This window comes from Pseudaestuariivita atlantica (assembly GCF_001205715.1).
In the GTDB taxonomy this organism is placed as follows: Bacteria; Pseudomonadota; Alphaproteobacteria; order Rhodobacterales; family Rhodobacteraceae; genus Pseudaestuariivita; species Pseudaestuariivita atlantica.
This window is the reverse complement of record NZ_AQQZ01000004.1, coordinates 1-56,984: the sequence shown is the minus strand read 5'-3', so window position 1 is coordinate 56,984 and position 56,984 is coordinate 1. Positions and strand designations below refer to the sequence as shown.

At 65.7% G+C, this 56,984-nt stretch carries 52 protein-coding genes and 1 tRNA gene (1 of these 53 running past the window's edge); 37 read left to right on the top strand and 16 right to left on the bottom strand.

All coding sequences use genetic code 11. From position 1 onward, the window contains the following. Window positions 1-130, bottom strand: partial view of an FAD-dependent monooxygenase gene (locus ATO11_RS09715; RefSeq protein ID WP_050530678.1) — the beginning only. 1,073 nt of this gene lie to the left of the window's left edge; 130 of the gene's 1,203 nt are visible here — the first part of the coding sequence; it begins with the start codon at window positions 128-130; the stop codon falls past the left edge of the window. A gap of 83 nt (window positions 131-213) precedes the next feature. Between ATO11_RS09715 and ATO11_RS09710 the strand changes: the two genes are divergently transcribed. The 4 genes from ATO11_RS09710 to ATO11_RS09695 all read left to right on the top strand — a co-directional run bounded on the left by ATO11_RS09710 (window position 214) and on the right by ATO11_RS09695 (window position 6,650). Further along, window positions 214-1,536 (top strand): amidase, encoded by a 1,323-nt coding sequence (locus tag ATO11_RS09710; RefSeq protein ID WP_050530677.1) that lies wholly within the window; start codon window positions 214-216, stop codon window positions 1,534-1,536. Between the two features lie 327 nt (window positions 1,537-1,863). Then, window positions 1,864-3,042: an aminotransferase class I/II-fold pyridoxal phosphate-dependent enzyme gene (locus ATO11_RS09705; protein ID WP_050530676.1), complete on the top strand. Its 1,179-nt coding sequence runs from the start codon at window positions 1,864-1,866 to the stop codon at window positions 3,040-3,042. A gap of 16 nt (window positions 3,043-3,058) precedes the next feature. Continuing rightward, entirely contained in the window at window positions 3,059-5,968 is a 2,910-nt protein-coding gene (locus tag ATO11_RS09700; protein ID WP_050530675.1) for a DNA translocase FtsK, read from the top strand. A gap of 97 nt (window positions 5,969-6,065) precedes the next feature. Then, window positions 6,066-6,650, top strand: coding sequence for a LolA family protein (locus ATO11_RS09695; RefSeq protein WP_050531086.1), 585 nt, complete (start codon window positions 6,066-6,068; stop codon window positions 6,648-6,650). A gap of 6 nt (window positions 6,651-6,656) precedes the next feature. On the opposite strand, the gene ATO11_RS09690 is transcribed toward ATO11_RS09695, so the two are convergent. Next, entirely contained in the window at window positions 6,657-7,247 is a 591-nt protein-coding gene (locus ATO11_RS09690) for a transglycosylase SLT domain-containing protein (protein ID WP_050531085.1), read from the bottom strand. Window positions 7,248-7,328: 81 nt separating this feature from the next. Continuing rightward, a complete protein-coding gene (locus ATO11_RS09685; RefSeq protein ID WP_050530674.1) occupies window positions 7,329-8,210 on the bottom strand; it encodes an AEC family transporter in 882 nt (293 codons plus the stop codon). 80 nt (window positions 8,211-8,290) lie between these two features. On the opposite strand from ATO11_RS09685, the gene hspQ reads away from it, so the two are divergent. After that, window positions 8,291-8,617 (top strand): heat shock protein HspQ, encoded by a 327-nt coding sequence (hspQ, locus tag ATO11_RS09680; RefSeq protein ID WP_050530673.1) that lies wholly within the window; start codon window positions 8,291-8,293, stop codon window positions 8,615-8,617. A 42-nt stretch (window positions 8,618-8,659) separates the two neighbouring features. Here the strand turns inward: hspQ and ATO11_RS09675 are convergent, their stop codons facing one another. The 3 genes from ATO11_RS09675 to ATO11_RS09665 form a co-directional block, all read right to left on the bottom strand. After that, the gene (locus ATO11_RS09675) at window positions 8,660-10,234 is read right to left on the bottom strand and encodes a gamma-glutamyltransferase family protein (protein ID WP_050530672.1); all 1,575 of its coding nucleotides are present in this window, start codon (window positions 10,232-10,234) and stop codon (window positions 8,660-8,662) included. Between the two features lie 318 nt (window positions 10,235-10,552). Beyond that, the gene (locus ATO11_RS09670; protein ID WP_050530671.1) at window positions 10,553-10,993 is read right to left on the bottom strand and encodes an ATP-binding protein; all 441 of its coding nucleotides are present in this window, start codon (window positions 10,991-10,993) and stop codon (window positions 10,553-10,555) included. Window positions 10,994-11,000: 7 nt separating this feature from the next. Continuing rightward, window positions 11,001-11,336 (bottom strand): STAS domain-containing protein, encoded by a 336-nt coding sequence (locus ATO11_RS09665; RefSeq protein WP_050531084.1) that lies wholly within the window; start codon window positions 11,334-11,336, stop codon window positions 11,001-11,003. Between the two features lie 78 nt (window positions 11,337-11,414). Here ATO11_RS09665 and ATO11_RS09660 point away from each other — a divergent pair, with 78 nt between their 5' ends. The 12 genes from ATO11_RS09660 to ATO11_RS09605 all read left to right on the top strand — a co-directional run bounded on the left by ATO11_RS09660 (window position 11,415) and on the right by ATO11_RS09605 (window position 24,950). After that, a complete protein-coding gene (locus ATO11_RS09660) occupies window positions 11,415-12,566 on the top strand; it encodes a thiolase family protein (RefSeq protein WP_050530670.1) in 1,152 nt (383 codons plus the stop codon). Further along, a complete protein-coding gene (locus ATO11_RS09655; RefSeq protein WP_050530669.1) occupies window positions 12,563-13,018 on the top strand; it encodes a GAF domain-containing protein in 456 nt (151 codons plus the stop codon). The genes ATO11_RS09660 and ATO11_RS09655 overlap by 4 nt, the downstream gene beginning before the upstream one ends. A gap of 212 nt (window positions 13,019-13,230) precedes the next feature. Continuing rightward, window positions 13,231-13,803, top strand: coding sequence for a helix-turn-helix domain-containing protein (locus ATO11_RS09650; RefSeq protein ID WP_050530668.1), 573 nt, complete (start codon window positions 13,231-13,233; stop codon window positions 13,801-13,803). A gap of 9 nt (window positions 13,804-13,812) precedes the next feature. After that, window positions 13,813-14,439 (top strand): LysE family translocator, encoded by a 627-nt coding sequence (locus tag ATO11_RS09645; protein ID WP_082176242.1) that lies wholly within the window; start codon window positions 13,813-13,815, stop codon window positions 14,437-14,439. A gap of 157 nt (window positions 14,440-14,596) precedes the next feature. Then, window positions 14,597-17,047 (top strand): GcvT family protein, encoded by a 2,451-nt coding sequence (locus ATO11_RS09640; RefSeq protein ID WP_050530667.1) that lies wholly within the window; start codon window positions 14,597-14,599, stop codon window positions 17,045-17,047. A gap of 85 nt (window positions 17,048-17,132) precedes the next feature. Beyond that, window positions 17,133-18,023, top strand: coding sequence for a homocysteine S-methyltransferase family protein (locus tag ATO11_RS09635; protein WP_050530666.1), 891 nt, complete (start codon window positions 17,133-17,135; stop codon window positions 18,021-18,023). Then, window positions 18,013-18,636 (top strand): LysE family translocator, encoded by a 624-nt coding sequence (locus ATO11_RS09630; RefSeq protein WP_050530665.1) that lies wholly within the window; start codon window positions 18,013-18,015, stop codon window positions 18,634-18,636. Before ATO11_RS09635 ends, ATO11_RS09630 begins: the two co-directional genes overlap by 11 nt. A 3-nt stretch (window positions 18,637-18,639) precedes the next feature. Further along, entirely contained in the window at window positions 18,640-21,078 is a 2,439-nt protein-coding gene (locus tag ATO11_RS09625) for a GcvT family protein (RefSeq protein ID WP_050530664.1), read from the top strand. 289 nt (window positions 21,079-21,367) lie between these two features. After that, the gene (locus tag ATO11_RS09620) at window positions 21,368-23,434 is read left to right on the top strand and encodes a peroxidase family protein (protein WP_082176273.1); all 2,067 of its coding nucleotides are present in this window, start codon (window positions 21,368-21,370) and stop codon (window positions 23,432-23,434) included. Between the two features lie 66 nt (window positions 23,435-23,500). Then, a complete protein-coding gene (locus tag ATO11_RS09615) occupies window positions 23,501-24,145 on the top strand; it encodes a pseudouridine synthase (protein WP_050530662.1) in 645 nt (214 codons plus the stop codon). A gap of 36 nt (window positions 24,146-24,181) precedes the next feature. Continuing rightward, complete coding sequence (locus ATO11_RS09610) at window positions 24,182-24,490, top strand: ArsR/SmtB family transcription factor (protein WP_050530661.1); 309 nt, start codon at window positions 24,182-24,184, stop codon at window positions 24,488-24,490. Beyond that, the gene (locus ATO11_RS09605; RefSeq protein WP_050530660.1) at window positions 24,483-24,950 is read left to right on the top strand and encodes an SRPBCC domain-containing protein; all 468 of its coding nucleotides are present in this window, start codon (window positions 24,483-24,485) and stop codon (window positions 24,948-24,950) included. The genes ATO11_RS09610 and ATO11_RS09605 overlap by 8 nt, the downstream gene beginning before the upstream one ends. On the opposite strand, the gene ATO11_RS09600 is transcribed toward ATO11_RS09605, so the two are convergent. After that, window positions 24,951-26,789: a polysaccharide biosynthesis protein gene (locus ATO11_RS09600; protein WP_050530659.1), complete on the bottom strand. Its 1,839-nt coding sequence runs from the start codon at window positions 26,787-26,789 to the stop codon at window positions 24,951-24,953. A gap of 345 nt (window positions 26,790-27,134) precedes the next feature. Between ATO11_RS09600 and ATO11_RS09595 the strand changes: the two genes are divergently transcribed. The 4 genes from ATO11_RS09595 to kdsA all read left to right on the top strand — a co-directional run bounded on the left by ATO11_RS09595 (window position 27,135) and on the right by kdsA (window position 31,221). After that, entirely contained in the window at window positions 27,135-28,577 is a 1,443-nt protein-coding gene (locus ATO11_RS09595) for a mannose-1-phosphate guanylyltransferase/mannose-6-phosphate isomerase (RefSeq protein WP_050530658.1), read from the top strand. Window positions 28,578-28,673: 96 nt separating this feature from the next. After that, window positions 28,674-29,624 (top strand): KpsF/GutQ family sugar-phosphate isomerase, encoded by a 951-nt coding sequence (locus ATO11_RS09590; RefSeq protein ID WP_050530657.1) that lies wholly within the window; start codon window positions 28,674-28,676, stop codon window positions 29,622-29,624. Then, window positions 29,621-30,397 (top strand): 3-deoxy-manno-octulosonate cytidylyltransferase, encoded by a 777-nt coding sequence (locus ATO11_RS09585; RefSeq protein WP_050530656.1) that lies wholly within the window; start codon window positions 29,621-29,623, stop codon window positions 30,395-30,397. Before ATO11_RS09590 ends, ATO11_RS09585 begins: the two co-directional genes overlap by 4 nt. Continuing rightward, window positions 30,394-31,221, top strand: a complete 828-nt coding sequence (gene kdsA / locus ATO11_RS09580) for a 3-deoxy-8-phosphooctulonate synthase (RefSeq protein WP_050530655.1) — start codon at window positions 30,394-30,396, stop codon at window positions 31,219-31,221. The genes ATO11_RS09585 and kdsA overlap by 4 nt, the downstream gene beginning before the upstream one ends. A gap of 236 nt (window positions 31,222-31,457) precedes the next feature. Here kdsA and ATO11_RS09575 read toward each other — a convergent pair whose 3' ends face one another. After that, window positions 31,458-31,679: a DUF1127 domain-containing protein gene (locus tag ATO11_RS09575; protein ID WP_050530654.1), complete on the bottom strand. Its 222-nt coding sequence runs from the start codon at window positions 31,677-31,679 to the stop codon at window positions 31,458-31,460. A gap of 235 nt (window positions 31,680-31,914) precedes the next feature. Here ATO11_RS09575 and ATO11_RS09570 point away from each other — a divergent pair, with 235 nt between their 5' ends. From ATO11_RS09570 to ATO11_RS22305, 3 genes are all read left to right on the top strand, one after another. Further along, window positions 31,915-33,231: an NAD(P)-dependent oxidoreductase gene (locus ATO11_RS09570; RefSeq protein WP_050530653.1), complete on the top strand. Its 1,317-nt coding sequence runs from the start codon at window positions 31,915-31,917 to the stop codon at window positions 33,229-33,231. 50 nt (window positions 33,232-33,281) lie between these two features. Continuing rightward, the gene (gene preA, locus ATO11_RS09565; protein ID WP_050530652.1) at window positions 33,282-34,583 is read left to right on the top strand and encodes an NAD-dependent dihydropyrimidine dehydrogenase subunit PreA; all 1,302 of its coding nucleotides are present in this window, start codon (window positions 33,282-33,284) and stop codon (window positions 34,581-34,583) included. Between the two features lie 88 nt (window positions 34,584-34,671). Further along, a complete protein-coding gene (locus tag ATO11_RS22305) occupies window positions 34,672-34,911 on the top strand; it encodes a hypothetical protein (RefSeq protein ID WP_207382957.1) in 240 nt (79 codons plus the stop codon). An 8-nt stretch (window positions 34,912-34,919) separates the two neighbouring features. Here ATO11_RS22305 and ATO11_RS09555 read toward each other — a convergent pair whose 3' ends face one another. Beyond that, on the bottom strand, window positions 34,920-35,531 hold the full coding sequence (locus tag ATO11_RS09555; RefSeq protein WP_050530650.1) for a TetR family transcriptional regulator C-terminal domain-containing protein: 612 nt from the start codon (window positions 35,529-35,531) through the stop codon (window positions 34,920-34,922). 134 nt (window positions 35,532-35,665) lie between these two features. On the opposite strand from ATO11_RS09555, the gene ATO11_RS09550 reads away from it, so the two are divergent. From ATO11_RS09550 to ATO11_RS09520, 7 genes are all read left to right on the top strand, one after another. Next, window positions 35,666-36,916 carry a Zn-dependent hydrolase gene (locus ATO11_RS09550; protein ID WP_050530649.1) on the top strand — a complete coding sequence of 417 codons (1,251 nt, stop codon included), beginning with the start codon at window positions 35,666-35,668 and terminating at the stop codon, window positions 36,914-36,916. A gap of 87 nt (window positions 36,917-37,003) precedes the next feature. Next, entirely contained in the window at window positions 37,004-38,458 is a 1,455-nt protein-coding gene (gene hydA, locus ATO11_RS09545; RefSeq protein WP_050530648.1) for a dihydropyrimidinase, read from the top strand. Between the two features lie 271 nt (window positions 38,459-38,729). After that, complete coding sequence (locus tag ATO11_RS09540; RefSeq protein ID WP_050530647.1) at window positions 38,730-39,506, top strand: ABC transporter ATP-binding protein; 777 nt, start codon at window positions 38,730-38,732, stop codon at window positions 39,504-39,506. Next, window positions 39,499-39,924 (top strand): GNAT family N-acetyltransferase, encoded by a 426-nt coding sequence (locus ATO11_RS09535; protein ID WP_050530646.1) that lies wholly within the window; start codon window positions 39,499-39,501, stop codon window positions 39,922-39,924. The genes ATO11_RS09540 and ATO11_RS09535 overlap by 8 nt, the downstream gene beginning before the upstream one ends. Window positions 39,925-40,015: 91 nt before the next feature. After that, a complete protein-coding gene (locus ATO11_RS09530; RefSeq protein ID WP_050531082.1) occupies window positions 40,016-40,882 on the top strand; it encodes an ABC transporter permease in 867 nt (288 codons plus the stop codon). Further along, on the top strand, window positions 40,879-41,706 hold the full coding sequence (locus ATO11_RS09525; RefSeq protein WP_050530645.1) for an ABC transporter permease: 828 nt from the start codon (window positions 40,879-40,881) through the stop codon (window positions 41,704-41,706). The genes ATO11_RS09530 and ATO11_RS09525 overlap by 4 nt, the downstream gene beginning before the upstream one ends. Window positions 41,707-41,736: 30 nt before the next feature. Further along, on the top strand, window positions 41,737-42,717 hold the full coding sequence (locus tag ATO11_RS09520; protein ID WP_050530644.1) for an ABC transporter substrate-binding protein: 981 nt from the start codon (window positions 41,737-41,739) through the stop codon (window positions 42,715-42,717). Window positions 42,718-42,778: 61 nt separating this feature from the next. On the opposite strand, the gene ATO11_RS09515 is transcribed toward ATO11_RS09520, so the two are convergent. Together ATO11_RS09515 and ATO11_RS09510 are read right to left on the bottom strand one after the other, a co-directional pair. After that, complete coding sequence (locus ATO11_RS09515; RefSeq protein ID WP_050531081.1) at window positions 42,779-44,137, bottom strand: MATE family efflux transporter; 1,359 nt, start codon at window positions 44,135-44,137, stop codon at window positions 42,779-42,781. Between the two features lie 74 nt (window positions 44,138-44,211). Continuing rightward, complete coding sequence (locus tag ATO11_RS09510) at window positions 44,212-44,586, bottom strand: SpoIIAA family protein (protein ID WP_050530643.1); 375 nt, start codon at window positions 44,584-44,586, stop codon at window positions 44,212-44,214. A gap of 158 nt (window positions 44,587-44,744) precedes the next feature. Between ATO11_RS09510 and ATO11_RS09505 the strand changes: the two genes are divergently transcribed. Both ATO11_RS09505 and ATO11_RS09500 read left to right on the top strand, forming a co-directional pair. Beyond that, window positions 44,745-47,666 carry an error-prone DNA polymerase gene (locus ATO11_RS09505; RefSeq protein WP_050530642.1) on the top strand — a complete coding sequence of 974 codons (2,922 nt, stop codon included), beginning with the start codon at window positions 44,745-44,747 and terminating at the stop codon, window positions 47,664-47,666. Window positions 47,667-48,354: 688 nt separating this feature from the next. Beyond that, on the top strand, window positions 48,355-49,008 hold the full coding sequence (locus ATO11_RS09500) for a Hint domain-containing protein (RefSeq protein WP_050530641.1): 654 nt from the start codon (window positions 48,355-48,357) through the stop codon (window positions 49,006-49,008). A gap of 177 nt (window positions 49,009-49,185) precedes the next feature. Here the strand turns inward: ATO11_RS09500 and ATO11_RS09495 are convergent, their stop codons facing one another. Together ATO11_RS09495 and ATO11_RS09490 are read right to left on the bottom strand one after the other, a co-directional pair. After that, a complete protein-coding gene (locus ATO11_RS09495; protein ID WP_050530640.1) occupies window positions 49,186-50,535 on the bottom strand; it encodes an aminotransferase class III-fold pyridoxal phosphate-dependent enzyme in 1,350 nt (449 codons plus the stop codon). A gap of 62 nt (window positions 50,536-50,597) precedes the next feature. Beyond that, window positions 50,598-51,581: a helix-turn-helix domain-containing protein gene (locus ATO11_RS09490; RefSeq protein ID WP_050530639.1), complete on the bottom strand. Its 984-nt coding sequence runs from the start codon at window positions 51,579-51,581 to the stop codon at window positions 50,598-50,600. Window positions 51,582-51,713: 132 nt separating this feature from the next. Between ATO11_RS09490 and ATO11_RS09485 the strand changes: the two genes are divergently transcribed. Continuing rightward, window positions 51,714-52,718: an alpha/beta hydrolase family protein gene (locus tag ATO11_RS09485; protein ID WP_110553631.1), complete on the top strand. Its 1,005-nt coding sequence runs from the start codon at window positions 51,714-51,716 to the stop codon at window positions 52,716-52,718. Here the strand turns inward: ATO11_RS09485 and ATO11_RS09480 are convergent. Genes ATO11_RS09480 through ATO11_RS09470 form a run of 3 tightly spaced genes read right to left on the bottom strand, consistent with a single transcriptional unit; the run spans window position 52,715 to window position 55,635 of the window. Beyond that, window positions 52,715-53,398, bottom strand: a complete 684-nt coding sequence (locus tag ATO11_RS09480) for a DUF1045 domain-containing protein (RefSeq protein ID WP_050530637.1) — start codon at window positions 53,396-53,398, stop codon at window positions 52,715-52,717. The genes ATO11_RS09485 and ATO11_RS09480 overlap by 4 nt on opposite strands. A gap of 9 nt (window positions 53,399-53,407) precedes the next feature. Beyond that, window positions 53,408-54,613 (bottom strand): winged helix-turn-helix domain-containing protein, encoded by a 1,206-nt coding sequence (locus ATO11_RS09475; protein ID WP_050531080.1) that lies wholly within the window; start codon window positions 54,611-54,613, stop codon window positions 53,408-53,410. Beyond that, on the bottom strand, window positions 54,610-55,635 hold the full coding sequence (locus ATO11_RS09470; protein ID WP_050530636.1) for a LacI family DNA-binding transcriptional regulator: 1,026 nt from the start codon (window positions 55,633-55,635) through the stop codon (window positions 54,610-54,612). The genes ATO11_RS09475 and ATO11_RS09470 overlap by 4 nt, the downstream gene beginning before the upstream one ends. A 107-nt stretch (window positions 55,636-55,742) precedes the next feature. Here ATO11_RS09470 and ATO11_RS09465 point away from each other — a divergent pair. The 3 genes from ATO11_RS09465 to ATO11_RS22125 form a co-directional block, all read left to right on the top strand. Beyond that, a tRNA-Arg gene (locus tag ATO11_RS09465) sits at window positions 55,743-55,819 on the top strand. 155 nt (window positions 55,820-55,974) lie between these two features. Beyond that, complete coding sequence (locus ATO11_RS09460; protein ID WP_242601396.1) at window positions 55,975-56,421, top strand: hypothetical protein; 447 nt, start codon at window positions 55,975-55,977, stop codon at window positions 56,419-56,421. A gap of 107 nt (window positions 56,422-56,528) precedes the next feature. After that, window positions 56,529-56,984: hypothetical protein (locus tag ATO11_RS22125; RefSeq protein ID WP_165586949.1), on the top strand; the 456-nt coding region annotated here is incomplete at its 3' end.

Here is a 56,984-nt window from a genome sequence, read left to right as displayed (position 1 = left end):
CGAACACGTCGCCGACCGGGCGGGGCGGGGCGGCATCGACGATCATCGGCGTCAGACCCGCCGCATGCGCGGCCAGCGCCATGGTCAGGCCGTTCAGCCCGCCGCCCACGATGATCAGATCCGCGTCCATGCGCCAGACATACGCCGTGGCGCGGGATTGTCCATGCGCCGCTTGGCCGCTACCGTCGCGCGACCAGACAGGGAGCGTGCTGCATGGACCTTTCACGGACCGCATCGGATTTGGGCCGCGACATCGCGGCGGGGCGCCTCGACCCGGTTGACCTGACCGAAGCCTACCTTGCCGCGATAGACGGCCATGCCGATGCCGGGCGCATCTATGCCCGCGTGACCGCCGACCGTGCGCGGGCCGAGGCGTCCGCCGCCCGCGACCGGGCGAAGGCGGGCCTGCGGCGCGGGCTGCTGGACGGTCTCCCGGTCAGCTGGAAGGACCTGGTGGACAGCGCCGGTGTCGCGACCGAGGCGGGGAGCGCCTTGCTGAAGGGGCGGGTGCCCGCCGTCGATGGAGAGGCTCTGCGCAACGCGTCGATGCAGGGGTTGGTCTGCCTGGGCAAGACGCACCTGTCGGAACTCGCCTTTTCGGGCCTCGGTTACAATCCGATCACTGCCACACCGCCGAACGTGAACGACCCAGAGGCGGTGCCGGGTGGATCATCCTCGGGTGCGGCGGCGTCGGTGGCGTTCGGGCTGGCGGCGTCCTCGGTGGGGTCCGACACGGGCGGATCGGTGCGCATCCCGTCGGCTTGGAACGACCTGGTGGGGCTGAAGACGACGGCGGGGCGGGTGTCCTGCGTGGGCACGGTTGCCCTTGCGGCGCGGTTCGACACGCTGGGACCGCTGGCGCGCAGCGTCGAGGATGCCGCGCAGATGCTCGCCGCGATGGAAGCGGGCCGGGTGGCGGACCTTGCCGGTGCCACGTTGAGCGGTGTCCGGTTCGCGGTACTGGAGACGGCGGCGTTCGACGATATCCGCGACGCGCCTGCTGCCGCTTTTGACGATGCGGTTGCGCGACTGGGCGCGGTGGGCGCCAAGATCACGCGCATCACCGTGCCCGAAGTGGCCGAGGCGCTGGCCCTGAGCGGCACGCTGTTCCCGGCCGAGGCCTATGGCACGTGGAAAGACGTGATCGAGGCCGCGCCCGAGAAGATGTACCCCGAGATCCTCGCGCGGTTCCGCGGTGGGGCGGACGTAAAGGCGGCCGATTACGTCGCGGCGTGGCAGGTGCTGGACCGGTGCCGCGCGGCCTATGCCGATGCGACGGCGGCGTTTGACGCGGTGCTGGTGCCGACCTCGCCTATCCTGCCGCCCAAGCTGGAGCGTTTGACGACCGATCACGCCTATTACGTGACGGAGAACCTGCTGGCGTTGCGCAACACGCGGATCGGCAATCTGATGGGGCTGGCGGTGCTGACGCTGCCGACGGGCACCCCGTCCTGCGGGATCAGCCTGATGGGCGCGCCGATGGGCGAGGAAAAGCTGTTGCGGCTGGGCGTGGCGGCAGAGCGGGCGCTGGGGTGATACCGGCATGAGCCGTGGATCGTCGGGCCGCGGTGCGGCGATCCGCAGGTCCGCGACGCGCTTTATCCCGGACAAAACCGGAAAACCGGGCCGCGTGGCACCAAGCCCGGCCAAATCGCCGTGCCGGGGGGCGGCCCGGCGATGCGCGGCGGCCTACGGCCTTGATTCCGCGCTGGAATGCTGCGGCTGACCGCATGCAAAAGTCGCTTGGCCGAAAGGACACACACCGCCAGTTTGCCGCGCTTGCGCTGGACACGACGTCCACCGCTTGGCTATTCTTGGAGCCGAATGGGGCGAAATGACCCCAGCACCTTGAGGCAGTTGCAGATGTTCCCCGAGCGGTTTTCGAACCTACCGGCCTATGCGTTCCCGCGCCTGCGCGTCCTGTTGGACGGGCTGGAGCCGGGTGGCCCCGTGGTGCAGATGACGATCGGTGACCCCGAACACCCGTTCCCGGCTTGGGTGACCGAGGAAATCGTCAAACATTCCAGTGGCTTCAACAGCTATCCGCCGAACGAGGGCACGCCCGAGTTGCGCGCGGCCTATGCCGGCTGGCTGCAGCGCCGGTTCGGCGTCACCTTCGATCCCGACACGCAGGTCATGCCGGTGAACGGCACGCGCGAGGGGCTTTACAACGCCTGCATGGCCTTCGTGCCCGAGGAAAAGGGCGGGGCCGCGCCTTACGTGCTGTCGCCCAACCCGTTCTACCAGGTCTACATGGTGGCGACCCTGTCGGTTGCGGCGATCCCGCGTTTCGTGAACGCCACGGCAGAAACCGGGCATCTGCCAGATTTCATGGGCCTTGCGCCCGACGTGCTGAACCGCACCGCGGCTGTCTACATCTGTTCGCCCGCCAACCCGCAGGGCGCGGTGGCCGATGCGGGGTACTGGGGTGACCTGCTGGACCTGGCCGAGCGGTACGATTTCAAGATTTTCGCCGACGAGTGCTATTCCGAGATCTATCGCGGAGAGGCACCAACGGGCATCCTGACCGTCGCGGCAGAGGCCGGGGCCGACCCGGACCGGGTGGTTGCATTCCACTCGTTGTCGAAGCGGTCGAACCTGCCGGGCCTGCGGTCGGGGTTTGTCGCATCAGGCGCGAAGACCATCACGCGGGCGCGGCAATTGCGCAGTTATGCCGGGGCGCCCCTGCCTTTGCCGCTGCAGCGGGCGGCGGAAAAGGTCTGGGCCGACGAGGCGCACGTGGAAGAAAACCGCGCGCTGTACCTGAAGAAATACGAACTGGCCGACGCGATCTTCGGCAACGTGCCGGGCTACCTGCGCCCGCAGGCGGGCTTCTTCCTGTGGCTGCCGGTCGAGGACGGCGAGGCGGCCACCGTCAAGCTGTGGACGGAATACGGCGTCAAGGTTCTGCCGGGGGCGTACCTTGCGCAGGACGCGGACGGCGTGAACCCCGGCAAACACTACATTCGCGCGGCCATGGTCGCGCCTTTTGACCAAACCGAGGCCGGGCTGCGGGCTATCCGCGCGGGCCTGTACGACTGACGACGAGGTGTAAGTGATGGCATACCAGGCACGAGGACGCGACCCGCTCTTTGACAGCACCACACAGGCCTCGATCGAGAAGCGTGGGAAGGAGCTGATCGGGATCGCGCTGTTCATCCTTGGCCTGATGGCGGCGGCGATGATCGCGTCCTACACGCCGGACGATCCCAGCTGGCTGTCGGCCACCGATGCGCCGGTCCAGAACTGGATGGGCCGCACGGGGGCCTCGCTGGCCGCGCCGTTCTTCATGATCGTCGGCTGGGGAAGCTGGGCCGCGGCGTTCATCCTGTGCGCGTGGGGCCTGCGGTTCGCCCTGCATGTCGGGGCCGAGCGCGCCTTGTGGCGGCTGGTTTTCGCGCCCATCGCCATCGCGCTTGCGGCGATCTATGCCGCGACGCTGGTGCCGGGGCCGTCGTGGACGCACAATTTCGGGCTGGGTGGCCTCTTCGGCGATACCGTTCTGGGCACGCTTCTGGTGATGCTGCCCTTCGGCGCGGCGACGGGCCTGAAACTCCTGTCGCTGGCGCTGGGCGTGATGACCGTGATCGCGCTGGCCTTTGTCGCGGGCACCACCTTTGCCGAGTTGCGCCGCGCCGCGCGGTTCCTGCTGGTCGGGCTGATCGTGACCTATGCCGCGATCCTCGCCGTTCTGGGTCGGGGCGCGTCGGAAACGGTGCGCGCGGCACAGGGCTTGCAGGCCCGGCAGGCCGAACGCGCCGCCGAACGCCGCGCGCAGGCCGAGGCGATGGCCGCCGAGGCGGCCGAGATCGCAGCCGCCGAAGCCGCCATTCCCGCCGCCCCCCGCGTGCACCGCGTGGAAGAGCCGTCGCTGGTCGATGAACCGATGATCGAACCGGTCGAAGAGGCCGCGCCCGCCGAGGAACAGAAAGCCGGGTTCCTGTCGCGCGTGCCGCTGATCGGACGCCGGGCGGAACCGCCCCTGACCGCCGCGCCTGTCGCCGAGCCGCAGGAAGAAGACCGCGTGAAGGCGCGCATCACCGATGCGATCAAGTCCCGTGCGCGCGCCAACCCCGCCGTGCAGTTCGAAAGCGCCGCACCCCTGACCAAGGGGCGGGGCCGGGGGCCCGATCCGCTGTTGCTCGATACGTCCCACCCCGTCGAATTGCCGCCCGAGCCGCCCTTGACTGCCGTTCAGGCACCGTCGATCCCGGCCGAGGTCGAAGCACCCGCCGCCGCACCCGTGGCGATCAACCTGCCGCCCCTGCCGGAAAGCGAACTGGTCGAAGACATGCCGCCCGCAGCACCGGTGTTCCGCCCGGCGGCCCGTGTCGCCGAAGCGCAGCCCGAGGCGCGCAAGGTGGTCCAGCAGGCCCGTAAATCGGTGCCGCAATCGAAACGCGCCCGCGCCGAGGCGCAGCCGCAGCTTGCCTTCGAAGACCGCGCGGCGGCCTACGAACTGCCGCCCCTGTCGCTGTTGTCGAGCCCGGACCTCGTGAAGCGTCATCAGCTGTCGGACGAGGCGCTGGAAGCCAATGCGCGGATGCTGGAATCGGTGCTGGACGATTACGGCGTGAAGGGCGAGATCGTGAGCGTCCGCCCCGGCCCCGTCGTCACCATGTACGAGCTTGAACCCGCGCCGGGCCTCAAGGCCTCGCGCGTGATCGGGCTGGCCGACGACATCGCGCGGTCGATGTCGGCCCTGTCGGCACGGGTCAGCACGGTGCCGGGCCGGTCGGTCATCGGGATCGAATTGCCCAACGAACAGCGCGAGATGGTGAATTTCCGCGAAATCCTGTCTGGCCGCGATTACGGCGACGGCGCGCACAAGCTGCCGCTGGTGCTGGGCAAGGATATCGGCGGCGACCACGTCGTGTCGAACCTTGCCAAGATGCCCCACCTCCTGATCGCGGGGACGACCGGGTCGGGCAAGTCGGTGGCGATCAACACGATGATCATGTCGCTCCTGTATAAGCTGACGCCGGATGATTGCCGGCTCATCATGATCGACCCCAAGATGCTGGAACTGAGCGTCTATGACGGCATCCCGCACCTTCTGTCGCCCGTCGTGACCGATCCCAAGAAGGCCGTGGTGGCCCTGAAATGGGTCGTGGGCGAGATGGAGGAACGCTATCGCAAGATGTCCAAGATGGGCGTGCGCAACATCGACGGCTACAACAGCCGCGTGGCGGATGCGCTGTCAAAGGGGGAGACGTTCTCCCGCACGGTGCAGACGGGGTTCGACGACGAGACGGGTGAACCCGTGTTCGAGACCGAAGAAATCATGCCCGAAAAGATGCCCTTCATCGTCGTTATCGTCGACGAGATGGCCGACCTGATGATGGTTGCGGGCAAGGAGATCGAGGCCTGCATCCAGCGTCTGGCACAGATGGCGCGGGCGTCGGGCATCCACCTGATCATGGCGACGCAGCGCCCGTCCGTGGACGTGATCACCGGCACGATCAAGGCGAACTTCCCCACCCGGATCTCGTTCCAGGTGACCTCCAAGATCGACAGCCGCACCATCCTTGGCGAAATGGGGGCCGAACAGCTTCTGGGCATGGGCGACATGCTTTACATGGCTGGTGGCGGCAAGATCACGCGCTGCCACGCGCCCTTCGTCAGCGACGAAGAGGTTGAAGAGATCGTCAACCACCTCAAGGCGTTCGGGCCGCCCGATTACGTGTCGGGCGTGGTCAGCGGGCCAGAGGACGACAAGGCCGACAACATCGATGCGGTGCTGGGCCTGAACACGGGCGGCAACACGAATGGCGAGGATGCGCTGTACGACCAGGCGGTGCAGATCGTCATCACCGACCGCAAGTGTTCGACCAGCTATATCCAGCGCAAGCTGGGCATCGGCTACAACAAGGCCGCCCGGCTGGTGGAGCAGATGGAGGACGAGGGACTGGTGTCGTCGGCCAACCACGTGGGCAAGCGCGAGATTCTTGTGCCGGAACAGGCGTGACCCGTGGGAATGGGCAGAAGATTGCGCACCGCCTTTTCACAAATGCGTGGCAGGGGTGAAACGTCGCGCCGCACAGGTTAGTTATCTGGCCATGAAGATGAGATTTCTATTGGTTCCCGTCACATGGCTCGCGCTGGCCCTGCCCGCCGCGGCCGAGAAACTGTCGCTTGCGGCCGTGTCTAAGTACCTCAACGACCTGCAGCGCGCGAAGGGTGTGATCACGCAGATCAACTCGGACGGGTCCATCTCGACCGGGACGCTAATGATCCGCCGTCCGGGGCGGATGCGGTTCGAATACGACCCGCCCGAACAGACGCTGGTTGTCGTGGGCGGCGGCGAGGTGGCGATCTTCGACAAGAAGTCGAATATCGGGCCGGACCGGTACCCGCTGAAGCGCACGCCCCTGTCGATCATCCTTGCCCGCAACGTCGACCTGACGCGCGCGCGGATGGTGACCGGGCACAGCTATGACGGGACGGCCACGATCATCACGGCGCAGGACCCCGACAACCCCGATTACGGCAACATCCAGCTGAAGTTCACTGACAACCCGATCGAGTTGCGGCAATGGGTCGTCAACAGCGATGACGGGTCCAGCACCACGGTGATCCTTGGTGAGATGGACCGTTCCGCCTCGCTCCCGAACGGCCTGTTCAACATCCAGGCGCTGCTGAACCAGTAAGGCGTTCTACCGCCGCGCCGCCCGGCACGACGCCAGTTGCACGTCATAGGTCGTGGCGCGCGCGCCGACCTCGTCCGCGATGCGCACCAGCCACGGCTTGCCGTTGTAAGTGCCGCGCGAGAACCCGGTATGGCCCTCGTGATAGGCGAGGTACTGGTTGCGGGCATCCGACAGGCGCACGCCGTTGCGGTTGCGCGTCTTGTTCATGTACCAGCCCATGAAATCGGTCGCGTCGCGGATGTCGTCACGCTTGGCCGAGCGGTTGTTGGTTTCGCGCTGGTATTCCTTCCACGTCGCGTCCAGCGCCTGCGCGTATCCGAAGGCCGAGCTTTGCCGCCCCATGGGGATGACGCCGAGCGTGTAGCGCAGCGGTGTGCGCGCATCGCCGATGAACTTGCTCTCCTGGTAGATCGTGGCCATCTGCACGGCGACGGGCACGCCCCAGCGGCGTTCGGTCGCGCGGAACGCCTTGATGTAGTGCGGACGCTGCTTGAGAATGCTGCACGCGTTGTCGAGGTTGCGCGGCGCGGAATACTTCGCCCCGCCACAGGACGCGGTCAGTAAAACAAGCACCATCGCGCGGAAAACTCTGCGCATCTGCCTCACCATTCGTTTCTTATCGTTGAGGCCGAGTATACCCGATCCGGCGCGGTGGCGAAATCACAATCGGTGGTGCGGTCAGACGAGAAACGCCAGAAGCAGCGGGAGCGTGCCGACCGACATCACGGTCGACACGACGACAAGCCCCGCCACCGCGTCCGATTGCGCGCCGTATTTTTCCGCCAGCAGGTACGAGGTGACCGCCACGGGCGTCGACATCTGCATGATGAGGACCGCCGCCGCCACGGGCCCCAGCCCGAACAGGACGGCCGTGCCCCACGCGACCGAGGCGCAGACCACGAATTTCAGCACCGTGAGCAGCACCGCCCGGCCGACCCGGCCCGGCGACAGGCGCGCAACCGCGACACCCAGCGTGATGAGCATCAAGGGGATCGCCATCTGCCCGATCAGGTCGATTGCGTTGGTCAGGAAACGCGGCGTCTGCCAGCCCTGCCACAGGAAGATCGCGCCCAGCACCGTCGCCGCCACCAGCGGCTCCTGCACGACCCGGCGCAGCGACCCGCCGCCCGATACGAGCCACAGGCCGAAGGTGAAACTGAGGAAGCTGGTGACCGCGAAGACGATCACGGCATAGGACAGCCCCTCGGCCCCGAAGGCGAACAGCGCCAGCGGCAGGCCAAGGTTGCCGGTATTGCCGAAGATCAGCGGCGCAAGATATGTCCGCAGCTCAAGCCGCATCACCCGCACGATCACGAAACTGGCCACCGTCACGCCGCCATGGGCCGCCAGCGCCGCCAGCGCGGCCCCCGAAACGGCCCCGGCGGGCAGCGTCGTTTCCATCAGCGCGACGAAGACAAGGCACGGCACCGCCAGCGTCATTCCCAGCCGCGTGACGAACTCCACCCGGTATTCGAACCCCAGCCGCACCCATGCGAAACCTAGTCCGGCAAGAATGAAAACCGGGGCGACGATCTCGAGAACTGTCGTAACAAGGTTCACAGACTGTTTCTTTCCATCCGGGTCGCGAACGTGGACAAACGTGGGTTGAACGCGCTAAACCCTTTGGGTAGGGCCAAGATATGCACCACACTCGCGCGAAATATCACCTTGGACAGGTTGTCCGCCACAAGAAGCATCCGTTTCGCGGTGTGATCTTTGACGTCGATCCCGAGTTCAACAACACCGAGGAATGGTACGAAGCCATCCCCGAGGATTCGCGCCCGGCGAAGGAGCAGCCGTTCTACCACCTGCTGGCCGAGAACGATCAGAGCTTTTACGTGGCCTACGTGTCCGAGCAGAACCTTGTCGCCGACTATTCCGGCCAGCCGGTTGACCATCCCGACATTCCCGACCTGTTCGGACCGTTCCAGGATGGCTCCTATCCCCTTCATTTCCAGATGAATTGAGCCCATTGCGGGACGGGTGACGCCACCCATCCCGTCCGCGGTTCAGTAGCCAAGCGCGATGCCGTCCTTGCGCGGATCCGATCCGCCTTCAAGCACGCCATCGGCGCGGATGCGGATCGCCTGCGCGCCCCCGATGGGCACGGCGGGGGTGTCGATCTTGTGGCCAAGGGCGGTCAGCCCGGCGCGCACGTCCTCGCCATAGCCGCGTTCGAGCATCAGCGCCTCGGGGTCGGCAAAGCTGCGCGGCGCGTCGATGGCGGCCTGCAGGTCCATCCCGTGGTCGACGAGGTTGCTGACCAGCCGCGCGTGGCCTGCGGGCTGGTACTGCCCGCCCATCACGCCAAACGGCATGGTGACTTGTCCGTTAACGCGCAACATGCCTGGGATGATCGTGTGCATCGGCCGTTTCCCGCCGGCCATCTCGTTCGGGTGGCCTTCGGCCAGGGTGAAGCCCGCGCCGCGGTTCTGGAACAGGATGCCGAACTTGTCCGACGCGATGCCGGACCCGAAGCCGTGGAAGATCGAGTAGATCATCGCCACCGACATGCGGTCGCGGTCCACGACGCTGAGCGTGATCGTGTCCTTGTGCACGGCCTCGGCCACGGCGGCGGGCCGGTCGATCACCTTGTCGGGAGAGATCAGCGCCACCAGACGCGCCGCGAAATCCGGGGACAGCATGTCCTGCAGGCGGGTGGTGTGGTCGGCATCGGCGAGGATGCGGTTGCGGGCGTCGTAGGCGAGCTTGGAAATCTCGGCCTCCAGATGCACCCGTTCGGCGCCGAACGGGTCGAGCGAGGCAAGGTCCATCTGCGCCATCATGTTCAGCATCAGGATCGCCGTGGCGCCTTGGCCGTTGGGCGGATGTTCCAGCAGTTCCACGCCCTTGTACATGCCGCTGACGGGGTCCGTCGGGGTGGGGGCGTTGGCGGAGAAATCCTCTGCCGTGTGCACGCCGCCCAGCCGTTTGAGCGTGCTGACCATGTCGTCGGCGACTTCGCCGGTATAAAACGCGTCGCGCCCGTCGCGGGCAACGCGGCGCAGGACCTCGGCCTGGCCCGGCAGGCGGAACCTTTCACCGAGGGTGTAGAGGACGCCGGCGTTGAGGTGCGATTGTCCGTGCTTGGTGAGTTTCGGCCCGTCCTGTGCAAAGTCGAACGCGACGCGGGGCGCGACCGGTACGCCGTGTTCGGCGTAGTGGATGGCGGGGGCGAGGATCGCGTCGAGGCCCAGCTTGCCCTCGGTTTCGGCAAGGTGGCAGAAGGCGTCGATCGCGCCGGGGATGGTGACGGCGGCGGGATCTTCCAGCGGGACGGTGGCGTGTCCGGCCTCGCGCAGGGCCGCGGCGGAGGCGGCGGCGGGCGCGCGGCCCGATCCGTTCAGCGCCCTGACCTCGCCCGATCCGGCGGGCGACCACAGCGCGAAGCAGTCGCCGCCGATCCCGGTCATCGCCGGTTCGCAATAGCCAAGGACAAGCGCGCCCGCGATCGCCGCGTCCATGGCGTTGCCGCCGCGTTTCAGGATGTCGATGGCGACGGAGGCCGCGAGTGGATGCGAGGCCGCGCACATGCCGTTATCGGCATATACGGTCGAACGGCCGGGCAGGTGAAAGTCGCGCATTGGGTTCCCTCTTCTCAGTCCGCGTGACCCTAGGTCGCGCCGCGCCGATTGCCAATGGAAGGGGGGGTTAGAACCTCGACGCCGCACACTGGGTGGGGGCTGTTAACGCACGGCGCCGAGGGAAGCCATATGCAGCTACCCGATCAGGTATGACGAGTCTTTGGGACGGCACTTGGGAGCAAATCGGACCATTTTGCGGCAACCCGATTTCGCGGGGCGCGTGGCGGGCCGTGTGGCGCATGGCGCAACGGAAAAGGACGCGGCTTGCGGGCCACGTCCTTCGGTGCCGGGATCGGCACTCTTCGGCTGGAGAACCGACTATATGACGGCGAGTGTCAGGCTCAGATGGTTGCGGCCGTTCGAGCGCAGATAGGTCAGGTCCTCGGTCATCTGGCGGATCAGGAACCAGCCGAACCCGCCTTCGGGCATGTCGCCAAGCGGCACGTCGAGGTTCGCGGCGCATCCTTCGGGGGCATCCCCCATCGGCATGGGTGCGCCTTCGTCCACGATGTCGAATTGCAGCTGGCCCGGCATCACGTGGCCGTTGATTTCGATCAGGCCGTCGCCGCGCATGGCATAGGCATGTTCGGCCACGTTGTTGAGCGCTTCGGCCAGCACGATTTCCACCGATCCGAGCGCGTCCGGGTCGACCCGGCGCGCCTTGAGCGCGGCGATGACTTCACCAAGGGCGCTGCGGATGCTGAGGTTGTCGCTGGTCAGGCGGACGTTCAGGTCCGCCGGTGGGCTTGGTCCGTCCATGGTGCCGTCACACCTGCTTGCCCAAGGCATCCTCGACCGTGGGGTGAATGGCAAAGATCGTGTCCATGCGGGTAAGCCGGAACACCTTCTGCACCGTTTCGGTCAGGCCCGCGAGCTCCATCCGGCGCTGGCCCGAGATCTGCTTCATGGCGGCGACGATTGCGCCTAACCCGCTGGAATCGATGAATTCCACGCGGCTGAGGTCAAGGATGACCCGGCCCTCGCCCTGTTCGGTTTCCGCCTTCATCCGGTCCTTGAACTGGATCGCGACCGCCGCGTCGATCCGTGGTTCCTGCGCGACGATGATCTGGGCGTCACCCTGCATTGTGCTGGAAAGTTTCATGGTGTCCTCTTGCAGGCCTGTCATTCCTGTGCAGGCATAGCGGCCATTCGTTACCAAGAAGTTCACCGGAGAAGTGTGATGACAGACGTGGCAATCCTCGGTGCGGCGCGCACCGCGATGGGTGGCTTTCAGGGCGTGTTCGACGGCGTGCCTGCCGCCGAACTGGGCGGTACCGCGATCAGGGGCGCGATGGCGCATGCGGGTGTCCGGACGGTGGACGAGGTGGTGATGGGGTGCGTGCTGCCCGCAGGGCAAGGGCAGGCGCCGGCGCGGCAGGCGGGGTTTGCCGCCGGGCTGGGCGAAGAGGTGCCCGCCACGACGCTCAACAAGATGTGCGGATCGGGGATGCAGGCGGTGATGTCAGCGTGTGACCAGTTGCGGCTGGGCCGGGCCGGAACCGTCGTCGCGGGCGGGATGGAGAGCATGTCCAACGCCCCGTATTTGCTGCCGAAAATGCGTGGAGGGGCACGGATCGGGCACACGCAGGTGATCGACCACATGTTCCTCGACGGGCTGGAAGACGCCTATGACAAGGGCCGCCTGATGGGCACCTTTGCCGAGGATTGCGCCGAGAAGTTCCAGTACACCCGCGAGGCGCAGGACGAGTATGCGCTGACCTCTTTGTCCAACGCCCTGAAGGCGCAGGAAGACGGGGCGTTCGACGGAGAAATCGTTGATTTCACGGTGAAAACCCGCAAGGGGGAAGTCGTGGTGTCGGCCGATGAACAGCCCGCCAGCGCACGGCCTGACAAGATCCCGCAACTGAAACCCGCCTTTCGCAAGGACGGGACGGTGACGGCGGCGAATGCCTCGTCGATCTCGGACGGGGCGGCGGCGCTGGTGCTGGGCACGGACGGGCCGGTGCGTGCGTGGATCCGGGGCTATGCCAGCCACGCGCAAGCGCCGGGATGGTTCACGACAGCCCCGGTGCCAGCGGCGAAAAAGCTATTGGATACGGTGGGTTGGAGCGTCGGCGACGTGGACCTTTGGGAGGTGAACGAAGCCTTTGCCGTGGTGCCCATGGCCTTCATGCACGAGCTGGGCCTGTCGCGGGACAGGGTGAACGTGAATGGCGGGGCCTGCGCCTTGGGCCACCCGATTGGCGCCAGCGGTGCGCGGATCATCGTTACCCTTTTGAATGCCATGGAAAAACGCGGCCTGAAGCGAGGCGTGGCGGCGATCTGCATCGGCGGGGGCGAGGGCACGGCCATCGCCATCGAACGCCCGTGAGCCGCGTCGATTACGGCGACCTCGCCAAGCAGATCGCGGCGCTGACAGAGGGTGAAACGGACGAGGTCGCACTGATGGCGACGCTGGCCTGCGAGATCCACCACAGCGACCAACGCTTTGACTGGACAGGGTTTTATCGCGTCACAGAGCCGGAATTGATGAAGATCGGGCCGTACCAGGGCGGGCATGGCTGCCTTGTGATCCCCTTCAGCCGGGGTGTGTGCGGCGCCGCCGCGCGGACGGGTGAAGTGCAGTTGGTGGACGACGTGGATGCCTTTCCGGGGCATATCGCCTGCGCCTCGTCGACCCGGTCGGAAATCGTGCTTCCGGTGCGCAACAAGGGCGGCGATCTGATCGCGGTTCTGGACATCGACAGCGATCAACCGGCCGCGTTTGACGCCGAAGATGCCGAGGGGCTGGCGGCCATCCTCGACGCGACGTTTGCGCGGTGATTCTGCTCAATTTGCTCATTTCGCCCTAGAAAATGAGCAGTTCGGCCTCGATCAAGGGACCAACCTGACGGCAGGAAACAAGTAACGACGCCCTAACGGGCCGACCTTCACGAAATTTCTCTCGGCCAAACCCGCGTGTGAAAATTCTTCTTGATTTTTCACGCCACATTCGCATCGTGAAAAACGGAAGAGATTTTTCACGCGCGGAGTCGATGGCGGTGTTGCAGGAGCGGATCAGCGGGCGGTCGCTGGGGGCGGATATTCGCGCCCTGCGCAAGGCGCGTGGTCTGACATTGCAGGACATGGCCGACGCGCTGAACCGCTCGGTCGGATGGGTGAGCCAGGTGGAGCGCGACATCTCGGCCCCGTCGATCGGCGACCTGCGGGACCTTGCGAAGATCTTCGACGTGTCGGTGTCGATCCTGTTCGGGCAATCGGGCGGGCCGGTGGCCGAGGCGGGCCGCGTGGTGCGTAGCGGAGCGCGGCGCAAGATCGGCGCGGCGGACGGGCTGGTCGAGGAACTGCTGTCGCCCGATCTGACCGACGATTTCGAGATGGTGCATTCCGTGTTCCAGCCGGGGGCCGAGATGACCGAGGCGGTCACGCGTCCGACGCAGGAGGTGGCCTACCTTGTCAGCGGCACGCTGGACCTGTGGATCGGTGACGACGCCTTCATCATCGAGGCGGGTGACAGTTTCCGCATTCGCGGAGAGAGCTATCGCTGGGCCAACCCCTATGACCAACCTGCCGTCGCGATCTGGGTGATCGCGCCGCCCGTCTACTGAGGGACGCGAATGATGTGGGAGGTTCTGACAGGGTTCGATCCGGCGGTTCTGGTCGCGTTCATCGGTGCCGGGCTGCTGTTGAACTTCACGCCGGGGGCGGATTTCGTCTTTATCTCGGCCAGCGGGATCGCGGGCGGGCCGCGCATCGGCATGGCGGCGGGGATCGGCGTGTGCATCGGCGTGGCCGTGCACGTGGCGCTGGCGGCGGCGGGGGTGTCGGCGCTGCTTTTGGCCTATCCGGCCTCGTATGACGTGATCCGCTATGCGGGCGCGGCCTACCTGCTATGGCTGGCGGTGCAGGCGTGGCGCGATGACGGCAAGTTGGGCGAAGGCCGCGCGGCCCCCGGCCCGTGGGCGGCGGTGCGGCGGGGATTCGTGACGAACGTGCTGAACCCCAAGACGGCGCTTTTCATCTTTGCCTTCATCCCGCAATTCACCGACCCGGCCATTGGCCCGGTCTGGATGCAGATCGCGGTGCTGGGCGCGATTTTCCTGTTCTTCGGCACGATCTTCGCGCTGTGTCTTGGGACGGCGGCGGGGTTGTTCGCCGATGCGCTGCGGGCGCGGGTGCGGTTCCTGAACAAGGTGACAGCGGTTCTGTTCGGCGGGCTTGCTGCGCGGCTGGTGCTGGAATGAGCGCGTTTGTCGGGAACCTGACGCAGGCGAAGAGTGTGCGCTTTCGGGCGCTTGGGATTGGATTTTTCGGTGCGGTTGCACTGGGGTTGTGGGCCGTATGGCTTGCCCCGGATGCGATGCTGGCACCGCTTTGGTAGCGAACACTGGAGAACATGGGATGAGCGATTTTCCGACAACGGCCCGCGTGGTCATCATCGGCGGTGGCGCGGTAGGGGCGTCGAGCCTCTATCACCTGGCAAAGGCGGGGTGGTCTGACTGCGTGTTGCTGGAGAAGAACGAGCTGACCGCAGGGTCGACGTGGCACGCGGCGGGGAACTGCCCGTCGTTCTCGACCTCGTGGGCGGTGATGAACATGCAGCGCTATTCGCTGGAGCTCTATCGCGGCCTTGCCGACGAGGTCGATTACCCGATGAACTATCACGTCACGGGCTCGATCCGGCTGGCGCATTCGAAGGAGCGGATGCAGGAGTTCGAGCGGGCGTGTTCGATGGGCATCTATCAGGGCATGGACCTGAAGATGATGACCAATGCCGAGATGCAGGAGATCTATCCCTTCCTTGAGACCCACGATCTTGTGGGCGGCATGTACGACCCCGACGACGGCGATATCGACCCCGCGCAGTTGACGCAGGCGCTGGCCAAGGGCGCGCGCAACATGGGTGCCCGGATCGAGCGGTTCTGCCCCGCGACCGGTGTTTCCCGCGAGAATGGCGAGTGGATCGTGCACACGCCCAAGGGCGACATTCGCTGTGAATACGTGGTGAACGCGGCCGGGTACTATGCGCAGCGCGTGGGCGAGTGGTTCAAGCCCTATGGCGGGCGGACCGTGCCGATGGCGGTGATGAGCCACCAGTATTTCCTGACCGAGGAGATCCCCGCGATCAAGGAATGGTGCGAGGGCACGGGCAAGCGCAAGCTGCCGCTGCTGCGCGACGTGGATTCGTCGTATTACCTGCGGCAGGAGAAGTACGGGCTGAACCTTGGCCCCTACGAGCGCAACTGCAAGGCGCACTGGATCACGCCTGACGATCCGATGCCCGAGGATTTCTCGTTCCAGCTGTACCCCGACGACCTGGAGCGGCTGGAGTGGTATATTGAGGATGCGATGGCGCGGGTGCCGCTGCTGGGTGAAGGCGGCGTGGGCCGCAACATCAACGGGCCGATCCCCTATGCGCCGGACGGGCTGCCGCTGATCGGGCCGATGCCCGGTGTGCCGAACGCGTTCGAGGCCTGTGTGTTCACCTTCGGGATCACGCAAGGCGGTGGCGCGGGCAAGGTGCTGGCCGAGTGGATCACCGAGGGCCAGACCGAGTGGGACATGTGGGCCGTCGATCCGCGGCGGTACACCGATTACACCGACCAGCAGTACTGCATCGACAAGGCGATGGAGATCTACGGCCACGAATACGGCATGCATTTCCCGCAGAAGGAATGGCCGGCCGGGCGGGACCGGAAGCTGTCTCCGGTCGATGCCAAGGTGCGGGAGATGGGTGGCCAGATGGGCGCCTATAACGGTTGGGAGCGGGCCAACTGGTTTGCGAAGGACGGGGACGATACCTCGCTGGAGGCGACGGAGACATGGGGCCGCGAGGGCCCGTGGGAGCCGCGCATCCGCGAAGAGGTGGAGGCCGTGCGCGACGGCGTCGGCGTGCTGGACCTGCCGGGCTTCTCGCGGTTCGATCTGGAAGGCGAAGGCGCGGCGGAGTTCCTGCGGGGCCGCATCGCGGGTGCGCTGCCCAAGGTGGGACGGATGAACCTCGCCTATTTCGCCGACGACCGGGGCCGCATCCTGACCGAGATGAGCGTGATCCGGCGGGGCGAGGATGCCTTTACCCTGATCACCGCCGCCTCGGCCCAGTGGCACGATTTCGAGGTGCTGGACCGCGTGTTGCCGGACGGCCTGACGCTGACCGACCGCACCAAGGAGTTTTCGACCCTGATCGTGACCGGTCCCAAGAGCCGGGACCTGTTCGTACAGATCGGCACCGATGCGGACCTGTCGCTGGGCTGGCTGACGCATCAGGAGGCGATCGTCGCGGGCAAGCCCTGCAAGCTGGCGCGGGTGTCCTTTGCCGGGGAATTGGGTTGGGAGATCCATGCGCGGATGGAGCATATCCCGGCGCTGTACGATGCGGTGCTGGATGCGGGTGCGGTGCCGTTCGGAATGTACGCGCTGAACTCGATGCGGATCGAGAAGGGGTACCGGGCGTGGAAGGGCGATCTGTCGACCGATTACTCCCTGCTGGAAGGCGGGCTGGAGCGGTTCGTGAAGCTCGACAAGCCGCAGGATTTCCCCGGCAAGGCCGCGATCCAGAACGAGAAGCAGCAGGGGCGCAAGAAGGCATTTGTGTCGATGATCGTGGACGCGAACGGGGCGGATGCGCCGTACATGTCGACGGTCTGGGCGGACGGCAAGATCGTGGGCGAGACCACGTCGGGTGCTTGGGGGTACCGCGTGGGAGCATCCGTCGCGCTGGGAATGGTCGCGCCGGAACTGGCGGAGCCGGGCACGGAGCTGGAAGTGGATATCTACGGCCAGAAATGCCGCGCCGTGGTGCAGCCGGACGGTCCGATCTGGGATCCGGAGAACGCGCGGCTGCGTGCATGAGTTTGGCTGGGTGGGCTCCCGCCCACCCACCCCTGGGGGGCGCTGCCCCCCTCATCCCCCCCGAGGTATTTGGGAACCGAAGAAGATGACGATCACCATTCTTGATGGCGGCATGGGGCAGGAGCTGATCCGGCGTGCGGGTGAGGCCACGGACCTGTGGTCGCTGAAGGCGCTGATGGATGCGCCGGACATGGTGCGGGTGGTGCATGACGAGTTCTTTGCCGCGGGCGCGGATGTCGCGACGACGAATTCCTATTCGGTGTTGCCGGACCGGCTGGAACCCAAGGGCTATGGTGACCGGCTGGAGCCGTTGATGCGGAGGGCCTGTGCATTGGCCGTGGCGGCGCGGGATGCGCATGGTTCGGGGATCGTCGCGGGCAGCCTTGGGCCGCAGGGGTTTTCCTACCAGCCGGACAAGGCACCGCCGGCGGAGGAGGCGGCGGAGGTCTATGCCCGGCTGGCGCGGATGCAGGCGGAATACGTGGATGTGCATTTGCTGGAGACCATGGCCTCGGTCGATCAGGCGAGGGGCGGGCTGATGGGGGCCGGGGTGACGGGCAAGCCCGTCTGGCTGGCCCTGACGGTGGACGATGCTGACGGGCGGAGGTTGCGGTCGGGCGAGATGGTGACCGACGTGGCGCCCCTGTTGCGCGAGTTCGCGCCGGAAGCGGTGTTGATCAATTGCTCGCGGCCCGAGGCGGTGCGGCACGGGGTCCGGGAGCTGGCCAAGCTGGGCGTGCCGTTCGGGGCCTATGCCAACGGGTTCGAGGGGATCGAGGCGGAATTCAACGACACGCTGGCGACGGTGGATTTGTTGACGGCCCGCAGGGACCTCGACCCCGAGACCTATCTTGCGCATGCGCAGGACTGGGTGCGGGAGGGCGCCACGCTGATCGGTGGCTGTTGCGAGGTGGGGCCGGCGCATATCGCGGCGCTGGCGGCGGAGTTCAAGAGGGAGACGGTGGGTGCTGGGTGAGGTCTATACCCTTTACCTGCTGACGCTGGTGGCTTTCTTCGTGGGGCCGCCGGATGCGACGGAATTCCTCGTCATGTCGAACACCGTGCGGCACGGGAAGCGCGGCACGCGGCTGACTATTCTGGGCGATTTGAGCGCCAACGCAGTGCAGATGACGATCGCGGCCTTCGGGCTTGCCGCGCTGGTGGCGCAGGCGGGCTGGGTGCTGGGTGCGGTGAAGTGGGCGGGGGTGGCCTACCTTGCCTACCTTGGGCTGACGACGCTGTTGTCGAAGCCGGGGCGGGTGCAGGCGGAGGTGGTGCCGGGGCGGAGGCTGGTCTGGCAGGGCTTCGTCAACTCGATGGTGAACCCGTGGCCGATCATGTTCTTTGCCGCCTTGTTCCCGCAATTCATCACGGCGGGCGATCCGATTCTGCCGCAGTTGTTGCTGCTGGGGGTGACGTACCTGATGTTCGACTTCGTGCAGCTTGTGTTCTGGGCGTGGAGCGCGAGGAAGCTGAGCGAGCGGATGGATCTGTTGAATGGCCCGTGGCTGACGCGGGTGAGCGGGACGCTGATGCTGCTCGCGGCCGGGTTCCTGGCCTTGAAAGATATCGAGATCGAAAGGGGATAAGCGATGGACCTTCCTGAAAAAGCGCGGGTTGTCATCATCGGCGGCGGGGTTGTCGGCTGTTCGGTGGCTTATCACCTGACCAAGCTGGGCTGGACCGACGTTGTGCTCTTGGAGCGCAAGCAGTTGACCAGCGGCACGACGTGGCATGCGGCGGGGCTGATCGCGCAGCTTAGGGCGACGGCGAACATGACGAAGCTCGCCAAGTATTCGCAGGAGCTTTACGGCGATCTGGAGGCGGAGACGGGTGTGGCCACGGGGTTCAAGCGCTGCGGGTCGATCACCGTGGCGCTGACCGAGGCGCGGAGGGAAGAGATTTACCGTCAGGCGGCGATGGCGCGCGCGTTCGGGGTGGAGGTCGAGGAGATCTCGCCTGCGGAGGTGAAGGCCAAGTACGAGCATCTGAACGTGGATGACGTGGTGGCGGGGGTGTACCTGCCGCTGGACGGGCAGGGCGATCCGGCGAACATCGCGCAGGCGCTGGCCAAGGGGGCGCGGCAGCGAGGTGGCATCGTGAAGGAACGCGTGAAGGCGACGGGTGTCAGCCGCGAGGGGCGGCGGATTACCGGCGTCGATTGGGAGGCGGCGGACGGGTCGTCGGGCCATATCGCTTGTGAGCATGTGGTGAATTGCGGTGGCATGTGGGGCCGCGAGGTGGGCAAGATGCTGGGCACGAACGTACCGCTGCAGGCCTGCGAGCATTTCTATATCGTGACCGAGGCCATTCAGGGCCTGACGCAACTCCCCGTCCTGCGGGTGCCGGATGAGTGCGCGTATTACAAGGAAGATGCGGGCAAGATGCTGCTGGGCGCGTTCGAACCGGTGGCGAAGCCGTGGGGGCCGATCCCGCAGGATTTCGAATTCGACCAGTTGCCCGAGGATTTTGATCACTTCGAGCCGATCCTTGAAGCTGCTGTAGAGCGGATGCCGATGCTGGCGGAGGCGGGTATTCACACGTTCTTCAACGGGCCGGAGAGTTTCACGCCGGATGATGCGTACCATCTGGGCCAGTGTCCGGAGATGGACAATGTGTGGGTCGCGGCGGGCTTCAACTCGGTCGGCATCCAGTCGGCGGGGGGTGCGGGCAGCGCGCTCGCTTCGTGGATGGATACGAGTGAGAAGCCGTTTGATCTGGGTGATGTGGATATCAGCCGGATGCAGCCGTTCCAGGGCAACAAGCACTACCTGATGGCGCGGTCGGTGGAGACGCTGGGCCTGCTTTATGCCGATCACTATCCCTACCGTCAGAAGGCGACGGCGCGGGGGGTGCGGCGGACGCCGTTCCACGGGCAGCTTTTGCAGCATGGCGCTGTCATGGGCGAGTTGGCGGGCTGGGAGCGGGCCAACTGGTTTGCGAAGGACGGGCAGGACCCGGCTTATGAGTATTCGTGGGACCGGCAGAACTTTTTCGACAACGTGCGCGATGAGCATATGGCGGTGCGCGAGAACGTGGGCATGTACGACATGTCTTCCTTCGGGAAGCTGCGGGTCGAAGGGCCGGATGCGTGCGCCTTCCTCAACTACGTGGCGGGCGGGCAGTATGACGTGCCGGCGGGCAAGATCGTCTATACCCAGTTCCTGAACGACCGCGGCGGGATCGAGGCGGATGTGACCGTCACCCGCCTGTCGGAAACGGCGTACCTTGTCGTGACCCCGGCGGCGACGCGGTTGCAGGATCAGGCGTGGTTGCAGCGGCATGTGGGCGATCATCGCGTCGTCATCACCGACGTGACGGCGGGCGAGGGCGTGCTGGCGGTGATGGGGCCGAAGGCGCGGGACCTGTTGCAGAAGGTGTCCCCGGCAGACTTCTCGAACGAGGTGAACCCGTTCGGGACGGCGCAGGAGATCGAGATCGGCATGGGATTGGCCCGCGTGCACCGGGTGACCTACGTGGGGGAGCTGGGCTGGGAGGTCTATGTCTCCTCCGACATGGCGGGGCACGTGTTCGAGGTGCTGCACGAGGCCGGGCAGGACATGGGGCTGAAACTGTGCGGGATGCACATGATGGACACCTGCCGGATCGAGAAGGGCTTCCGCCACTTCGGCCACGATATCACCTGCGAGGATCACGTGCTGGAGGCGGGGCTGGGCTTTGCCGTGAAGACGGACAAGCCGGATTTCATCGGGCGCGACGCGGTATTGCGGAAGAAGGAGGCGGGGCTGGACGCGCGGCTGGTGCAGTTCCGGCTGACGGACCCCGAGCCGCTTTTGTATCACAACGAGCCCATCGTGCGGGATGGCGAGATCGTTGGGTACCTGTCCTCCGGTGCCTATGGTCACGCGCTGGGCGGGGCGATTGGCATGGGATACGTGCCGTGCAAGGGCCAGAGCGCGGCGGATGTCCTTGGATCGTCCTACGAGATCGACGTGGCTGGGACTCGTGTGGCGGCAGAGGCGTCGCTGAAGCCGATGTATGATCCCAGGTCGGAACGCGTGAAGGTCTGAACGCCCGGCCCCCGCGTGCGAGAATCGAGGCGCCACACGTCCTGCGGGAATGTGACGCCATCGTTGCCAACTTGTTACCGATCCCCCTGACGCGCTAAGGTTTATCCGCGCGACGGCGACAGTTGGCCGGGTTTTGCGCCTAATTTTTGCCAAAGTCTCGGGACTGCGCGAAAGTGGACGCACCGCAGTCACTTGTGGCCCGTATTGCCCGCCCCGGCCTGTTTTGCCGTGGGCTTCAGGAGCGTTGACCGTGCAATTCCTTCTGTTTCTTTTGATGTCTCCCTTTTTCATGTTCGGAAGCCGAGGCAAGGCGGCCGAAGATGACGGCGGCGTGCCGGCGAAACAGTGGGACAGCATCTGGGACCTTGTGGCCGACAACGCGCAGGACGACGATCGGGAGAGGGATCCCGAGGATGACGGCGACGGCGACGGTGAAGGTGGCGTGCAGGGCGGGCTTGGCAGCGGGGCGGATGACGTTCCGTCGGGCGAAGAGGCCGGTGCCCCGCTGATCCGTCTGGGCGATGCGAATTACAGCGATGGCGTCGGCGCGATAGATGCCGACCTGCCGAACGCGCGCGAGATTTCGAACATCGTCTCGCAGCAGGACGGCGACGTGCCGAACAGCGCCGGGCTGAGTGATTTCTTCTGGGCCTGGGGCCAGTTCATCGACCACGACATGGGGCTGACGCCCGCGGGCGAGGGCGGTGAGGAAATTGCGATCGTCATTCCCGAAGGCGATCCGCAGTTCGAGGCGGGCAGCGAGATCACCTTTACCCGCGTTACGCCGAATGACGGCACCGGCGTCGACGGGCCGCGCGAATTCACCAACGAGATCACCTCGATCCTCGATGCGTCGATGGTCTATGGCTCGGACGCGGTGACCGAGGAGGCGGTGAGCTCCTGCCCGTATCTTGCGATGCAGCAGAACGGCCTGCCGCGGGACGAGGACGGCAACCTTGTCGCCGGTGACGTGCGGGCGGGCGAGAATGTTGCGCTGTCGTCGATGCATGAACTGTTCGTGCGGGAGCACAACCGGCTGGTCGAGGAATTGCGCGAAAGCGATCCGTCGCTGACCGATGAAGAGTTGTTCGAGGGCGCGCGGCTGCGGCTTGAGATCGAGGTGCAGGCGATCACCTACAACGAGTGGTTGCCGCTGCTGGTGGGCGAGAACGCGATCGCGGAATACGAAGGTTACGACCCGGAGGTCGATCCGTCGATCGCGGTGGAGTTTTCGGGCGCGGCGTTCCGGTTCGGCCACACCCTGCTGTCGGCCGAGATCGAACGGCTGAACGAGGATGGCAGCGATATCGACGGCGGCGCGCTGAGCCTGCGGGAAGCCTTTTTCAACCCCGACATTCTGGCCGAAGGTGGCGGGATAGATCCGGTGATCCGGGGGCTGGCGGGCAGCCATGCGCAGGAGCTGGACACGATGATCGTGGAGGACGTGCGGTCCTTCCTGATCGGCGAGGACGGAACGCAAGGGCTGGACCTTGCGGCGCTGAACATCATGCGCGGGCGCGACCTTGGCATCGAAAGCTACAACGACCTGCGCGAGACGCTGGGGCTGGAGCGGGTCACGTCGTTTGACGAGATATCGTCCGACCCTGAGATCGCGGGGCGGCTGGAAGAGGCCTATGGCGACGTGGACCTTGTCGATGCGTGGGTCGGCGGGCTGGCGGAGGACCCGGTCGAGGGCGGCGTGGTGGGCGAGACCTTCGCCATCATCATCATCGACCAGTTCACGCGGTTGCGCGACGGCGACGAGGGCTGGGGTGATGCCGAGGGGCTGATCCCGGCGGACGAGCTGGCGGAGTTGCAGGAGACGACGCTGGCCGACATCGTGCTGGCCAATACCGGGATCGAGGCGCTGCAGGACGACATCTTCATCGCGCATGAACGCATCGGCGGGACGGACGAGGGCGATATCCTTGTCGGGTCGGAGGTGCGCGACCTTGTCTTTGGCCTGTCGGGCGACGACACGCTGGACGGCGCGGCGGGTGACGACGTGGTGCAGGGCGGCGAGGGCGACGACGTGCTGTCGGGCGGCGAGGGCGACGACGACCTTCAGGGCGGTGCCGGGTCGGACGTGCTGGATGGCGGAGCGGGCGACGACCTGCTGGAAGGCGGAGATGGCATGGACCTGTTCACCTTCGGCGCGGGCAGCGGCAGCGACGTGATCCTCGATTTTGACGGGGAGGACATGATTTCCCTCGACCTCGACGACGACGGGGCGTTCGATCCGGGCCTGATCGAGGAGACCGAGGACGGCGCCGTGGTGACGCTGGCCGACGGGACCACGATCACGGTGGCCGACGCGCTGGCCGAAGAGGTGGCGGCGGCGATCATCGTCGTCTGAGGCGCGCGCTCATCCGCCCTGATGGGCGGCCTCGCATTGTGCGGCGCGGCGCGGTATGGGCGGTGCATGAGCGCCGAATACGACCCCCCGGACGACCCGCTGGTGATCCTGCACGAGGATGCCGACGTGCTGGCCGTGTCCAAGCCGTCGGGCCTGTTGTCGGTGCCGGGCAAGGGCGCGCACCTCGCCGATTGCCTGCTGGCGCGGGTGCAGGCGGTCTTTCCCATGGCGTTGCTGGTGCACCGGCTGGACCGGGACACGTCGGGCGTGATGGTGTTCGCGCTGACGCCGCATGCGCAGAAGTTCCTGGGCCAGCAATTCGAGTACCGCCGGGCGAAGAAGACCTATGTCGCGCGCGTGGCGGGCGTGGTGGCCGAGGATGCCGGCACGGTGGACCTGCCGCTGATCGTCGACTGGCCGAACCGGCCGGTGCAGAAGGTGTGCCACGAGACCGGCAAGCAGGCGGTGACCGACTGGGCGGTGATGAAGCGCGGAGCGGACGAAACGCGGCTGCGGCTGATGCCGCGCACGGGGCGGTCGCACCAGTTGCGCGTGCATTGCCGCGAGATGGGCCATCCGATCCTTGGCGACCCGTTCTATTCCGAAGATGTGGAGCGCTGGCCAAGGCTGATGCTGCATGCCGAGCGGTTGCGGATGTCGCACCCGACCGGCGGACCGGCGCTGAACCTGCGGGACCCGGTGCCGTTCTGAGCTTGCACTTATATAAGGTATCTTTTATGATAAGATATGCCTTATGAAGATCAGTTCGCGGCTCTTGGCCATCCGATCCGCCAGACGATCCTGCGGGAGCTTGCGCAAGGTCCGGCCAATGTCCGGCACCTGACCGAGGTGGCGGGCACCTCGCAACCCGTTGTGTCACAGCATCTGAAAGTGTTGCGCGACGCGGGCCTTGTCAGCGTCGAGGAGCAGGGCACCCGAAGGGTCTACGGGGTGGAGGCGGAAGGGCTGGAAGTGCTGCTGACTTATCTTGAAACCCAGTGGTTGCAGGTGATCGAGGGCGCGGTGGCGGCAGGGGAGGAAGACAGAGATGCTTGATCCCGTGCGCGTCGAAACGGTGGTGGATGCGACACCAGAGCAAGCCTTTGACGCCTTCACTCGTCACATGGCGGCATGGTGGCCGCTGGACACGCATTCGATGTCGGCGGGGCGGCTGAAATCGCCTGCCCGGACCGTCACGGTCGCTCTGCATGAGGGTGGCGAGATTGTCGAGGTGGATGCCGAAGGCGGACGGCATGTCTGGGGGGTCATCCGGACATGGGCGCCACCGGAGCAGTTGGCGTTTTCATGGTTCGTCGGGCGTACGCCGAAGGAAGCGACGCATGTGACGGTGCATTTCGCCCCCACCGATGACGGCAGATGCGCGGTGACGCTGGTGCATGACAACTGGGAGGCGCTGGGCTATCAGGCCGGATCTATTCGGGACGGGTATGTCAGTGGATGGGGTGCGATCCTTGGCAGGCTGTTCCGCGATCATGTCGCGGGCACAGCCGGCTGATCAGGCTTCTTCCGCTGCGCGGTTCGCCTCGTTGAACTGTTCGACCCACCGCGCGATCACGGCACGGGCGGCGGGCACGTCGCGCGTATCGAGCGCCTTGCGCAGCTCGCGCAGGGCGTTCGCCATCTCGATCTCGGACAAATAGCTTTCCTGCGCGCGCAGGATCTTGGTGTGCGGCGTGGTCAGCATGTCGGGGGAGATCAGCAGCTCTTCATGCAGCTTCTCGCCGGGGCGCAGGCCGGTTATCTTGATCTCGATATCGCCATCGGGGTGGTTGGCGTCCTTCACCGAGTAGCCCGCGCCTTCGATCATCTGGCGGGCCAGTTTGCGGATCGGCACCGGTTCGCCCATGTCGAGCACGAAGACGTCGCCGCCGCGCGCGAAGGAGCCTGCCAGGAGGACGAGCCGCGCGGCTTCGGAGATGGTCATGAAGTAGCGCGTGACCGATCCGTGGGTGAGCGTCACCGGGCCGCCGCGCGCGATCTGTTCCTCGAACCGGGGGATGACCGAGCCGGAGGAGCCGAGCACGTTGCCGAAGCGCACCATCGAGAAGCGGGTGCCGGACGACCGGGTCGCGAGGTCCTGCACGACCAGTTCGGCGAGGCGCTTGGACGCGCCCATCACGTTGGTCGGGCGCACGGCCTTGTCGGACGACACGAGGATGAACCGTTCGACGCCCGCATCGCGCGACGCCTCGGCCACGACGCGGGTGCCGAAGACGTTGTTGTCGAGCCCGCCCAGCGGGTTCATTTCGACCATGGGCACGTGTTTGTAGGCGGCGGCGTGCAGGACGACGTCGACCTGGTTGTCGGCCAGGACATCGGCCACCAGCGCCGCGTCGCATACAGAGCCCAGCACCGGAACCACGTGCAGGTCATCGCGCAGGTCGCGCAGGTCCTTGTCGATCTGGTAGAGCGCCAGTTCGGAATGGTCGAGCAGCACGACGCAGGCGGGCTGGCACGAGATCAGCTGGCGGCAGAGTTCCGACCCGATCGACCCGCCCGCGCCGGTCACGAGGATGCGGCGGCCGGAATAGGCATGGCTGACGCCCGGCAGTTCGTTTTCCAGCTTGTTGCGGCCAAGCAGCGTGTCGAGCGAGACGGGTTTGACCCGCGCGCCGATCCCGCCGCGCCCGACCAGTTCGGCGAAGGACGGCAGGGCGTGCACCTCGCAATCAAGCTCGCGCAGGGACATGGCGATGCGCGCCTGTTCCGGCTGGCTGAGCGAGGGCATCGCCAGCACCACGCGGTCGATCTGCTTGGAGGTGACGAGTTCCTTGATCTGGCTCTTGGCATAGACCGGCAGGCCAGAGATCATCATGGATTGCAGTTTGGGGTTGTCGTCGATGAAGGCGATCGGTTCGACAGCGTCGTCGGTGCGCAGGGCGGCGGCCAGTTGCTGGCCCGTCTGCCCGGCGCCGTAGACCAGCACGCGCACGTGCCGCTTGCCGCGCCGGTACACGCTGAGCAGGAACCGCCGCAGCGCCAGCCGCCACGCAACGCCCATGATCGCGGCCAGCGCCGAGAAGATGATGAAGACCGAATAGGCCACCGGGGTGCCGATGACCGAGTTGATCGCGGCCCCGAACGCGCCCAGCAGGATCGCCACCATCGCGGTCGTCATGACGCCGCGCGTCTCGTACGAGTTCAGCTTGTACTTGGACAGGCCCAGTTGCCGGAACAGGAAGGCGGCGATCAACATGAGCGACAGGACCAGCGGCGAAATCGCCCAGAGCGTCGCGGGTGTCAGGGCCGTGGTGCCGTGCAGCAGTAGGGCGAGGAGCAGCGCGACCGGGACGACAGCCACATCCAGCGCCAGGAAAATCAGGCTTTTCTGCATGCGGGTCAGGGAAATGGCCAGTCGATAAAACACGTCAGCGCCTTTGTTCAATTCGTGGGCGATTGCCCGGTGTTATCGCAACCGGATCGTCGAAGTTACGCACGCACCACACTTTCACTTAAGGCCACGAAAAAGCTCGGCCTCAACATTAGTCGATTGCCGTTTCAACAGGCAAGGCGGGGTTGCTGCAAGTGCGAAATACCCGACCTTCTGACAAGATATTGGGCGGCAAGGCGCCGAAAGGCGCAGGGTATGTCTCAGAAAAGCCACGTTGATGTGGTGAATTTATCAAGATTTTGAACGAATCACTCTGCTATGACGCGAGCAGGCGGCGCAGGAGCGGACATGCACGACATTCAACCGGTGATCCTGTGTGGCGGGTCCGGGACGCGGCTTTGGCCTTTGTCCCGCAAGTCCTATCCCAAGCAGTTCGCGGCGCTGGTCGGGGAGCGGTCGCTGTTCCAGGACACCGCCCTGCGGGTGAGCGGAGAGGGGTTCGGCGCGCCGCTGGTGGTGACGGCGTCGGATTTCCGGTTCATCGCGACCCAGCAGCTGGCCGAGTGCGGCGTCGATCCCGGCGCGGTCCTGATCGAGCCGTCGGCGCGCAACACCGCGCCCGCGCTGCTGGCGGCAGCCCTGAAGGTCGAGGCGGATACGCCCGGCGCGCTGATGCTGGCGCTGCCGTCCGATCACCTGATCCCCGACGCGGCGGCGTTCCGGGAGGCGGTGCAACAGGGTGTGGCGGCCGCACGCGACGGTGTGCTGGTCACCTTCGGCATCCGCCCGCATCGGCCCGAGACGGGGTATGGCTACCTCAAGCTGGGCAAGGAAGGCGCGGGGCCGGTGGTGCCGCTGGAGCGGTTCGTGGAAAAGCCCGACGAGGTCGCGGCCCGCAGGATGCTGGACGACGGCGGTTACCTTTGGAACGCGGGCATCTTCCTGATGTCGGCCCGTGCGCTGATCGCGGCGTTCGAGGCGCATGCGCCGCAGGTTCTGAGCGCGGTGCGCGCGGCGGTCGACCATGCCGAGCCGGACCTGGGTTTCCTGCGGCTGGAGCCGGAGGCGTGGAGCCGCGCGCCGGATATCTCGATCGACTACGCGATCATGGAAAAGGCCGAACGGTTGGGAGCGGTCCCCTTCGAAGGCGAGTGGTCCGACCTGGGTGACTGGGCGGCGATCTGGCGCCAGTCCGGGGCGGACGAGGCCGGCGTCGGCCTGCACGGCCCGGCCCATGCTATCGATTGCCGCGACACGCTGTTGCGGTCCGAAGCGGGCGGGCAGGTGATCGTCGGGCTGGGGCTGGAGGATATCGTGGCCGTCGCGCTGCCCGACGCGGTGCTGGTCGCGCACAGGGACCGCGCGCAGGACGTGAAACAGGCGGTCGACCGGCTGAAGGCGGCGGGTGCGCCGCAGGCGACGGCCTTTCCCAAGGATCACCGGCCTTGGGGCTATTTCGAGACGCTGACGCTGGCCGACCGGTTCCAGGTGAAGCGGATCGTGGTCAATCCCGGCGCGGCTTTGTCGCTGCAGAGCCACGTGCACCGGTCCGAGCACTGGATCGTGGTGGCGGGCACGGCGCGGGTGACGGTAGACAATGTCGTGAGTCTCGTTGCGGAGAACCAGTCGATCTATGTCCCATTGGGCGCGGTCCACCGGATGGAAAACCCCGGCAAGGTGCCGATGGTTCTGATCGAAGTTCAGACCGGCGCCTATCTGGGCGAGGACGACATCGTACGGTACGAGGACCTGTATGCCCGCCGCCCCGAGGATGGGAACGGCAAGGGATAACTCATCCGCCCTGATGGGCGGCCTCGTGAAGCGCCGGTGATCTGGTAACGCGCCTGCCCTTGCGCTAGGACGGGGCGAAACAGGACCCGGGGCAGAATGACAGAGCGGTCAGATCCAATTGCCGTTGCACAGCGCGTGCTGGACATCGAAGCGGATGCGTTGCGGCAGTTGCGCGGCGCGCTGCCCGAGGATTTCGGCGCAGTGGTCGACCTGATACTGGCCGCGAAGGGGCGGGTGATCGTGTCCGGCATCGGCAAGTCGGGCCATATCGGGCGCAAGATCAGCGCCACCCTTGCCTCGACCGGGACGCCATCGCTGTTCGTGCACGCCTCGGAAGCGTCGCATGGCGACATGGGGATGATCGGCGCGGATGACGTGGTGCTGGTGATCTCGATGTCGGGGGAGACGCCGGAGTTGCGGGACGTGGTCGCCCACACCCGCCGGTTCGGCATCCCGCTGGTCGCGATGTCGCGCAAGGCCGACAGCACGATCATGGCCGCCGCCGATCACAAGCTGTTGCTGCCCGACGCGCCCGAGGCCTGTGCGATCGGGATGGCGCCCACGACGTCCTCGACCCTGACGCTGGCGCTGGGCGACGCGCTGGCCGTCGCGCTGATGGAGGAGCGCGGGTTCGAGCCGGAGAATTTCCGCGTCTTCCATCCCGGCGGCAAGCTGGGGGCGCAGCTGGCGACGGTGGGGCAACTGATGCAGACCGATCTGCCCATCGTGACGCCGGAGACGTCGATGATGGACACGTTGTTCACCATGACGGCCAAGGGGTTCGGTATCGCGCTGGTGGTCGAGCGGGGAGTGCTGACGGGCGTGCTGTCTGACGGCGATCTGCGGCGCAACATGGACGGGTTGATGGAGCGCAGCGCGGGAGAGATCGCGACGCGGACGCCGGTGACGATTTCTTCCGAAACGCTGGCCCTGACCGCGCTGCACGCGATGCAGACGCGCAAGATCGCCTCTATCGTCGTGACCGAGCATGCGCGGCCCGTGGGGCTGCTCCGCATCCTCGACTGCCTGAACGCAGGGATCGTATGAAAACCGTCATCGTCATTCCCGCCCGTTATGCGTCGTCGCGCTATCCCGGCAAGCCGCTGGTGACGCTGGACCAGGGCGATGGCACGCGGAAGTCGCTGATCCAGATGACGTGGGAGGCCGCGCAGGGGATCGAAGGCGTGGCGGGCGTTTACGTCGCCACCGATGACGACCGGATTGCCGAGGCGTCGCGGGCCTTCGGGGCCGAGGTGGTGATGACCTCGGACACCTGCCGCAACGGGACCGAGCGCGTGGCCGAGGCGGTGCGCGGCATGGATATCGACGTGGCGGTGAACCTGCAGGGTGACGCGCCGCTAACGCCGCCGTGGTTCCTGACCGCCCTGATCGACGCGATGAAGGACGGCGTGCAGATGGCCACGCCCGTTCTGAAGTGCGACCCGCAGACCTATGCCAATTTCATGGAAGACCGCCGCGCGGGGCGGGTCGGCGGCACGACCGCCGTGTTCGATCACGCCCGCGATGCTTTGTACTTCTCGAAAGAGGTGATCCCGTATCTGCCCGAGGCCGAGAAGGCCCGGCCGCCGGTTTACCACCATGTGGGTGTTTATGCGTATACGCCCGCGGCCTTGGCCGCTTATGGCGGTTGGTCCGAGGGACCGCTGGAGCGGCTGGAGGGGTTGGAGCAGCTGCGCTTCCTCGAAAACGGCCACAAGGTGCGATGTGTCGAGGTGGAGGCGCAGGGGCGGGTGTTCTGGGAGTTGAACAACCCCGAGGACGTGCCGCGGATCGAAGCGGTGTTGCGAGGTGAGCGATGATTGAAGTCGGCGATATCAGGATCGGCGGGGCGGAGCCTTTCGCGCTGATCACCGGGCCGTGCCAGCTTGAATCGCTGGATCACGCGCGGATGATGGCGGAGCGCATTGCCGAGGCTTGCGCGCCGACGGGCACGAAGTTCATCTTCAAGGCCAGTTATGACAAGGCGAACCGGTCGTCCCTGAAAGGCACGCGTGGGCTGGGGATGGAGGCCGGGCTGGAGATCCTTGGCCGCATCCGGGACGAGTTCGGCGTGCCGGTGCTCACGGATGTGCATGAGCCGGGCCATTGCGCCAAGGCGGCCGAGGTGTGCGACGTGTTGCAGATCCCGGCCTTCCTGTGTCGCCAGACGGATTTGCTGCTCGCCGCCGGGGAGACGGGGGCCGCGATCAACATCAAGAAGGGACAGTTCCTGGCGCCGTGGGACATGGCGAACGTGGCGGACAAGGTCGCCTCGACCGGGAACACGCGGATCATGCTGTGCGAGCGGGGAGCGTCGTTCGGCTACAACACGCTGGTGACGGATTTCCGCGGCCTGCCGACGATGGCGGCGACGGGGTACCCGGTGGTGTTCGACGCGACCCATTCGGTGCAGCAGCCGGGCGGGAAGGGGACGTCCTCGGGCGGGCAGCGCGAGTTCGCGCCGGTGCTGGCGCGGGCGGCCTGCGCGGTGGGTGTGTCGGCGCTATTCATCGAGACGCACGAGGACCCCGATCGCGCGCCGTCGGACGGGCCGAACATGATCCCGGTGGACCAGATGGCGGGGTTGATCGCTGACTTGCGGGCGTTCGATGCGCTGTTCAAGGAGCGGATCGGGCTGGGCTGAAGCCCCGCGCGGAATCAAGGCCGCAGGCCGCCGCGCATCGACGGGCCCTCCCACGGCCCGGCGATATGTCTGCCGCCAGTGCGCGGTTCGGACCTTTTGCGGATTTGAGAGATAAAGCGCCCGGTGCCATATGTCAGGATCGCCGGTCCAGGGCCCATCAATGCGCTTTTCGGATCGAACAAAAAAGCCCGCGCCATCCCCGGCGCGGGCCTTTGCACGTCACGAGAGCGGTGGCGTCAGACGTAGTAGTAGTCGCGGAAGACGTACGGCACGATGTCCTGACGTTTCAGGCCCAGCTTGGCGAGTTGGTCGTCGGACAGCGATTGCAGCTTTTCGACCTGGCGCAGCTTGTGGTCGGCTTCCGAGATCGAGATCAGCCAGTTCCAGATGCCGTTCAGGGCATTGGTGATCGGGTTGCCCGAGCGGTGTGCGGCAGTGTCGGCGGTGGTATAGGCCATGGTCCAGCTCCTTGGCGGTGTGAAATCCTGTGGTGTGACCGAAAGATAGGGGTGGTCCCGGTGACGGAGTAGGTCTGATGCTGCAATGCCGCATTGCGGGAGGCGCATGGCTGTCGGGGCAGGGTGCATGGCTTTTGGGCAGTTGCGGCACAGGGCGGACCCCGGATTATTTTACCAGTTGATAAAATTTTTGACCTGAGTCACGCTGAGGTTGAAGCATCGCAGGAGGCGCGGCATGGCGGATCAGTTGAGCGCGGGCATCGTGGCGGGGCGGCTGTCGCCCGAGGAGCTGGAGGCGAATTTCGCCGACCTGCACCCGCGGCTTTCGGATCACGAGGCGCTGGTGGCATCCGATCGCTGCTATTTCTGCCACGACGCGCCCTGCATCACGGCCTGCCCGACCGATATCGATATCCCGCTGTTCATCCGCCAGATCGCGACCGGCACGCCCGAGGCGGCGGCCAAGACGATCCTGAGCCAGAACATCCTGGGCGGCATGTGCGCGCGGGTCTGCCCGACCGAGACGCTGTGCGAAGAAGCCTGCGTGCGCGAGGCGGCAGAGGGCAAGCCCGTGAAGATCGGGCAGCTACAGAGATACGCCACCGACACGCTGATGGCGGCGGGGATTCATCCTTTCTCCCGGGCGGCTCCGACAGGGCGCAGGATTGCGGTTGTCGGGGCCGGTCCGGCAGGATTGGCCTGCGCGCACCGGCTGGCGATGAAGGGGCATGACGTCGACATCCTGGACGCGCGGGAAAAGCCCGGAGGGCTGAACGAGTTCGGCATCGCCGCCTACAAGACGGTGGACGGGTTCGCGCAAGCCGAGGTCGACTGGCTGATGCAGATCGGCGGGATCACGTGGAAGCCCGGCCAGATGCTGGGCCGGGATGTGACGCTGGAGGCGTTGAAAGGCGCGTATGACGCGGTGTTCCTCGGGCTGGGCCTTGCGGGGGTGAACGCGCTGGGCGTCGAGGGTGATGACCGCAAGGGTGTTCTGGACGCCGTGGATTTCATCGCCGACCTGCGGCAGGGCGATCTTTCGGGGCTGAGCGTGGGCCGGGACGTCGTGGTGATCGGCGGCGGCATGACAGCGGTGGATGCGGCGGTGCAGGCGAAGCTCTTGGGCGCGCTGAACGTGACGCTGGTTTACCGCCGCTCGCGCGCGCGGATGAATGCAAGCGTGTTCGAGCAGGACCTGGCGGCGTCGAAAGGCGTGCGGATCATCTGCAACGCGCAACCCGTGGCCGTGCATGGCAACGGCGCGGTGCGCGAGATCGAGTTCGCCTATGTCGACGACGATCTGAAGGAGACCGGCGAGACGGTGCGCCTCGCAGCAGACCAGGTGTTCCGCGCCATCGGCCAGTCGCTGGAATTCGACGGGCTGGCGATGGACGGGCGCAAGATCGCCGTGACGGGCGCAGGCCGCACGTCGATGGACGGTGTCTGGGCCGGCGGCGATTGCGCCGCGGGGGGCGACGACCTGACCGTGACGGCGGTGGCCGAGGGGCGGGACGCCGCCGAGGACATCCATGCAACCCTGGGTGCGGGCTGAACCCGGCCCTCCGGGGGACATATTTGTGAAAGAGAAGAAGCGAGGACGCGATGGCTGACCTGACAAGCGACTTCCTGGGCATCAAGAGCCCCAATCCGTTCTGGCTGGCCTCGGCCCCGCCGACCGACAAGGAATACAACGTCCGCCGCGCTTTCGAGGCCGGGTGGGGCGGAGTGGTCTGGAAGACGCTGGGGCTGGACCCGCATATCGTGAACGTGAACGGGCCGCGGTATGGCGCGATCTGGGGGGCGGACCGGCGTTTGCTGGGGCTGAACAACATCGAGTTGATCACCGACCGGCCGCTGGAGGTGAACCTGCAGGAGATCAAGATGGTCAAGCGCGACTATCCCGACCGGGCGATGGTTGTGTCGCTGATGGTGCCCTGCGAGGAAGCGCCGTGGCGGTTCATCCTTGAAAAGGTCGAGGATACCGGCGCAGATGCGGTGGAGCTGAATTTCGGATGTCCCCACGGGATGAGCGAGCGCGGCATGGGCAGCGCCGTCGGGCAGGTGCCGGAATATATCGAGATGGTCACGCGCTGGGCCAAGGCCAACACGCGCATGCCGGTGATTGTGAAGCTGACGCCCAACATCACCGATATCCGCAAGCCCGCGGCGGCGGCGAAGGCGGGTGGCGCGGATGCGGTAAGCCTGATCAACACGATCAACTCGATCACGTCGGTGAACCTCGACCTGTTCGCACCGGAGCCGACGATCGACGGCAAGGGCGCGCATGGCGGCTATTGCGGGCCGGCGGTGAAGCCCATTGCGCTGAACATGGTGGCGGAGATTGCGCGGGATGCCGACCTGGTGGGGCTGCCGGTCAGCGGGATCGGCGGGATCACCACGTGGCGCGACGCGGCGGAGTTCATGGCGCTGGGCGCGGGCAACGTGCAGGTGTGCACGGCGGCCATGACATACGGGTTCAAGATCGTGCAGGAGATGATTTCGGGCCTGTCGGAATACATGGACGAGAAGGGCTTTTCGTCGGTGAACGAGATCGTCGGGCGCGCGGTTCCGAATTGCAGCGACTGGCAGCATCTGAACCTGAACTACGTCGCCAAGGCGAAGATCGACCAGGAGCTCTGCATCAAGTGCGGGCGGTGTTATGCCGCGTGCGAGGACACGTCCCACCAGGCGATCGCGATGTCGGACGACCGGGTGTTCTCGGTAAAGGATGACGAATGTGTCGCCTGCAACCTCTGCGTCAATGTCTGCCCGGTGGAAGACTGCATCACGATGGAAGCGATGACGCCCGGCCAGACCGATCCGCGCACGGGCCGGGTGGTGGAGCCTGATTACGCCAACTGGACGACGCACCCCAACAACCCTGCGGCCGAAGCGGCGGAGTGAGGCGCGACACTTTTCCTGCGAAAAATGTTGGATCAAAAAAGTTCGTACGAACTTTTTGACGTCAGCAGAGGATGCGGATGTGGCCGGGGTGGCAGATGATCACGTATTGATCGCCGCTTTCGACGAGGTGAAAGCCGCGCCGCGTCACTTCGCGCATCAGGTGGTCAAGCCCGACTTCCCTGTGCACATCCCTTTTGGATCGGCGCACGACGCCGCCCTTTTGTGCAGCCTTGGCGCCGAAGAGCTGTCGGGTGAAGCCGTGGTTGATTGGACGGTTCAGGCGGGACGGCATCATGTTCATGCGAACATGATGGGCGCGTCGTGGTAAATGGTGGGTTAAGGCGTCAGCAGGGATCGGAACATCGCGTCGACATGTGCGCGGGCGTCGTCCTGTGACCCGGAGCCGACGAGCACGCCCACCTGCGCTTCGAAATCGGCGTAGTGCTGGGTGACGGCCCAGATCGACATGATGAGATGCGCGGGCGAGACTTGCGCGATCCTGCCGTCATCGACCCACCGCTGGATCAGGGCGCATTTCTCGTCGAAGAGCGGTTTGAGCCCGGTCTCCAGGTCGGTCGCCATGCGGGGGGCGCCGCGGATGACTTCGCCGGCGAAGAGGCGGCTTTCGCGGGGCATTTCCCAGCTCATTTCCAGCTTGCGGTGCACGTAGTCCATGATTGCGTCGAGCGGGTCGTCGGTATCCGTCATCTCCACCAGCGGAGCGAGCCACACGTCGAGAAGCGCGTTCAGGAGGGTGCGGTGGATGTCGTCCTTGCCGCCGAAATAGTAGAGGATGTTGGGTTTCGACAGGCCCGCGGCTTCGGCGATCTGGTCGAGCGTGGCACCGCGGAAGCCGTGGGTCGAGAACACGTCGAGCGCCGCGTCGAGGATGATGCCGCGGTTCTTCAACTGGATCCGGCTGGGCTTTTTCGCGGTGTCGGCGGGCATGTCGTGCGGTGCTCAAACCTTGTGCTGGTGCCTGATTCCAAGCCGGTCGGCCCGGCGCGGCGTGTGGGCTTATTCTTGACAGAATAAACCTCACGCGCAATCGTTTACCAAACGGTCAAAAATTGGAGTCCGCGATGGCCGCCCCCGGCGAGAACCTGAAGATCAACGGTGACCGGCTGTGGGACAGCCTGATGGAGATGGCTAGGATCGGCCCCGGCGTGGCGGGTGGCAACAACCGCCAGACGCTGACGGACGAGGACAGCGAGGGCCGTCACCTATTCCAGCGCTGGTGCGAGGATGCGGGCATGACCATGGGTGTCGACGAGATCGGCAACATGTTCGCCCGGCGCGAGGGGACGGACCCGGATGCGCTGCCGGTCTATGTCGGATCGCATCTGGATACGCAGCCGACGGGCGGGAAGTATGATGGCGTCCTCGGTGTGCTGGGGGGGCTGGAGATCGTTCGCACGCTGAACGACCTGGGTATCCAGACCAAGCACCCCATCGTCGTGACCAACTGGACCAACGAGGAAGGCACGCGGTTCGCGCCCGCGATGCTGGCGTCGGGTGTGTTCGCGGGCAAGCATGACCTCGACTGGGCCAATGACCGGGTTGACGCGCAAGGCAAGCGGTTCGGAGACGAGTTGGAGCGGATCGGCTGGAAGGGGCCCGAGAAGGTGGGCGACCGCAAGATGCACGCCTTCTTCGAGTTGCATATCGAACAGGGTCCGATCCTTGAGGCCGAGGGCAAGGATATCGGGGTCGTCACCCACGGGCAGGGCCTGCGCTGGATCGAATGCACGGTGACCGGGAAAGAGAGCCACACCGGTTCAACGCCGATGTCGATGCGCAGGAATGCGGGGCGCGGGCTGGCGCTGATCACCGAACTGGTGCACGAGATCGCGATGAAGAACCAGCCGAACGCGGTGGGCGCGATCGGGCATATCGATGTCTACCCGAACTCGCGCAACATCATCCCCGGCAAGGTCGTGTTCACGGTGGATATGCGGACGCATCTTCTCGACAAGCTGAACGGGATGGTGGACGAGTTGATGGCGCGCGCGCCGGCCTTGTGTGCCGATATTGGCGTGGAGTTCTCGGCCGAGATCGTCGGCCAGTTCGATCCGCCCGCGTTTGACGAAGGCTGCGTGACCGCCGTGCGCGATGCGGCGGAGCGGCTGGGGTACTCCCACATGGATATCGTTTCCGGCGCGGGGCACGACGCGTGCTGGATCAACGATATCTACCCGACCGCGATGGTGATGTGTCCTTGCGTGGACGGGCTGAGCCATAACGAGGCCGAGGAGATTTCCAAGGAGTGGGCGACGGCGGGTGCGGACGTGCTGATGCATGCCGTGGTCGAGACGGCGGGGGTGCAGGGGTGACATTGCGGCTCTGCCCCGTCCCTGCGGGATTCCCCGAGGTATTTTGGAACCAGAGAAGATGCGGACCGGCGAGATAGGAGACGGACCATGAGCAAGATCATCAGAAACGGCACCGTCGTCACGCATGACCTGACCTATGAGGCGGATGTCCGGGTGGAGAACGGGACGATCACCGAGATTGGGCCGAACCTGACGGGCGGGGAGGAGCTGGACGCGACGGGGTGTTACGTGATGCCCGGCGGGATCGATCCGCATGTGCATCTGGAGATGCCGTTCATGGGGACGTACTCCAGCGACGATTTCGAGAGCGGGACGCGGGCCGGGTTGGCGGGGGGGACGACGATGGTCGTCGATTTCTGCCTGCCGAACCAGGGCGAGAGCCTCTTGGACGCGATCAAGCGGTGGGACAACAAGTCGACCCGCGCGAACTGCGATTACTCGTTCCACATGGCGGTGACGTGGTGGGGCGAGCAGGTGTTCAACGACATGAAGACCGTGATCGAGGAGCGGGGCATCAATACCTTCAAGCACTTCCTTGCCTACAAGGGGGCCTTGATGGTGAACGACGACGAGTTGTTCGCGAGCTTCAATCGGTTGGCCGAGTTGGGCGGGATCGCGATGGTCCATGCCGAGAACGGTGACGTGGTGGCGGAATTGTCGGCCAAGCTGTTGGCGGAGGGCAATACCGGGCCGGAGGCGCATGCCTATTCGCGGCCCTCTCAGGTTGAAGGCGAGGCGACGAACCGGGCGATCATGATCGCGGACATGGCGGGGGTGCCGCTCTACGTGGTGCATACCTCCTGCGAGGAGGCGCACGAGGCGATCCGGCGCGCGCGTCAACAGGGCAAGCGGGTGTGGGGAGAGCCGTTGATCCAGCACCTGACGCTGGATGAGAGCGAGTATTTCAACGCCGACTGGGACCATGCGGCGCGGCGGGTCATGTCGCCGCCGTTCCGGAACAAGATGCATCAGGACAGCCTTTGGGCGGGTCTGCAGGCGGGGTCCTTGTCGGTCGTGGCGACGGACCATTGTGCCTTCACGACCGAGCAGAAGCGGTATGGCGTGGGTGATTTCACCAAGATCCCGAACGGGACCGGAGGGCTGGAGGACCGGATGCCGATGCTGTGGACGCATGGCGTGGCAACGGGGCGGCTGACGCCGAACGAGTTCGTTGCCGTGACCTCGACCAACATCGCGAAGATTTTGAACTGTTATCCCAAGAAGGGGGCGGTGGCCGTGGGTGCGGATGCCGACCTTGTGGTGTGGGATCCGGAGAAGTCCAAGACGATCAGCGCGGGCAACCAGCAATCGGCCATCGATTACAACGTGTTCGAGGGCAAGGAGGTGAAGGGCTTGCCCCGGTTCACGCTGACGCGGGGCCATGTGGCCGTGCATGACGGGGAGATCCGCACGCAGGAAGGGCATGGCAAGTTCGTCTCGCGCGAGGGCAACACCCCGGTGAACCGGGCGCTGTCTTCGTGGAAGGAGTTGACCGCGCCGCAGCCCGTGCAGCGGACGGGTATCCCGGCGACCGGAGTGTGATGACGGCTGTGACGGACTGCAGGGTAGTTGAGGGGGCGGCGTTTCCGGCGACCTCTTTTCGAGACGATAGAATGACAGAGCGTCATCGATGGGCCGCGGTGCGGCGATCCGAAGGTTTTACTGAGCACTTTTATGGTGGCCAAGGCTGGACGACATGCGGGCGGGGCGCTGGTGGTGGCCAAATCGCCGTGCCGTGGGGGCGGCCCGTCGATGGCGCGGCGGCCTGCGGCCTTGATTCCGCGCCGGGTGCGTTGCGTGTACGGGGGGGCAGATGGGGAGCGTGATCTCGGCGAGGGACCTGTCGCTGACGTTTCAGACGAATGACGGGCCGGTGCATGCTCTGAAGGACGTGAGCCTTGAGATCGGGAAGGGCGAGTTCGTGTCGTTCATCGGGCCGTCGGGGTGTGGGAAGACCACGTTCCTGCGGTGCATCGCGGCGCTGGAGGAGCCGACGGGCGGGTCGCTGACCGTGAACGGCATGAGCGCGGACGAGGCGCGGCGGGCGCGGGCTTATGGGTACGTGTTCCAGGCAGCGGGCCTTTATCCGTGGCGGACGGTGGGGCGGAATATCGCGCTGCCGCTGGAGATCATGGGGTTCTCGAAAGCCGAGCAGCAGGAGCGGATCGGGCGGGTGCTGGACCTGGTCGAGTTGAGCGGGTTCGAGAAGAAGTTTCCGTGGCAGTTGTCGGGCGGGATGCAGCAGCGGGCCTCCATCGCGCGGGCCTTGGCGTTTGATGCGGACATCCTTCTGATGGACGAGCCGTTCGGGGCGCTGGACGAGATCGTGCGGGATCACCTGAACGAACAGGTTCTGGCGCTGTGGCGACGGACGCAGAAGACGATTGCGTTCGTGACGCACTCGATCGACGAAGCGGTGTTTTTGTCGACGAAGATCGTCGTGATGTCTCCACGGCCCGGCCGGATCACGGACGTGATCGAGAGCCCGTTTCCGCCCGAGAGGGGTCTGGACGTGCGGGAGACGCCGGAGTTCATCGAGATCGCGCGCCGGGTGCGCGAGGGCTTGCGGGCGGGGACCGTCGATGCCTGAGCCGAGACGCGCCACCCGCGAGGACATGCCCGCCTGTGCGGCGGTGGTGAATGCGTGGATCGATGCGACCGACTGGATGCCGCGTGTCTATGACGCCGAGACCATCGAGAGGTTCTTTCACGACGGGTTTGATGCGCGGGAGTTCTGGGTGCTGGGCGATCCGATTTACGCCTATGCGTCGTTCAACCCGGAGACGAAGCAGTTGGTGGCGCTTTATTCCTCCGAACCGGGCCGGGGTGTCGGGAAAGCGCTGATGGATGCGGTGAAGGCGGGGCGGGATTACCTGTGGCTGACGACGCATGAGCCGAACCTGCGGGCGCAGAAGTTCTATGCGCGCGAGGGGTTCGTGGAGGTGTCGCGGCATGATCCCGAGCCGCCGGAAGTGGTGCGCGAAGTGAGGTTCGAATGGTCGCGGTGAGGGGGGTGCTCATCCGCCCTGATGGGCGGCCTCGCGGTTCAGCCTCCGGCGGAGGTATTTCTGAACCGAAGAAGCCGGGGCGTGCGCGATGATGAGGTCGGTGGGCGCGGTGTTGACGGTTTTGGTGGCGCTGGTCGTGATCTGGTACGCGGCGGCGGTCTGGATGAATTCGGGCTGGGCGCTGGGGCAGGCGGAGAAGCGGGGCGAGGTTCTGTCGTTCTCGCAGCTTGTGGTCGAGACGATGGATCAGAAGCGGCCCCGGTTGCCGACGCCGCACCAGGTGTTCGGCGAGTTGTGGGACACGACGGTGGAGAAGAAGGTGACCTCGAAACGGTCGCTGGTGTTCCATGGGTGGATCACGTTGCAATCGACCTTGTGGGGCTTTGCCTTGGGTGTGGTCGTGGGGATCCTGCTGGCCGTGGCCATCGTCTATTCCCGCGTGATGGAGTTGAGCGTGATGCCGTGGGCGGTGATCTCGCAGACCATTCCCATCGTGGCACTGGCGCCGATGATCATCGTGTTGGCGTCGAGCGCGGGGATCGAGGGGCGGGGGGTGCCGAAGGCGATCATCTCGGCATACTTATGTTTCTTCCCGGTGCTGGTGGGGATGGTGAAGGGGTTGCGGTCTCCATCCCGCGATCAGCTGGATTTGATGCGGACCTACGGGGCGTCGGGGGCGGAGGTGTTCTGGAAGCTGCGCATGCCGGCGTCGGTGCCGTACCTCTTTGCCTCGCTCAAGATCGGGATCGCGGCGGCGCTGGTGGGGACCATCGTGGGTGAGTTGCCGACCGGCGCGATCCGGGGGCTGGGCGCGCGGATCCTGATCGGGGATCAGTTCGGCAATCCGATCATGATCTGGTCGGCGCTGTTCGCGGCGGCAATCCTCGCGGGCGGGTTGGTGATCCTGTTCGGGGTGATCGAGAGGCTGACGCTGAGGCGGATGGGGGCGGCGCGATGATCGTTGTCCTTGCCATCGCTGTCTGGCTGGCGCTGTGGGTGCTGAACGTGCGGCTGGCGCGCGGGTCGTCGCTGTCGTGGCTGGTGCCAGTGGTGTTCGGCGTCGCGGTGCTGGTTCTGTGGGAGGGCGTGGTGCGGGGGTTCGGGATCTCGCCGATCATCCTGCCGGCGCCGTCGGCCATCGGGGCGCGGTTCGTGGCCGAGACGGGAACCTTGTGGGGGGATTTCACGCAGACGGTGGTGAAGGGGGCCTTTACCGGGTTCGCGATTGGCACGGCGGCGGCGTTCGTTATGGCGATTGCGGTGGACCGGTCGCCGTTCCTGCAGCGGGGGCTGCTGCCCATCGGGAATTTCGTGGCGGCTTTGCCCATCGTGGGGACCGCGCCCATTCTGGTGGGGTGGTTCGGGTTCGACTGGCAGTCGAAGGCGGCGGTGGTCGTCGTGATGGTGTTCTTCCCGGTGCTGGTGAACACGGTGGCGGGGCTGAAGGACACGACGACGATGCAGCGGGACCTGATGCGGACCTACGGCGCGTCCTACTGGGAGACGCTGTTCAAGCTGCGGCTGCCTGCGGCGATGCCGTTCATCTTCAACGGGCTGAAGATCGCGACCACGCTGGCCCTGATCGGGGCGATTGTTGCCGAATATTTCGGCTCTCCGACGCGGGGGATGGGCTTCCGCATCTCGACCGAGGTGGGGCGCTTGAACATCGACATGGTCTGGGCCGAGATTGCCGTGGCGGCGCTGGCCGGGTCGGTTCTGTACGGACTTATGGTATTGATCGAGAAACGGGTGACCTTCTGGCACCCGTCGCAACGAGGCTGAGCACACAGGACAACAGAGGAGAGAAGAGAGATGAAACACATTCTGACAGGGGCCGCGCTGGCTGTCGCGGCAACCGCGGCGCAGGCGGCGGACGAGCTGACGTTGCAGCTGAAATGGGTCACGCAGGCGCAGTTCGCGGGGTATTACGTGGCGCTTGAGAAGGGCTTTTACGAAGAGGCCGATCTGGACGTCACCATCAAGCCCGGTGGCCCGGACATCGCGCCGACGCAGGTGCTGGCAGGCGGCGGTGCTGACGTCACCGTCGAGTGGATGCCCGCGGCACTGGCCGCGCGCGAGAAAGGCCTGCCGATGGTGAATATCGCGCAGCCGTTCAAGTCGTCGGGCATGATGCTGACCTGCCGCAAGGATACCGGGATCACCACGCCGGCCGATTTCGCGGACAAGACGCTGGGCGTCTGGTTCTTCGGCAACGAGTTCCCGTTCCTGTCGTGGATGAGCCAGCTTGGGCTGGCGACGGATGGCAGCGAAGGGGGCGTGACGGTTCTGAAGCAGGGCTTCAACGTCGATCCGATCTTCAACGGGCAGGCCGATTGCGTATCGACCATGACCTATAACGAGTACTGGCAGGTGATCGATGGCGGGCTGTCGCCGGACGAGATCGTGACCTTCAAGTACGAGGATCAGGGCGTCGCGACGCTGGAAGATGGCCTTTACACGCTGGAGGACAACCTGAGCGATCCGGCGATGGTCGACAAGCTGACGCGGTTCGTGGCGGCCTCGATGAAGGGCTGGAAATACGCCGAGGAGAACCCCGACGAGGCGGCCGAGATCGTGCTGGAATATGACGAGACCGGTGCCCAGACCGAGGAGCACCAGAAGCGCATGATGGGCGAGATTGCCAAGCTGACCGCCGGGTCGGATGGCTCCCTTGATCCCGCCGATTACGAACGCACGGTTGCGTCGCTGCTGTCCGGTGGGTCGGACCCGGTGATTTCGAAAGCGCCGGAAGGGGCGTGGACGCATGCGATCACGGATGCGGCGCTGAAATAAGCCTGTTGTGAAACGATGTGAGAGGCGGGTTTCGGCCCGCCTTTTTCTTTGTGCGGTGGTCTTATCCGCGCAATCCGCCGATTTCCTCGCGCGAGATACGGATGGCAATCCAGAGGGACAGGAGCCAGCCGGTGCCGACGGCGATGCCGATGCCGAGGAACACGCCCCAGACATCCATGCCCAGCACGCCGATCAGGAGCCAGATGAAGAAGGCGACGCCGAACCCCTGCCGGTAGATCGAGATCCAGAGCGTCCAGATCGGTCGTTTGAAGGCCTGCAGGAGCGAGTTGATCGAGAAGAGCATCATGTAGATGCCGAACAGCACACTGTCGATTTTCAGATAGCTGTGGCCGACGGCGATCACGGCGGGGTCGTCGGTGAAGAGGCGCATGAACAGGCCGCCGCCGAACCACAGGATGGGGGCGGCGACGAGGGTGATGAGGCCCCCGACGCGCCAGCAGAACCACAGCGCGGCGCGGACGCGGTCGGGTTGCGCGGCGCCGAAGTTCTGGGCGGCGATGGGCAGGAGCGCGCCGGTCATGCCGAGGACGGGCAAGAGCAGGATCTGTTCGATGCGCAGGGCGATGCCGTAGGCGGCGATGGCGTGGCCTCCGAACCGGCTGAGCGCGTATTGCACCACGAACCCCGACACGAAGAGCACCACGAAGGAGGCGGAGGTCGGGGCCATCTGAACGGCGATCTCGCGGTAGCTGGCGAGGTCGGGGCGGAGTTCGGCGGGCCGTGCGTCCTCGATCACGCGCAGGCGCAGGACGGCGCGCAGGACGAACAGCATCACGCCGGTCTGGCTGACGATGGTCGACAGGGCGATGCCGTTGAACCCGATGCCGGGGATCACGCCGGGGATGCCGTAGATGAAGAGCGGGTTCAGGCCGATATTGGCGACGAAGGCGGCCATCATGGCGCGTTGCATCGTCACGCTGTCGCCATGCGCCTGCAGGATGCCGTTGCCGGCATAGGCGATCAGGAAACCGGGTAGTGCTGCGAGCAGCCAATAGAAATATCCTGTAGCCGCATCGCGGTAGGCACCGGGTTCGGACACAAGCTGGATCAGCAGGGGGCCGCAGAACGCGCCCAGCACGATCAGCAGGCCGCAGGTCACCACGGCAAAGGACAGGCCCTGCATGGCGGTGCGGCGGGTGGTGGGGTCGTCCTTCTTCCCGCGGGCATTGCCGACAAGCGCGCCCATGGCCGCGCCGATGCCGAACCCCACGGCCATCATGATGAAGAACGCCTGGAACCCGATGGCGAGGCCCGCCTGCGCGTCGGTCGAGATTTGCCCGGCAAAGAACACGTCGACCACGTTGTAGAGCGTGGAGAACAGCATCCCCATCGCCGCGGGCACGGCAAGGGTGCGGAAATGGCCCGCGATGGGGCCCTGTGTCAGGTCGACGTCGCGCATGGGGTGGCCCATGCGTAGCCGGTTACGCGGGCGGCGTCACGGAATATGCGCCGCCCGTCGGGGCGCGGTGCGGGTCAGTCGCCCGGCGCGGCCAGCCATGCCTCGGCGGCTTTGGTTTCAGACAGGTTGAAGCCCTTGATCTCGATCCCCGGCAGGACCGCACCTTCGAGTTCGGCAATGGTCTTGATCCAGCCCGCATCGCTGAGCACGGCGCATTTCCTGTAATGCTTGAGCAGGCGGAAGAGTTCGGGCAGGCGGGCGAATTCGACGGCGATGGCGCCGAAGGTGGGCCATGCCATGGCCGGGATCGTGTAAAGCAGCGTGCCGTTTTCGACGCCTTCGGACTTGGCGATGAAATCGTCCAGCGTCTTTCGCATCGTTTCGGCATCGAGCGTGCCGCTGATGTGCAGGTTGAGCCGGTTGGGCGAGGGTTTGGTGATCGCGATCATCGGGCGCACTCCTTGGCATCCGGGGCGAGGGTGATCGGCGGGTCGGGCCGGTCAGCCCTCTGGCATTGAGGTGGGTATCTGGCGGGCACTCTTCAACCGGGGCGGGCTGCGACGTTGCGGGACTCCACATTGGAACAAAATAGGAACATACTGGTGCGATGTTCGCCGAGCTTGGAATCACCTCGAACTTCACGTTCCTCACCGGGGCCTCCCACCCCGAGGAGTTCATGGAGCGTGCGGGGGAGCTTGGGATCGCGGCGATTGCCATTGCCGACGAAAACTCGGTGGCGGGCATCGTGCGGGCGCATACGCGCGCGCGGGAGATCGCGCGGCGGGTGAAGGAGCGGCAGGACTGGGATGCCGAACACGGGCTGATCGGCCCGCCCGCGCCCGACCCGCAACCCGTGTCGCCTGTGTTCAACGTGCCGCGCCTGATCCCGGCGGCGACCCTGACCTTTGACGAGGGGATCACCGTCACCGCCCTGCCGCTGGACCGCACGGGGTGGGCCAGCCTGTGCCGTCTTCTGACCAAGGGGCGGCTGAGGGCCGAGAAGGGGTCGTGCCATCTGCGCCTTGATGACCTGATGGAGTTTGCCGACGGTCTTCACCTGCTCCTGCACCGTCCGCCAGAGGCGCAGGAGGTGGAGCGCGGCGCGCGCCCGTGGTTGCCACAGGCGGAACGGCTGACGCGCCGCTTTGGGTCAGAGATGCACCTGATGCTGGCGCCCGCCTATGACGGGCAGGACACGGCGCGGTTCGACCGCTGTGCGCGGCTGGCCGGGCGGCTGGGCGTGCCGACGCTCGCTTCGGCCCTGCCGCTGATGCATCATGGGCGGCGGCGGCGCATGGCTGATGTGCTGACGGCGATCCGTACCGGCACGCGGGTCGATGCGCTGGGCGCGCGGGCGCTGGCCAATTCCGAACAGCGCCTGCGCTCCGAGACCGAGATGCGCCGCCTGCTGGGCGCCCATGCCGGGGCGGTGGACCGCGCCGGGCGGCTTGCCGCACGCCTGACCTTCAGCCTTGACGAGTTGCGGTACGAATACCCGTCCGAGATCGCCGAGGGGGAGACGCCCACCGCCCGCCTGCGGCGGCTGGCGCTGAAGGGGATGGACTGGCGCTATCCCGGTGGTGCCCCCGAGCGGGTGAAAAAGCTGCTCGACCACGAACTCGCGCTGATCGCCAAGCTGAACTACGAACCCTACTTCCTGACCGTCCGCGACGTGGTGCATTTCGCCCGGTCGCGCGGGATCCTGTGCCAGGGGCGCGGGTCGGCGGCCAACTCGGTCGTCTGCTATTGCCTTGGCGTCACCTCGGTCTCGCCCGAGATCGGGACGATGGTGTTCGAACGCTTCGTCAGCGAGGCGCGGGACGAGCCGCCCGACATCGACGTCGATTTCGAACACGAGCGCCGCGAGGAGGTGATCCAGCACATCTATGAACGCTATGGCCGCCACCGCGCGGGCCTGTGCGCCACCGTCATCCACTATCGCGGCAAGCGCGCCATCCGCGAGGTCGGCACGGCGATGGGGCTGACGCAGGACACGATCAGCGCGCTCAGTTCGCAGCTGTGGGGCTTCTTCTCGACCAACGGGCTGGAGGATCAGCGGATGCGGGAGATCGGGCTGGACCCGACCGACCGCCGCCTGCGCCAGACGATGGAACTGGTGTTCGAGATACAGGGCTTCCCGCGCCACCTGTCGCAGCACGTGGGCGGGTTCATCATGACCGAGGGTCGGCTGGACGAGCTGGTCCCCATCGAGAACGCGACGATGGAGGACCGCACCGTCATCTGCTGGGACAAGGACGATATCGACAGCCTTGGCATCCTCAAGGTCGACGTGCTGGCGCTGGGCATGCTGACCTGCATCCGCAAGGCGTTCGACCTGCTGAAGATGCACCACCAGAAGGACTGGACGCTGGCGACGCTGCCGGCGGAGGACCCGGTGGTGTACGACATGATGTGCAAGGCGGACACGATAGGCGTCTTCCAGATCGAAAGCCGGGCGCAGATGAACTTCCTGCCCCGGATGAAGCCGCGCAATTTCTATGACCTCGTGATCGAGGTGGCGATCATCCGCCCCGGCCCGATCCAGGGCGACATGGTGCATCCCTATATCCGCCGCCGCAACGGGGAGGAGGAGGTGTCCTTCCCGTCGGACGCGCTGGGCGCGGTGCTGGGCAAGACGCTGGGTGTGCCGCTGTTCCAGGAACAGGCGATGCAGATCGCCATCGTCGGCGCGGGGTTCACGCCGGAACAGGCCGACCGCCTGCGGCGGTCACTGGCGACGTTCAAGAAGCACGGCAACGTGTCCGAGTTCCGCGAGCTGTTCATGCGTGGCATGAAGCGCAACGGGTATGACGACGATTTCGCCGCCCGCTGCTTTGGCCAGATCGAGGGGTTCGGATCCTACGGCTTCCCCGAAAGCCACGCCGCCTCCTTCGCGCTGCTTGTCTATGCCTCGGCGTGGATCAAGTGCCACCACCCCGGCATCTTCGCCTGCGCGCTTCTCAACTCGCAGCCGATGGGGTTCTACGCGCCCGCGCAGATCGTGCGGGACGCGCGGGAGCACGGGGTGGAGGTCCGGCCGATCTGCATCAATGCCAGCTACTGGGACAACGTGATGGAACCCGACGGGCGCGGCGGGCTGGCCCTGCGGCTGGGGTTCCGGCAGATCAAGGGGCTGGCCGAGGAAGACGCGGCATGGCTGAGCGCGGCGCGCGGCAACGGGTACATGGCAGTGGAGGACGTGTGGCGCCGCGCGGGCGTCGGCCCCGCCATCATCACCCGGCTGGCCGAGGCGGACGCCTTTGCCGATATCGGCATCTCGCGGCGGGAGGCCCTGTGGGCGGCCAAGGCGCTGATGGCCGACAAGCCGCTGCCCCTGTTCGCGGGCGACCTGGGAGGAGAGATGATCGACGAACCCGCCGCCCACCTGCCCGCGATGACCGAAGGAGAGGAGGTGGTGGAGGATTTCGTCTCCATGCGCCTGACCCTGCGATCCCACCCCATGGCCTTCCTCCGCTCCGCGCTGACGCCGGAGGGGGAGGAGGCCGCTTCGCGGGTTGTGTCTGTTTGAAGGGGGTGGATGGATTCGCGGCAGGAAGAGTCGGTGTTCGGCGATTCAGCACTAAGGTCCGTTTGGAGTCCCTCGCAACCGAGTTGCAAAATGCTGTCGAAGGTCCGTTCCTCCCCAATTTTCAGCTTTAAGTTAGGCAAGAAAGTTCCCTTAATAATTATGTCATGGAATGTAATTAAGGCAGAATTTTTAGGAAAAACAGGTGTGTTGAAATCGTGAAGAGATAGTGGCCGCAATAAATTCAACTGAAAGATGTGCGGATATTGGACCTTGAACAGTCGCCAATTTCAACCTTTCGAACCCACCTGAGCCGTTGCCACGCAATAGTCGCAAAGAGCTTGAGCTATAACGAAAATTTCATATGATGAATCATATTAGGGAGATTTTCTTATGTACTTTGCGCGATATGACTTCGAAAGCAATGCACTTTATAGTGGTAGCGGTGAACTCTTGCTTAGCAGCCCTGCTACCGGCTTTGTGATCCAAGAGAACGGTTTTCCCTTCAATTCAGCCAATCCCGTAACTTTTTTGACCGGAATAAACATGGACGTCTGGTCAGGTGGATTGAGGCTTTTTACGCTCGAAATGGTGGGTACCGTGGACCTTGGGGGGGGGATGGATAACGCCGGTAGGGGTTGCACTCAACGGCTCCGGTTTTCTGACTATTTTTAGCCCGAACCCTAACCAGGTGTTTCCCGATACCTTGCCGGAAATCGATCTCAGACCATATGCGGTGACCTGTTTCGCCGAAGGGACAGAGATTTCTACCCCGAAGGGCCCCCGAAGAATCGAGGACTTGCAGGTAGGTGATCTGGTTTCGACCCATGATGGTCGCGTGGTGCCGATACGTTTCAATTTCATTCAAACCGTCTTCACCATGTTTGGCCCCGCAGAGCGTTTGATGCCCGTCCGTGTACGTGCCGGCGCGTTGGGTGACGGCCTTCCGGAGCGGGATCTGGTCCTGACCTCGGATCATGCATTGCTGGTCGACGGATACCTCATCAACGCGGGCCAACTCGTAAATGGCTCCAGTATCGATTACGTGCCACTTTCTGAATTCGATGGTCAGTACAGGGTTTACCACATCGAAACCGAAGACCACGATCTTGTTCTGGCCGAAGGCGTGCCTGCTGAAACCTATGTCGACTATGTTGGCCGCCAACACTTTGGTAACTATGCTGAATATGTGGCGCTATACGGGGAAGGCAGGCCAATTCGCGAAATGGATTATCCACGCATTTCGGCGTCGCGTCTGGTTCCCAGAACTATTCATGCCCGCTTGAACGCGAACATCGCTGCACAGCCAAGCGAACCAGAGTTCCGCCTGTCTGTCGCACGATGACGTGCGAGATCAGACGGTAAGATTTATCGTGGCGTTCCTGCGCGCCCTTAACACACCTGTTTCACCGGGTTTCCAGACACGAAGGGGTCATCGGCGATCCTGGCGCGAATTGCTGTTTCTCCTGAATAGCTTGCGACCCCGCCAAGGCGACCTCGGGATCACAAGCCCGCGCCCCCCTCAAACCACCGCCAGCCCCGCGTCGAGGCTGTCGAGGATGGTTTGCACCTCGGTCTCGGAGATCACCAGCGGGGGGGACATGAGGATGTTGTTGGCGCCGAGGCGGACGTTCGTGCCGGCCTCGTAGGTGGCGCGGTGGACGCGGTTCATGGTGTCCATGTCCATCGGCTCCTTGGTGGCGCGGTCCTTGACCAGTTCGATGCCGCACATCAGGCCGACGCCGCCGCGCACGTCGCCGACGCAGTCGTATTTCTCGGCCAGCTTCAAGGCGCCTTCGTAGAGTTGCGCGCCGCGGGGGCCGGCGTTCGACTTGGTTTCGAGCCGCAGGGTTTCGGACAGGCAGGTCACGACCGCAGCCGCGCCCACCGGGTGCGCGGAATAGGTGTAGCCGGTGAAGATCGCGCCGTCCGCGCCCGAGGTCTCGAACACCTCGGCCACCTCGTCCGACACGAGGCAGCCGCCGACGGGGAAATAGGCCGACGTGATGCCCTTGGCGACTGTCATCATGTCGGGTTTGACGCCGAACTTGCGGGAGCCGGTCCACGCGCCGGTGCGCCCGAAGCCGCAGATCACCTCGTCCGCGATAAACAGGATGCCGTGATCGGCGCACATGTCGCGCAGGCGGGGCATGAGGCTGTCGTGGGGGACAAGCACGCCGCCCGCGCCGAGGATCGGCTCCATGATGAAGGCGGCGATGGACCCGGCCCCGTGGAAGGCAATCTCGTCCGCCATCGCGGCGACGATGCCGTCGGCCAGCTTTTCGGGGTCGGTCTCGTTAAACGGGTTGCGGTAGGTGTAGGGCGCGGGCAGGTGGTGGCAGCCGGGCAGGAGCGGTTCGTAGTTGATGCGGAAGCGGTTGTTGCCGTTGACCGATGCGCCGCCCCAATGGGTGCCGTGGTAGCCCTTTTTCAGCGACAGGAACTTGGTGCGGCCGGGCTCCCCGCGCAGGCGGTGGTATTGCCGGGCAAGGCGCAGGGCGGTGTCGACGGCGTCCGACCCACCCGAGGTGAAGAAGACCCGCGCCATGCCGTCTTCGGCGAAGAATTCACGCACGGCGAAGGAGGCTTCGATCGCGGCGTCGTTGGTCGACCCACCGAAGTTCGAGCAATAGGGCAGGGTGTGGACGCGTTCGGCGATGGTCGCCTTCAGCGCGTCGTTGGTATAGCCGAGGTTCACGCACCAGAGGCCCCCCACGGCGTCGACGACCTTGTGCCCGTCGATGTCGTGCAGGTAGACGCCCTCGGCCCCGGTGAAGATGGTCGGCGGGTTTTCCTGAAGCGCGCCGGGATGGCCCATCGGGTGCCACAGGTGGCGGGCGTTATTTTCGCGCAGGAAGTTGTCGTCTTTCATGGGGGCCTCCCGGTCATGGGTTTGGTCGCGATGCTACGCCTGCCGGACCGCCGAGCCAAGGGTCAGAGTGCCGCGCGCCACGCGCTGGGCGACTGGCCCGTCACCCGCAGAAACTCGCGGTTGAAATTCGATTTCGTGCCGAAGCCCGCGGTCAGCATCGCGCCGGTGACGCTTTCGCCGCTGCGCAGGGCGGTTTGCGCGGCGGCCACGCGCGCGGCGTTCACGTAGCGAGAGACGTTGTCGCCGGTGGAGCGGTTGATCGCGGTCGAGAGCTGCTTGACCGGGACGTGCAGCCGGCGCGCCAGCCGGGCCAGCGTGAGGTCGGGGTCGAGGTAGGGGCGTTCGGCCTCCATCAGCGCATCGAGCCGCGCCATGAGGTCGGCATCTTCGGGGCTGGGCGCGGCAGGCGTGTCCGGTTCGGGATCGGAGGGGCCGCTTTCCAGCGCGCGGGACAGGCCAAGGCCGCCGATCAGCAGCAGGTTGATGCCGGAGAAGAGCGTGATGATCCAGGGCTGCCACGCCGCAAGCCCCGCGATCTGGGCCGCGATGATGACGAGGTCGGCGAAGGCCGAGGCGATCAGCGTCGCCGCGATCACCAGCCACAGGCGACTTGGCAGGTCCCCGGCATTCAGGCGGTGCTGCGGCAGCGCGTCCGCACCGCGCAACCCGAACCACAGGATGCCCGCGCCGTAGCCCGCGAACAGGAGCGGGAGCAGCGCGTCGAGCATCGCGGGCGCGGCCAGCCGGGCCACGAGTGCGGCAACCGGTCCGGAGAGGTGGACGAGGTCGGCGGCGCGCAGGGTCCGGCGCGCGCTGGCGAGGAACACGACCCACGCCGCCGGGGCCACCATTGCCGCCGTGACCGGCTGCACCCATCGCGCGGCGGCCACGCCGAAATGCTGGCCCAGCGCGATGATGAGCGATTGCGCCGCGCATAGAAGGACCAGCCATGCCACGGGGGCCATCCGCCGGTCGGTCACCCAGAGGCGCACCACGAGGAAGGCGAGGATCATGGCGACGAAGACGGGGATGGGCAGGCTGGGCACGGGGCACACGGGAAACGAGGGGTCTGCCCACGTCCTTAAACCGGTTCTGCACGTCCTGAAACCGGTTCTCGGACGCTTTTCCGCGCGGCGCGGGGCAGGTCGGGGGCATCGCAACCTTTTGGAGTATGCACCATGAGACACGCAATTCTTGTATTGGCACTGTTGGCCTCGACCCCGCTGGCGGCGGGTCCGGCTGGCCTGACGGACCTGACGTTTGCCCCGGCGCACCAGGATGAGCCGGTGCGCGGGGTGGTCTGGTACCCGGCAGAGGATGGGACAGGGACGCGCGAGACCTTTGCGCAAAACCCGGTCTTTCAAGGTGTCGAGGCGTGGCGCGACGCGGCAGAGGCGGAGGGGCCGCATCCGGTGGTTCTTTTGAGCCACGGCATGGGCGGCGCGGTGCAATCCACCGCGTGGCTGGGCGCGGCACTGGCCGAGCGGGGCGCAGTGGTGATCGCCGTCAGCCATCCCGGCACCACGTTTTCCGATTTCGACCTGTCCCGAGGCATCCGCCACTGGACCCGCGCGCAGGATCTGGGCGCGGCGCTGGATGCGGTGATTGCCGACGGGCCAAAGCTTGACCTGTCGCGGGTGGTTGCCGCCGGGTTTTCCTATGGCGGGTGGACGGCGCTGTCGCTGGGCGGGATGACTGCGGATCATGCGGGCTTCGTCGCGCATTGCGAGGCGGCACGGGCCAGCGACCCGGTCTGCGCGCAGCTGATGGCGCCGGAGGTGGACCTGCGCGGGCAGGACCCGAGCGCATGGGATGCGTCTTATGCCGACGCGAGGGTCGATGCGGTCGTGGCGATCGATCCCGGCCTTGTCTGGGGGCTGTCCCAGTCCGACGTGGCGGCGCTGGCCGTGCCCGCGACGCTGATCGGGCTGGGCCATGGGGCCAGCCGTCTTCCGGCGGCGAATTTCGATGCCAGCGGGCTGGCGGGGATGATGCCCGATGCGACGGTTGACCGGATCGTGCCGGGCACCCATTTCTCGGCCATGCCGCTGTGCACCGGGGCGGGTGCGGCGATCCTTGCGGAGACGGGGGATGACCCGGTCTGCACCGATCCCGAGGGCGCCGACCGTGCGGCGATCCATGCGCGGATCGTGGAGGCCATTGCAACGGCGGCGGGGCTTTAGCCCCCGAGCGGCAGGCGGGCCCTTTCGTGGAAACGGCCCGCCTCGTCCGAGGCCAGAAGCGTCAGGTCGGTGATGCGCGTGCGCGGTTCGAGGAGCGGGTCAACATGCGGCCGCAGGGCTGCGGCCGCGCTGGCGGGATCCTGCAGGCGGCCCGTCAGGGTGATGTGAAACCGGAATTCGTCCATCACGTATGGGTAACCCCATGCCGTGAGGTTCGCGTCCTGCGCCGGGGTCAGGTTGGCCTTGCGGCGTTTGTCCAGTTCCGCCTCTGACGGCGGCGCGCGGAACGGGTCGAGGTCCTTCACCACGGTCGCGGCCAGCCGGGCAAGCGGCGCCTGCTCGCCAGCGATGGTCAGCGCAAGGAAGCGCCCGATCCGGTCGAGGTGCAGCGGCGGCAGGTCGAGGGGCGGTTGGGCCGCGCAGAGCTTGCGCGCTTTGGTCAGCAGGTCCGCAAACGTCGTGCCGGGGGCGAGGTGGAAGGGCGGCTTGATCGTGCCGTGCAGGCCGTACTTGCGGGGTGTCTTGGTCAGCTCCGCCACCGGCAGGCCGATCTCGGGATGCGGCACGGTGGTGCCGAGCACCGGGTCCCATCCCAGCCATGCCGCGCCGAACGCTGCAAGCGGGCCGGGCGGCGGCGTGTAGTAGATCGCGTATCGGGTTCGTGGGGGATCGGCGGACATGGCGGCGGGTCAGGTGAGGACCGGCGGACGCAGCCAGCCATCGGCGAAACTCACGCCCCCGACGCCGGTGAACCGGGCGACGCGGGCCAGTTCGGCTTCGAGCCGCTTTTGCCGCCCGGAGGTCCACGCGACGGGTGGTTCGGGCCAGAGCGCGGTGACGGCAAGCATGTCGGCTTCGCGGTCGGTTTTCATGTCGATCCGCCCCACCAGCCGGTCCCCTTCGAGCAGCGGGAAGACGTAATAGCCGTACTTGCGTTTGGGGGCGGGCACGAAAATCTCGATCCGGTAATCGAACCCGAAGAGCCGCGCCGCGCGCTTGCGGTCGCGCAGGGCGGGGTCGAAAGGGCTGAGAACGCGCAGGCGGCCCGTGACGTTCGGGAGGTCCCTGTCGGCAAGGCCGGGGCGGGCGACCACGCGGCGCAGGGAGCCGTCGGCGCAGGTGACCTCGACCTCTTCGAGCGTGCCGTCGGCGAGCCGGTCGGCGACCCATGCCTTGGCCTCGGCCGGTGTGACGATGTCCCAGAACGCGGCGATCTCTCCGGACGTGGCGAAGGACAGCCGGTCAAGCGCCATCCGGTTCAGGGTATCGACGATGCTGTCGGGTTCAAGCGCGGGCTGGGCGGCGGCCTCGGGCAGGACCCGCCCGGTCACGTCGTAATGCTTGCGAAAATTGGTGCGGTGGCAGATCGTCAACTCCCCCGACCGCCACAGGTATTCCAGCGCCGTCTTTTCCGGCTGCCAGTTCCACCAGCCGCCACCCTTGGTCGCGGTCGTGTCGAAATCGTTGGCCTGGCAGGCGCCGTTTTCCTGCGCATGGGCCAGCACGCCGTCGATCAGGGCGCGGTATTCGGGGCCGCGCCACGCGTCCCACCTGCGTTCGATCATCTCCCTGTCGCGGTCGAACTTGAGCCGCCAGAGCGGGAAGAAATCCACCGGGACAAGCGCGGCATCGTGGGTCCAGTGTTCGAACAGGCGGCGCTCTTTCTCGATCACGCGGGGCAGGTGTTTCGGGCGATAGGCCGGGCGGCGGGCGAACAGGATCATGTCATGCGCGCGTTCGACGGTGCGCACGCTGTCGACCTGCACGAACCCAAGGCGGTGGATCAGCCCGTGCAGCGCGGCCGGATCGGTGCCGCCGGTCGGTGCTTCGGCAAGCGCATGGGCGTCAAGGAAATGCGCGCGCGCGGCGCGGTTCGACAGGACCGGCCGTGTCACCACCGTTTGAGCGTGTCGCCGACGTCGATGGTGGGCGACAGTTCCGTCACTTCCTCGTAGGCGGCGTTCGGATCGGCGACGCGCGACGCGATGATCTGGGCGGCCTTCGTCCCGATCTCGTTCCGGCAACTGTCCATCGTGGCCAGCCTGCGCGGCAGGCCATCAAGCAGTTCGACATCGTTGAAACCGGCAAGCCCGATCCGGCCCGGAATGTCGATCTGCTGTTCAAGCAGGTACAACAACCCGCCCGCCGCGATCATGTCGTTCGAGTAGTAGAGGAAATCGAGATCTGGATCGCGTTCGAGCAGAGCCTTTGTCAGTTCCCGGCCCTTCTTGAGCGCCGAGCCGCCCGAATAGAATTCCTGGTCCACGACCTCGACCCCGCGTTTGGCGAGCGCCTCGGTAAAGCCTTCGAACCGTTTGCGCGCGCGGTGGTCGAGCGGCATCTTGGTGCCGAGGAACCCGATCCGTTCATACCCCGCCTTCACGATCGCCTCGGCCATCTGCCGCCCGGCGCGGCGGTGCGAAATTCCGACCGAGCAATCGATGGGCGTGCCGTCGGTATCCATGATCTCGACCACCGGGATGCCCGCGCTTTTCAGCATCGCCTTGGACGCGTCGGAATGTTCCAGCCCCGCGATGATGACGCCCGAGGGCCGCCATGACAGCATCTCGTACAACACCCGCTCTTCCTTTTCGGGCAGGTAGTCGGTGACGCCCACAACGGGTTGCAGATCGGTGTCTTCCAGCACGCGGGAGATGCCGGCGAGGACCTCGGGGAACACCATGTTGCGCAGGGACGGGATGATGACCGCGACAAGGTTCACGCGGCTCGATGCGAGCGCGCCCGCGATCTTGTTCGGGACGTATCCCAGTTCCTTCGCGGCGGTCAGGACTCGTTCGCGCGTGGCGGCGCTGACGTCGCCCTTGTTGCGCAGCACGCGGCTGACGGTCATCTCGGACACGCCCGAAGCTTCGGAAACGTCGCGCAGGGTGAGCGGGCGATTGTCGTTGGCGGTCACGTCGGGACGATCCTCGTCTTTTCCCCGTGGTACCGCAGGCCCCCCATTCTGCACAAGCGCAAGCGACGGGTGACAGTGCGATGCATGGCCGCTAAGGAGGTGAAAGCGACCCCGTGGCTCAACTGGATAGAGCAGCCCCCTCCTAAGGGGCAGGTTGCAGGTTCGAATCCTGCCGGGGTCGCCAAAACTGCCTGAAAAATATGGCCTATTTGCAAGGGGTTCTGCGGAAGCGTGCAGAAACACCCGTTTCGTTTTCCGCCGAATTCCCCGAAAACGACCGAATTCTCGTACAAAACCTGTACAAAATTCGCACGTCCGTGCGGCTTTTGGGGCCTTCTCATGAGCTGGCGGGTGGCGAACGCGTGTGCGGAGCGGAAGTTCGGGAGTGCGACGCGCAAGCAGATCATCATGTTTCTGGCGGACAAGGCGTCTGATGACGGCTCAGGGATATGGTGTTCCAAGGGGATGATTCAGCGGCATACGGAGCTTGGCGAGACGACGGTCAAGCGAACGATCCGCGACTTCCTGAAGGAAGGCATTCTGGTCGAGACCGGCGCGCGCGGCTGCAAGAATGGTTTCACGGTTGTTTATCGGATCGACCTCACCCGGATCGAGGGGCTGGAACTGACCGCTGAACCCGAGATCGAGACGGGGGCCACAGTGGACTCCGTCCAGACTGGACCCGGAACGGGGGCCAACCCGCGCGCAAGGCCGCGACGAGCTGCACGTATGGATACAAGACCAGATCGATATGGGCCTGATCACCGACCGCGCGACCATGCTTGACGCGCTCACCGACGCAGGTTTCGACCTGCCGCGCACCGGCAAAGCCTACATCACCGCCCGCGACCCCGAAACCGGCGAGCGCTGGCGGTTGAAAGGAGAGATTTTCCATGAAGATTGGCAATCCGACCCGACTGAGCGAGAAACTGAACGCGGAGCTCGACACGATCCGGGCGGAACACGTCGCCTCGATCTCATCCCAGCTCAAGAGCTTCAGGATCGATTTGAAGAACATTGTGGGCGCCGCGCAGCGTACCATCGCGAGCGATACGCGCCGCTTTCAGGCCGAGACAGCGAGCTTGTTCGAGACGCGGCTGAACTCGATCCGCCTCTGGCTGACGATCTCGCCCTGGCTGATCACGGGTATCGTGCTGACGGGGAGCGCCTCGATGATGGCCGCGAGTTACTTCTGGACGGTGCATCTAACACGCTCGGAACTAACGGAACTGGGCCTGACGCGGATCGAGCGGCCCGAGGGGACATGGCTGATCCTGGACCCGTCGAAGACACGACTCATACCAACTTGCGCCAAGCCTGACTCTCGATTGGGGATTCCCTTCAGCTCT

Coding starts and splice junctions, on each gene's coding strand:
- ATO11_RS09710 (WP_050530677.1), top strand. CDS start 214: ATGGACCTTTCACGGACCGCATCGGATTTGGGCCGCGACATCGCGGCG.
- ATO11_RS09705 (WP_050530676.1), top strand. CDS start 1,864: ATGTTCCCCGAGCGGTTTTCGAACCTACCGGCCTATGCGTTCCCGCGC.
- ATO11_RS09700 (WP_050530675.1), top strand. CDS start 3,059: ATGGCATACCAGGCACGAGGACGCGACCCGCTCTTTGACAGCACCACA.
- ATO11_RS09695 (WP_050531086.1), top strand. CDS start 6,066: ATGAGATTTCTATTGGTTCCCGTCACATGGCTCGCGCTGGCCCTGCCC.
- ATO11_RS09690 (WP_050531085.1), bottom strand. CDS start 7,247: ATGCGCAGAGTTTTCCGCGCGATGGTGCTTGTTTTACTGACCGCGTCC.
- hspQ (WP_050530673.1), top strand. CDS start 8,291: ATGCACCACACTCGCGCGAAATATCACCTTGGACAGGTTGTCCGCCAC.
- ATO11_RS09675 (WP_050530672.1), bottom strand. CDS start 10,234: ATGCGCGACTTTCACCTGCCCGGCCGTTCGACCGTATATGCCGATAAC.
- ATO11_RS09670 (WP_050530671.1), bottom strand. CDS start 10,993: ATGGACGGACCAAGCCCACCGGCGGACCTGAACGTCCGCCTGACCAGC.
- ATO11_RS09665 (WP_050531084.1), bottom strand. CDS start 11,336: ATGAAACTTTCCAGCACAATGCAGGGTGACGCCCAGATCATCGTCGCG.
- ATO11_RS09660 (WP_050530670.1), top strand. CDS start 11,415: ATGACAGACGTGGCAATCCTCGGTGCGGCGCGCACCGCGATGGGTGGC.
- ATO11_RS09650 (WP_050530668.1), top strand. CDS start 13,231: ATGGCGGTGTTGCAGGAGCGGATCAGCGGGCGGTCGCTGGGGGCGGAT.
- ATO11_RS09645 (WP_082176242.1), top strand. CDS start 13,813: ATGATGTGGGAGGTTCTGACAGGGTTCGATCCGGCGGTTCTGGTCGCG.
- ATO11_RS09640 (WP_050530667.1), top strand. CDS start 14,597: ATGAGCGATTTTCCGACAACGGCCCGCGTGGTCATCATCGGCGGTGGC.
- ATO11_RS09635 (WP_050530666.1), top strand. CDS start 17,133: ATGACGATCACCATTCTTGATGGCGGCATGGGGCAGGAGCTGATCCGG.
- ATO11_RS09625 (WP_050530664.1), top strand. CDS start 18,640: ATGGACCTTCCTGAAAAAGCGCGGGTTGTCATCATCGGCGGCGGGGTT.
- ATO11_RS09620 (WP_082176273.1), top strand. CDS start 21,368: ATGTTCGGAAGCCGAGGCAAGGCGGCCGAAGATGACGGCGGCGTGCCG.
- ATO11_RS09615 (WP_050530662.1), top strand. CDS start 23,501: ATGAGCGCCGAATACGACCCCCCGGACGACCCGCTGGTGATCCTGCAC.
- ATO11_RS09610 (WP_050530661.1), top strand. CDS start 24,182: ATGCCTTATGAAGATCAGTTCGCGGCTCTTGGCCATCCGATCCGCCAG.
- ATO11_RS09605 (WP_050530660.1), top strand. CDS start 24,483: ATGCTTGATCCCGTGCGCGTCGAAACGGTGGTGGATGCGACACCAGAG.
- ATO11_RS09600 (WP_050530659.1), bottom strand. CDS start 26,789: ATGCAGAAAAGCCTGATTTTCCTGGCGCTGGATGTGGCTGTCGTCCCG.
- ATO11_RS09595 (WP_050530658.1), top strand. CDS start 27,135: ATGCACGACATTCAACCGGTGATCCTGTGTGGCGGGTCCGGGACGCGG.
- ATO11_RS09590 (WP_050530657.1), top strand. CDS start 28,674: ATGACAGAGCGGTCAGATCCAATTGCCGTTGCACAGCGCGTGCTGGAC.
- ATO11_RS09585 (WP_050530656.1), top strand. CDS start 29,621: ATGAAAACCGTCATCGTCATTCCCGCCCGTTATGCGTCGTCGCGCTAT.
- kdsA (WP_050530655.1), top strand. CDS start 30,394: ATGATTGAAGTCGGCGATATCAGGATCGGCGGGGCGGAGCCTTTCGCG.
- ATO11_RS09575 (WP_050530654.1), bottom strand. CDS start 31,679: ATGGCCTATACCACCGCCGACACTGCCGCACACCGCTCGGGCAACCCG.
- ATO11_RS09570 (WP_050530653.1), top strand. CDS start 31,915: ATGGCGGATCAGTTGAGCGCGGGCATCGTGGCGGGGCGGCTGTCGCCC.
- preA (WP_050530652.1), top strand. CDS start 33,282: ATGGCTGACCTGACAAGCGACTTCCTGGGCATCAAGAGCCCCAATCCG.
- ATO11_RS09555 (WP_050530650.1), bottom strand. CDS start 35,531: ATGCCCGCCGACACCGCGAAAAAGCCCAGCCGGATCCAGTTGAAGAAC.
- ATO11_RS09550 (WP_050530649.1), top strand. CDS start 35,666: ATGGCCGCCCCCGGCGAGAACCTGAAGATCAACGGTGACCGGCTGTGG.
- hydA (WP_050530648.1), top strand. CDS start 37,004: ATGAGCAAGATCATCAGAAACGGCACCGTCGTCACGCATGACCTGACC.
- ATO11_RS09540 (WP_050530647.1), top strand. CDS start 38,730: ATGGGGAGCGTGATCTCGGCGAGGGACCTGTCGCTGACGTTTCAGACG.
- ATO11_RS09535 (WP_050530646.1), top strand. CDS start 39,499: ATGCCTGAGCCGAGACGCGCCACCCGCGAGGACATGCCCGCCTGTGCG.
- ATO11_RS09530 (WP_050531082.1), top strand. CDS start 40,016: ATGAGGTCGGTGGGCGCGGTGTTGACGGTTTTGGTGGCGCTGGTCGTG.
- ATO11_RS09525 (WP_050530645.1), top strand. CDS start 40,879: ATGATCGTTGTCCTTGCCATCGCTGTCTGGCTGGCGCTGTGGGTGCTG.
- ATO11_RS09520 (WP_050530644.1), top strand. CDS start 41,737: ATGAAACACATTCTGACAGGGGCCGCGCTGGCTGTCGCGGCAACCGCG.
- ATO11_RS09515 (WP_050531081.1), bottom strand. CDS start 44,137: ATGCGCGACGTCGACCTGACACAGGGCCCCATCGCGGGCCATTTCCGC.
- ATO11_RS09510 (WP_050530643.1), bottom strand. CDS start 44,586: ATGATCGCGATCACCAAACCCTCGCCCAACCGGCTCAACCTGCACATC.
- ATO11_RS09505 (WP_050530642.1), top strand. CDS start 44,745: ATGTTCGCCGAGCTTGGAATCACCTCGAACTTCACGTTCCTCACCGGG.
- ATO11_RS09495 (WP_050530640.1), bottom strand. CDS start 50,535: ATGAAAGACGACAACTTCCTGCGCGAAAATAACGCCCGCCACCTGTGG.
- ATO11_RS09485 (WP_110553631.1), top strand. CDS start 51,714: ATGAGACACGCAATTCTTGTATTGGCACTGTTGGCCTCGACCCCGCTG.
- ATO11_RS09480 (WP_050530637.1), bottom strand. CDS start 53,398: ATGTCCGCCGATCCCCCACGAACCCGATACGCGATCTACTACACGCCG.
- ATO11_RS09460 (WP_242601396.1), top strand. CDS start 55,975: ATGAGCTGGCGGGTGGCGAACGCGTGTGCGGAGCGGAAGTTCGGGAGT.